Source organism: Streptomyces sp. NPDC001270, assembly GCF_042896695.1.
Taxonomy (GTDB): Bacteria; Actinomycetota; Actinomycetes; order Streptomycetales; family Streptomycetaceae; genus Streptomyces.
This window is the reverse complement of the sequence record NZ_JBIAXM010000008.1, coordinates 57,672-108,363: the sequence shown is the minus strand read 5'-3', so window position 1 is coordinate 108,363 and position 50,692 is coordinate 57,672. Positions and strand designations below refer to the sequence as shown.

Below are 50,692 nucleotides of genomic sequence, written 5' to 3'. Positions count from 1 at the left end.
GCGGTCCCCGCCGGCCCCCGGGTCCCGGGCGGGCCCCGGGGGGGGGGGCGGGGGGCGCCCCCCCCCCCCGCGCCCCCCCGGGGGGGGCGGGGCCGGGGGGCCCGGGGGGGGGCCCGCGCCCCGCGCCCCGCCGCCGTCGCTGTCACCGTCGGATCACCGGTGCGAGGTGAACTCCACCACCTGCTGGTAGGTCGGACGGTTCTGCCAGCTGATGGTGCCGTGCTTGATGCCGCCCAGGGTGCGCTGGTTGATCGAGTCGGCGCACCACTGGTCGCCCGCCGAGCACAGGTCGTCGCCCGGGTAGACCTGGGCCGCGGGCAGGCCGGCCGCCTGCTTGAGCGTGCTGATCAGGGCGTCCCGGCAGGCGCTGAGGCTGCCGCCGCCGCAGTACCTCTGGGCGAGCGGCCCCTGCACGGGCTCACCGAGCACCGCGCGGATGTCCTTGTCGACATAGCTCCACCAGCCGTACTGGAAGGAGCTGCCCGCGTGCGATCCGGTCGGGCCGTGCCCGGCCGACGGCGCCTCGTCCACCGACAGGTTGTTCGTGAACGCGGTGTACAGGTCGCTGCCCAGACCGGGTTCGAACTCGGCCTTCGCCAGCAGTGGCCACCAGGCGTCCAGGATCCGGACGGCGTCGGTGTTCGCGTACGTCTTCGAACCCGCGGACGTCTCGGTGCGCTTGGCGCCCGCCGTCAGCCACGTCTGGAGGCTGCTCACCGCCGCCGCGGCCGTGGAGTCCGTGACCGGCGAGCTGTTGATCACCTTCAGCAGGTCGGGCAGCACGTCCTCGGCGCGCAGATCGGCGAGCGCCGCGTCCGCCATCGCCTTCACCAGCGACGCACGGGTGACCCCGCCGGCCTGGACCAGTTTCTTCACCCGGTCGTCGAGGAGGTTGCCGCGGTGCACCGAGCCCTCGCCCCAGGAGGCCGCCGCGTAGTCCTTGGCCTGCTTGTTGTTCCAGGAGATGTAGTAGTCCTGGTCGACGGAGTTGGGGTGCTGGGCGGGCGGTGTGTAGTCGGCGGTGTTGCCCGCCGGGTTCCAGCCCCGCCACTCGTACGCGGGCTGCGCCCACACCGGGAACTCGCCGTCCACACCGCTCGCCCGCACCGGGTTGCTGCCGCTGTTGTAGTACGCGGTGTGCTGCGCGTCGGCGTAGAACCAGTTGAAGGTGTAGTTGATGTGCTGCGCCGCGGCCTGGAAGTCCGCCGGGCCCTTCACGTAGTCCGGGTCGTTCAGCATCTGGAAGCCGATGATCGAGTCGACTTCGTGCTGGTAGGAGGAGCGCAGGCTGGTGTAGGCGACCTTCTTGCCGCCGACGGTCGCCCGGTACTCGACGGGTCCGTACTTCGTGCGCCAGACCCGCATCGTGTACGACCCGGCCGCGGTGCCGTCGGCGACGGTCGGCGTCCAGGAGTTCTTCTGCTCGATCTTCTCCATCGCGGTACAGGTGCCGTGGTACAGGTAGTGGTAGTCGTCCTGGCAGAGTTCGACGGCGTAGCTGTCGATGATGTCCTGGCCCGAGGTCGTGGCGCTCCACACGTAGTCCTGGCCGCGGCCCAGTTCGACGTACATGCTCAGACCCGCGAAGGAGGCGCCGCGGGCGCTGATGCCGGGGCCCTGGATCTCCTGGAGCATGAGCAGCTGGGGCGCGAAGTAGCCGGTCTGCGGTCCGAAGACGGCTATCGGCTTTCCGCTCGCCGTGTGCTTGCCGCTCACCACCAGCGCGTTGGACATGCCGCGCCGGGCGGAACCGAGCACCGTGTCGGCGGCCTTGGCCGAGGTGCCTTCGGCGCTCGCGGAGGCGGCGCTGCCGGTGCGGTCGTAGACCAGCGGTTCCTGGACGGCCGAGCCCGCGTCGGGCAGGGCCTCGCCCTTCGCGTCGGCGGGCTTGGTGGCGTACGGGAAACTCTCGCCGTTGTGCACGGTGAGGACGGCCTCGGGGTCGTTGCGCTCGCGGAAGGACTCCCAGACCCGGGTGCCCTCCTCGACGCCGAACTTGGACTGGGCGGCCATCAGGGAGAGCGCGTTGCCGACCTCGCCGCCGCCGCCGGCGCCGAACAGCGAGCCGACGACGGAGGCGAGCGCCACCAGGTCGGTGACCTTGAAGTGGTCGATGGTGCCGGCGTTGGTGATCGCGTCCTTGTGGCCGGTCAGCACGTACTCGCCGGGGAAGTAGCGGCCGCTGTCGGAGGCGTCGATGTAGGCGTTGATACCGGCGATGTAGGCGTTGACATCATCGAGGGCCTGCTGCCCGCGGGCGCCGTTCTGGGCGACGGCGCTGTCGATCTGGGCCTGTAGGTCCGCCTCCGTGTAGGGGGCGCTGCGGTAGAACTGCTGCTCAAGGCCCTGGTTGGCGGCGGCGCCGCCCGCGAAGGAGGTCAACTGGCCGCGGCCGACATGGCGGAAGAGGTCCATCAGCCACAGCCGGTCCTGAGCGGCCGCGTAGCCGGCTCCGAACTCGGTGCCGTAGCGGGTGGTGCCGGTGATGTGCGGTACGCCGGTCTTCTTGTCCCGGACGATCGTCACGTCGGTGCGGCCGGCCGGCTTCTCGCTGGAGGCGACCTGGTCGGCGGCGACCCCGAACGACGCGTCGTTGAAGAAGGTGTTGATCTTCGCGTCGGTGAGCCCGGAGTAGCCCGTGGCCAGGTTGGCGTAGGGGCCGAGCTGGTCCTCGGCGTGGTCGGGCTGGGTGCCGAATGCCTGGTTGAGCAGGATCTGCGCGAGGGTCGCGTTGCCGTTCTGGCCGGGCGGGAGGATGTCGGAACACTGTCCGCCGCAGTAGTCGTTGGCGGCCGCCGCCCGGGTCGCCGCCGGCTCCGCCGCCGCCACCTGCTGGGTGAGCGGGGAGAGCAGACCTGCGATCAGAGCACATACGGACGCCGTCTTCAGGAACCCGGCGCGTCTGCCGGGAGTTCTCAGTTTGTCGAACAACACGTTGTGTGGGGTGCGCCGTGCCATGGCAGCTCCTACCGACGGGGGTTGGCCGGACGTTACCGCCGGTATCCCCGAGAGTGAAGATGAACATGCGTCACTTTTCGGAGTCGCCGCAGCCGTTGTCCGCCGTCAAGCGGGGGCGCCTTATGGCGGGCATCGGAAATCGGATGGAGCCGAATCGCGCATCGGTACGTCTATTCGGCGACGTCGCGCGAGTTCCGACCACGACGCCGAAACGACCGAAAAACAGGTGCAGGTGTGACGGAGGTGCAGAGCGATGGCTGGTTTCCGGAGTCTGGCGAGACAGGTGGGCGACCCGCGGTGCGACCTGGCGCTGCGGCGCTACTCGCTCCGCAAGTGCCTTGAGCGTTTCGCCCCTTATGGGCACAGAGCGACGTGGGACCATCTGTGCTCGCGGGCCGGGTTCGACCCGGAGGACCGATCTCCCGATCCGGCGCGTCTGGTGGCCGCGCTGGAGGAGCTGGAAGAGGCACGCGCGGTCTGGCTGGGCTACGAGGGGGAGTTCGCCCAGCGCCGCAGGAGGGAGAAGCAGGACGGGCTGCGCCGGCCGGGCAGCGTGGACGACTGGCACCGGCTGACCTGGGGCGGATTCGGGGTCGCCTGGTGCGACGACCCGCGGGTCCACCCCCGTGAACCACTGGCCGAAGTACTGCGGCGGCTGATCGCCGCACTGAACCGCGCGCCGGGATCGAGCTGCCCGGTGTGCGCAGGAGAACGCCTCGTCTGGAAGTACGACCTCGACCACGAACCCTCATCCGGCCCGGTCTGCACGGAATGCGGGATTCTCGTACCGCGACCCGTGCTCACGCCCGAGGCGCTGGCGTACGCGCGGCGCGGGCGGCTGCTCATGTCGGCCTGACCGACCGGGGGTGCGCCGGGGATGCCGCACCCCCTGTCCCGGCCCGACCCGAACCACCTTGTCCTGTCCACACCTTTATGTCAGGCCCATTTCTGAACATTCAGCTCATTCCACTCCAATTCACCAAACTCTTCTGTTTGTTCTCATGTAATGCGCCAAGCCTCATTCCCGGCGGGCTTTTCCGGTCGGTTCGTCGGGACATCACGGTGTCGACGCGACTGTGAGGAGACTCCGCCGGTGCCGACCGGCATCTTCGAGGCATGGTGCAGGTGCGTCTCAACGGGCGGCGCGGGAGTGCCGACGGTGCGGGTGTGCCGCTGCCCCGGGAGGCGATCGCGCGCTCCGCGGCCGAGGCGGCCGCGGCCGGAGCGGCGGACCTGGGCGTATGGCCGGTGCTGCGGTCGGCCGGACGGCTGGGGCCGGCCACGCGCATCGGCCTGGAGGACACCCTGCTGCTGCCTGACGGACAACCGGCCCGCTGCGACGCCGAGTTGGTCAGGGCCGGCCTCACCGAGTACCGCCGCAGCCGGGCCCGGGGCGGATGATTGCCCGGGAGCAGGCAGTCACGCCCGCGCCGCCGGGAGCGAGCGGTCACGGCGCCGTCGTGGCGCACGGGCCAGATGGCGGCCACGGCCCGCGCAGCGCTCAGCACCCCGCGCTCCCTGCTCAGCGCTCGCGTTCCGCCATCAGACGGGACCCGGAGCCGCGGGCGCCGAACGCGTCGTCCGGGTTCGACAGGACGCAGCCCTCCAGCGAGAGGCAGCCGCAGCCGATGCACTCGGTGAGGCGGTCGCGGAGCCGGTTCAGCTGGCTGATCCGCTCGTCCAGCTCGGAGCGCCACGCCTGCGAGAGCCGGGCCCAGTCCTCGCGGGTCGGGGTGCGTTCCTCGGGGAGTTCGGCGAGGGCCTGGCGGATCGTGGCCAGCGGGATGCCGACCCGCTGGGCGGCCCGGACGAAGGCGACGCGGCGCAGGGTGTCACGGGTGTAGCGGCGCTGGTTGCCGGCGGTCCGGCGGCTGCTGATGAGCCCCTTGGACTCGTAGAAGTGCAGGGCCGAGACGGCGGCGCCGCTGCGCGCGGACAACTGGCCGACGCTCAACTCATGGATCTTCTCCGTGATCTGGGGCACCCCGCAGAGCCTACCCACCGCTCCGGCCGGGCGCTGCCGTTGACATTGTCCCCCGACCCGACCATACTAAGCAGTCGCTTAGAGGCGAGCGATGCCGAACAGGAGAGGCCGGGACGAGGAACATGGCAGAACCTAGGATCTTCACCTCCGCCGACGAGCTGAAGGCGGCCGTGGGCGAGCAGCTGGGACACACCGACTGGCTGGAGGTCGACCAGAAGCGGATCGACCTGTTCGCGGAGGCCACCGGTGACCACCAGTGGATCCACGTCGACCCGGAGAAGGCCGCCGCCGGGCCGTTCGGCGGCACCATCGCGCACGGGTATCTGACGCTGTCGCTGCTGCCCCTCTTCAGCCCGCAGCTGCTCCGGGTGGACGGCGCGACGATGGGCGTCAACTACGGCACCAACAAGGTGCGGTTCCCCGCGCCCGTCCCGGTCGGGTCCCGGCTGCGCGCCACCGCGCGGATCACCGGCGCCGAGGACGTCGCCGGCGGTGTCCAGCTGACCGTCGTCTTCACCGTGGAGCGGGAGGGCGGCGACAAGCCGGTCTGTGTGGCGGAGTCGGTCTCCCGCTACTACCTCTGAGACCGCACCTCGGCGACCGGCGCGGCCGTCGGGCACCGCCCGGCGGACCGGGGCCTACTCGGCCCCGACCATCCGCAGCACGAGGCCGGCGTAGAGCGCGCCGACCTCCTCGGGGGTGCGGGGGCCGTCCACGTTGAACCAGCGGGCCACGTCGATGCACAGGGACAGCACCGCGAGGGTCGTGCCGTGCACGTCGAGGACGTCGAACTCACCGGACGCCACGCCGTCCTGGACGATCCCGCGCACCTCGGCGTCGACCTGGCGGCGCAGCGCGAGGATCTCGGCGCGGGCGTCCGGGCCGAGCGCGTCCAGTTCGTACTGCACGACCCGCGCGGTGGTCCGCCGTCCGGCGTGCCAGCGGACGAAGGAACTCACCGCGTCGGCCAGCCGCTCCGTGGCGCTGCCCGGGCCCCGCGCGGCCGTGCGCAGGATGTCCAGCGCCTTGTCGTGGCCGATGCGGCTGATCCGGTGGAGGAGTTCTTCCTTGGTCTTGTAGTGGATGTAGAGCGCGGCCGGGCTCATGCCGGCACGGCCCGCGATGTCACGGGTCGTCGTCGCGTGGTAGCCCCGCTCGGCGAAGGCGTCCACGGCGGCGACGAGCAGCCGCCGGGCCGCGTCAGGGGTGACCTCGTCCCACGGCTCGGCCTCGCCGCCGGCCGTCTCCTGCGCCGTACTCATCGCTCGTTCGCCCCTCTCGGTGACAGGAGCTACACCATACCGCCCGAGGATGAGCGAGCGCTTAGCGTGCCCGCTCAGAGCTTCTCGAAGGGATCGTGCTCGGCGAGCAGCTTTTCCAGCCGGGCCTGGTCGACCCGGCTGACGATCCGCCCGGCCTCCTGGCGGTCCCGGATCACCTTCGCCAGGGTGAAGGCGGAGGTCACCAGGTACAGGACCGCGACCCCGAGGAAGGCGCGCACCCAGCCGTCGGTACGCAGGTGGTAGATGCCGGCGGCGGTCGCCGCCAGGGCCACGGCGAAGGAGGCCACGGCCTGGCCGTAGAACGCGGTGGTGCTCTGCTGCTTGACCGGTGTGTCGCTCATAGGGACGAGCTTCGGCACGCCCGGCGCACGGCGCATCCGTCCGGATACTCAGACGGCTGCTCACGCATCGGTGCCCGCGGCGCACCGGCACCCCGCACTCGTCGGCACCCCCGGCGCTCAGAACGCCGAAACCCCCGTCAGCGCCCGGCCGATGAGCAGCTTCTGGATCTGGCTGGTGCCCTCGTAGAGGGTCATCACCCGGGCGTCGCGCAGCAGTTTGCCCGCCGGGAACTCGTCGATGTAGCCGTAGCCGCCGAAGACCTGAAGGGCGTTGCCGGCGGCGCGGACGGCCGCCTCGGAGGCGAAGAGTTTGGCCTTGGAGGACTCCACGGCGAACGGCAGTCCGCGGTCGATCAGGTCGGCCACCCGCCAGGTCAGCAGCCGGGCCGCGTCCACGTCGACGGCGATGTCGCTGATCAGCTCCTGGACCAGTTGGTGGCGGGCGATGGGCACGCCGAACTGCTCGCGTTCCCCGGCATAGCCGACGGCCGCGTCCAGCGCGGCCTGGGCTATGCCGACGCAGCCCGCCGCCACCGACATCCGCCCTTTGGCGAGCGCCGACATCGCGACCGCGAAGCCCTTGCCCTCCGGGCCCAGCATCGCCGAGGCCGGGACGCGGACATCCGTCAGGACCAGTTCGGCCGTCGCCTGGCCGCGCAGGCCGAGCTTTCCGTGGATGGCGCGGCGGGTCAGGCCCGGGGTGTCGGTGGGCACCAGGAAGGCGGAGACGCCTTTGTGGCCGGGTGCGTCCGTGGAGCGGGCGAAGAGAAGGACGACGTCGGCCCAGGTGCCGTTCGTGATGAAGGTCTTGGTGCCGTTGACGACGTAGCAGTCGCCGTCGCGCACCGCCCGGGTGGTCAGGTTGCCCGCGTCGGAACCGGTGCCCGGTTCGGTCAGACCGAAGCAGCCGAGGTACCCGCCGGACGTCAGCCCCGGCAGCCAGCGGCGCTTCTGCTCCTCGCTCCCCCAGGCCGCCACCGACTTCGCGACCAGCCCGAGGGAGACGGACACGATGCCGCGGACCGAGGAGTCGCCACGGCCCAGCTCCTCCGTGACCAGGCAGTACGCCAGGTGGTCGCCGCCCGATCCGCCGTACTCCTCGTCGACGGTGAGGCCGAGGAAGCCGACCTCGCCGAGCTTCTTCACGATGCCCCGGTCCACCTCCTCGGCCCGGTCCCAGGCGGTGGCGTGGGGGGTGATCTCGCGCTCCACGAAGTCCCGCGCGAGCTGCCGGACGGCGGTCTGCTCCTCGCTGAGTCCCAGGTTCACCACGAGATCACCCCTGCGGAAGACGGATTCCTGAACGCGACGGCCCTGCCGTGCCACACCAGGACTTTAAATTACCACTGCTAGTTTTTTGTCTCAGCCCTACTATGTGCGCCATGGCCCGACCGCGCAAGCCCCTCCTCAGCACCGACCGGATCGTCCGGACGGCACGGGAACTCGTGGACGCGGAGGGCCTCGCGGCCGTCTCGACCCGCCGGCTCGCCGCCGAACTCGGCGTGAGCGGGCCCTCGCTCTACAACCACTTCCGCACCAAGGACGAGATCCTGGAGGCGGTCGCCGACTCGGTCAGCGGCCAGGTCGACCTGTCGATGTTCGAGGACGGCCGGGACTGGCGGGCCGCGCTGCACGACTGGGCCGTCTCCTACCGGGCCGCCCTGCGCGACCACCCCCACCTCGTCCCCGTCTTCGCGCGCGGTCCCGGCCGCCGGCCCGCGGCGCTGCGCCTCGCCGACGCCGTCTACGGCGCGATGGTCGACGCCGGCTGGCCGCCCGCGCAGGCCACCTCCATCGGCGCGCTGATGCGGTACTTCGTCATGGGCTCGGCGCTCGGCTCGTTCGCCGGGGGATTCGTGGACGACGAGAGCGCCTACGACCCCGCCGACTACCCGCACCTGGGACAGGCCCACCGCCTGGCCGAACAGCAGGAGAAGATCGACGAGCGGGCCTTCGAGACGGGGCTGACGGCCCTGCTGGACGGGCTGGCACAGCAGTACGAGCGGGTCGCGCGGCCGGCGCGGTGACGGCACGGCCGGGTGGGGGCCACGGCGAACCCGGTGCGGTGACGGTGCGGGCGACGCGGTGACGGGGACCCGGGCGGCGATGCGGCAGGCCGGTGCGGTGACGGTTCGGCGGCGGCCGAACCGTCCATGGGTGATCCTGGGGACATGACCGTCGAAGACCCTCGGGCCCCGGGACTCGCGGCGCTCGCCGGACTGCTCGCCGACGAGACCCGGGCGGCCTGTCTGCTGGCTCTGCTGGACGGGAGGGCCTGGACCAACGGCGAACTCGCCCGGCACGCCGGGGTCGCCGCGTCCACGCTCAGCGAGCACCTGGGCAAGCTGGTCGCGGGCGGGCTGCTCGCCGAGGAACGGCAAGGGCGGCATCGGTATGTGCGGCTCGCCGACGAGCGGGTGGCCCAGCTCGTCGAGGAGCTGACCGCCCGGGTCGGCCCCGAGGCGGCGGCACGGCGCCCGCGCACGCTGCGGGAGGCGGGCGCCGGATCCGCGCTGGCCCGCGGGCGCACCTGCTACGACCACCTCGCCGGGCGGCTCGGCATCGCGATCACCGACGCGCTGACCGGGCGCGGGCTGCTCGGGGTCACCGGCGGTCCGACGGACGCCGCCGCGGCCGGTCCCCCCGTACCGGTCGCGGCGGCGCCACGACCGGCGCAGGCGGAGCGGACCAGCGGGTTCGCGCTCACGGACGCGGGGCACCGGTGGTTCGGCGACGTCGGCATCGGGCTGCCGCGCACCGGCCGCCGGCCGCTGGCCCGTGCCTGCCTCGACTGGACCGAGCGCCGCCCCCACCTGGCGGGCGTCGCGGGCGCCGAACTGTGCCGGCACGCCCTGCACGCGGGCTGGTGCGTGCGCATCGGCTCCGGGCGCGCCGTGAAGGTGACGGACGCCGGCGAACACGCGCTGTCGCGACTGCTGGGCATCGCCCCCGGCACACTGCGCTGAGCCAAACTGCCGGGCATCGCCCCGCCACCCTGCGCCCTGCCGGTCCGGCACGGCCGCGCCGAGCGGCACGTCAGCGCGGTACCGGCTCGGCGCTCACAGGAGCACCAGCGCCCGGCCGCCCCTGCCCGTCAGCATGTTGTCGAAGGCCGCCGGGATGTCCGCCAGGGCGATGCGGTCCGTCACCAGCGCGGACAGGTCCAGCCGGCCGGCGCGTACGTGCTCGGCGAGGAGCGGCAGGTCGCGGGCCGGGTCGCTGTTGCCGTAGACGCAGCCGGTCAGGGTACGGCCCCAGTGGAAGATCTCCAGGGCGTTGAAGGTGACCTGCTCGTCCTTGCCGCCGATGCCGACCACCGTGGTCCGGCCGCCGCGGCGGGTTGACTCCCAGGCGGCCCGGATGGTGGCCGCACGGCCCACGCACTCGATGCCGACGTCGACGCCCTGCTTGTCGGTGAGGGCCCGGATCCGGCGGGGAACGGTGGCGTCGGCGAGGAGGAAGTCGGTGGCGCCCGCGCCGCGCGCCAGTTCCTCCTTGTGCGGGGAGGCGTCGACGGCGACGATCCGCGCGGCGCCCGCGATCCGCGCCGCCTGGAGTGCGGCGAGGCCCACTCCGCCGGCCCCGAACACCGCGACCGTCTCCCCCGGCCGCACCCGCGCCGCGTGGTGCACGGCGCCGTAGCCGGTCAGGACGGCGCAGCCGAGGAGGGCGGCCTCGGCGAGCGGCACTCCGTCGGGCACCGGCAGCACGCAGGCGGCCGGGACCACCGTCTCCTCGGCGAACGCGGCCACGTTGAGGCCGGGATGCAGGTCGGTGCCGGTCACGGTGCGGGCGTACACCTCGGCGGCGCCGTTCAGGGCGTTGGCGCACAGCCACACCTCACCGAGCGCACAGGCGTGGCAGCGGCCGCAGGACGGGGCCCAGTTGAGGACGACGGGGGTGCCGGGCGCGACCCCGGTGACCCCTTCGCCCACGGCGACGACCGTGCCCGCGCCCTCATGGCCGAGGACGGCCGGGACCGGCACCCGCATGGTGCCGTCGGACAGGGACAGGTCGGAGTGGCAGACGCCGACGGCCGCCAGGCGCACCCGGACCCGGCCGGGACCGGGGTCCGGCAGGTCGATCTCGGTGATCTCCAGCGGGGCCCCGACGGCGGGCAGGACGGCGGCTCGTACGGCCATGGCTGCTGAACTCCCTCAGAACTGGAGTGACTTGGTCTGGAGGTACTCGGCGAGCCCGTGCGCGCCCAGTTCCCGGCCCACTCCGGACTGCTTGTAGCCGCCGAAGGGGGCGAGCGGATTGAACCGGCCGCCGTTGATGTCGACCTGTCCGGTGTCCATGCGCCGCGCGAAGGCCACCGCCCGTGCCTCGTCGCCCGCCCAGACGGCGCCGGCCAGGCCGTAGACCGTGCCGTTGGCGATGCGCAGCGCGTCCTCCTCGTCGGCGTAGCGGAGGATCGTGAGGACCGGGCCGAAGATCTCCTCCTGCGCGATGCTCATCTCCGGTGTCACGTCTGCGAACACCGTGGGGCGTACGAAGTAGCCCTTCTCGCGCGGGGCGTCGGCGCCGCCCGCGGCCAGCCGGGCGCCCTCGGCCCTCCCGCGCTCGATGTGAGCGCGCACCCGGGCCCGCTGCTCGGCGCTGACCACCGGGCCGATGCGGTCGCCGTACTTGGCCGCCGCGGTCGTCGCCAGCGCCACGGCCTCGTCGTACTGGTCGGTGTGCACGAGCATCCGGGTCCAGGCGCTGCACGTCTGCCCGGAGTTGGCCATCACGTTGGCGACGCCGACGGCCACGGCCCGGGCGAGGTCGGCGCCGGGCAGGATGACGTTGGCGGACTTGCCGCCGAGTTCGAGGGCGGCCTTCTTGACGGCCGCGCCCGCGGCGGCGCCGATCCGCCGGCCCACGGCGCTGGAGCCGGTGAAGGAGACCAGGTCGACGCCCGGGTGCTCGACGAGGGCCTGTCCGGCGACCGGGCCGAGCCCGGTGACCAGGTTGAACACGCCCGCGGGCAGGCCCGCCTCGTGCACCGCCCCGGCGAACAGCTGGGCGACGAGCGGGGTGTTCTCGGCCGGTTTGAGGACCACCGTGCAGCCCGCGGCCAGCGCCGGGGCGACCTTGGCGACGATCTGATGGAGGGGGTAGTTCCAGGGGGTGATCGCGCCGACGACGCCGACGGGTTCGTGGTGGACGACCGAGTTGCCGACCCGCTCCTCGAAGACGTGGGTCGCGGCCAGTTCGGCGTACGAACCGGCGACCGAGATCGGCAGGCCCGCGTGGACGGCACGGGAGAACTCCAGCGGCGCGCCCAGTTCCGCGGTGACCGTCTCCGCGATCTCCTCCTTGCGGGCGGTCAGGACGTCCCGCAGGGCGGCCAGCCGGGCGGCGCGGTCGGCGGGCGCGGTCGCCGCCCACCCGGGGAGGGCGGCCCGGGCGGCGCGCACGGCGGTGTCGACGTCCGGGGCGGTGCCCGCCGGGACCCGGCCGACGACCTGTTCGTCGACGGGGTTCACCACCTCGATCACGTCCCGGCCCGCGGCGGGGCGCCAGGCGCCGTCGATGTACAGGGCGTCGTGTGCCTTCATGGTGCGTCCTCCTGGCGGCCGGTCGTCCGACCACAAACTAGCGATGTTAGTTTTCTGGCGCCAGGGGTCGTGGGGCGTCGCCCGGGACGGGACCGGCGCCGACGACGGCCGGTGGCGGTCGGTGGTGGCGGGACGGACCCGGAATCCGTCCGCACGCCCCGGCCGTCAGTCCAGCACCCGCGCCAGATACGCGCGCAGCAGTTCCCGGGTCTCGGCGATGATCGCCTCGTCGCCCTCCGGGGCCACCCGGAAGGCGAGGTGCACGAGGGTGTCGGCGGTCTCCACGGCGACCAGGAAGATCCGTCGCAACTCCGCGTCGGGGACGCGGCCGAGATAGCCGGCGAGCAGGGCGGTGAGGTTCTCCGCGACGCGGTGGTTGGGCTCCGCGGGCCGGTCGCCCACCGGGATCTGGTTGCCGAAGTCCACCAGGGAGAAGCCGGGCGCGGTGCGCTTCATGGCCAGGTACTCGTCCAGCACGGCGTCCACGGCCGCCCGCCAGCCGCCCGGCCGGGCGCCCTTCAGGCGCCGGGTGACGCGCTCGGAGTAGCGTTCGAGGTTGCGCTGGGCGAGGGCGTCCGCCAGCTGCCGTTTGTTGCCGAAGAAGCGGTACACGGAGCCGATGGGCACGCCGGCGCGCGCCGCGACGGCCCGGGTGCTGAGGGCGTCGTAGCCGACCTCGTCGAGGAGGTCGGCGCAGGCGTCCAGGATCCTGGTCAGCCGCTCGGCACTGCGCCGCTGGACGGGGGCGCGGCGCAGCGATGTCGCGTCGGGCACGGGCTTCATGATGCCTTTCGGGCGGAATCCGGTGAACCTCTCCCCACAGTACGGAGGTCGACGGCCCGTGCGTCCACCCCCACCCGCGCCCTTGCGCACGACCGCCGCACCGCACCGCTCCCCCTGGACGCGGCACCCGTCGGGGTCGCCGCCGGTCCCCCGGCCGAACCACCCTCAGGACCGCCCCGATTTCCCGGCCGAACCACCCCCCAGGGCTGCCGCCCGCTCCTCAAGGCCGCCCCCGCTCCCCCGGGCCGCGCCGTCTCGCCGGGCACCGGGTCCGTCGGGTTCACTTGCCGGCGCCGCTCCCCACCGCCGGTGCGCCCGGTGAGACGGTCGGGGCCGGGGCAGTCCCGACGCCCGGCGAGCCGGCCGGCAAGGATCCGGGGCCGGATCCGGACCCGGTCTCCGCCCCCGACGCGGTGACGTCGGCGGTGCTCTCGACCGCCTTGCCGTGCACCGCCCACACCGTGCCGTCGTCGGCGTACAGGCGCGCGGTGATCTGATGGGTGCCCTGCGGGATGAGCCGGGCGGCGAGGTGGTGGCCCGGGGTGCGCAGCCGGGCGACCTGCTCGCCGTCCACGAACAGGTTGGCGAGACCGCGCCCGGTCCGGGCCCGCTCCGTCGCGCCGTCCGCCGAAAACCGGAAGTCGTGGACGGTCAGCCGTACGTCCCAGCCGCCGACGGCGTCCGGGGTCACCTCGATGCCGACGCCGGGTGCGCCGTCCTCGGGCACCTCGCGGTAGCGCCGGTCCTGGTCGTCCCTCTTGTCGAGCAGCCGGCCCGCCGGCACGGACGGCTTCGCGCCGCCCCCGTCGTGCGCCGCACCCGTCCCGCATCCCGCCACGCCGACCGACAGCAGGACACAGACGGCGAGCGCGCTGAGCGTTCCACGGGTCCACGGCATGCGAGGGAGCGTAGAACACGGGTGCGGGACCCCGGATCCCCCTGGAGTCGGGGGTTCCGGCCGGCGTCCTCCCTCTCAGGGAGCAGCCGGACCGTCCGTCGGTCGCAGGACGCGCGAAAACCTTGTGCCCGCGCAACCATATTCCTATGGTGATCCATAGGAATGGCGAGGGCACCGGATCCGGGTTCGCGAGGGAGCGATCATGAGTGAGGACGCGCGCAAGACCGCCGAGGGACTGGCCTATCTCTCCGGCTTCGGCAACGAGCACACCTCGGAGGCGGTGCCCGGCGCCCTGCCGGAGGGCCGCAACTCCCCGCAACGCGCCCCGCTCGGGCTGTACGCGGAGCAGTTGAGCGGCACGGCGTTCACCGAGCCGCGGGCGCGCAACCGCCGCTCCTGGCTGTACCGCATCCGCCCGTCCGCCGCGCACCCGGCGTTCACCCGCGCCGACAACGGCGGGCTGCGCACGGCCCCGTTCGCCGAGACGGCGCCGGACCCGAACCGGCTGCGCTGGAACCCGCTGCCGGAGCCGCCCGCCGGAACGGACTTCCTCGCCGGGCTGTGGACCCTCGGCGGCAACGGCGACGCCACCGTGCGCAGCGGCATGGCCGTGCACCTCTACCACGCCAACGCCTCGATGGAACGGGTCTTCGGCGACGCCGACGGAGAGTTGCTGATCGTGCCGGAGCGCGGCGGGCTGCTGCTGCGCACGGAACTCGGCCTGCTGCGTGCGGAGCCCGGCCACGTGGCGCTGATTCCGCGCGGGGTGCGCTTCCGCGCGGAACTGCTGGACGACACCGCCCGCGGCTACGTGTGCGAGAACTACGGCTCGCCGTTCCAGTTGCCGGACCTCGGTCCGATCGGCGCCAACGGGCTGGCCAACGCCCGTGACTTCCGGGCGCCCCTCGCCGCGTTCGAGGACGTCGAGGGACCGGTGGAGGTGGTGAACAAGTTCTGCGGCAACCTGTGGACCGCCGTCTACGACCACTCGCCGCTCGACGTGGTCGCCTGGCACGGCAACCACGTCCCGTACGTCTACGACCTGCGCCGTTTCAATGTGCTCGGGACCATCTCGTACGACCACCCGGACCCGTCGATCTTCACGGTGCTCACGTCGCCGTCCGACACCCCCGGGCTCGCCGGTGTCGACTTCGTGGTGTTCGCGCCGCGCTGGCTGGTGGGCGAGGACACCTTCCGGCCGCCGTACTTCCACCGGAACGTGATGAGCGAGTACATGGGCCTGGTCGAGGGCGCGTACGACGCCAAGGCGGAGGGCTTCGTGCCGGGCGGCGGCTCGCTGCACAACATGATGTCGGCGCACGGCCCGGACCGGGCCACGTTCGACCGGGCGAGCGCCGCCGAACTGAAGCCGCAGCGGATCGACGACGGCCTCGCGTTCATGTTCGAGACCCGCTGGCCGGTCACGCTCACCGCGCAGGCGGCCCGCGCGGACCACCTCCAGCAGGACTACGACGGCGTCTGGCGGGGCATCGAACGGCACTTCCGCCCGTTGCGCTGAACGGTCGCGACAGGTACGGATAGCCCGGTGACATCATTCGCCCCGGACTCGATCGTCCTGAACCGCAAGCTGCCGCTCTGGTATCAGGTGTCGCAGTCCCTCCGCGCCTCGATACTCGGCCGCTCACCCCAGGACTCGCTGCGGCTGCCCACCGAGGAACGGCTGGCGGAGCACTACGGGGTGAGTGTGCTGACCATGCGGCAGGCGCTGAAGGAGCTGGAGGGCGAGGGGCTGATCAGCCGGCACCGGCGGCGCGGCACGTTCATCGAGCCCGGCGCACGGCGGGGCTCCCCGGTGCGGCTGCTCGGCTCGGTCGACGCGATCGTGGCCCAGCAGTCCGGGATGACGACCGAACTGCTGGACCGCGGTCCGGCGGCGGTGCCGGGCGAACTCAGCGAGTACTTCCCGGACCTGGCCGAGGTGGAGACGTACCACCGGCTGCGGTGCGACGAGGGCAGCGGCGAGCCGACCAACCACGCCCGCAACTACGTCCGTCCCTCGCTGGCCCGGCACTTCGACCCGGAGGACCTCGTCCGCTGGCCGATGACGAAGGTGCTGCGGGACGTCGTGGGCGCGGACATCGGCCGCATCACGGACACCGTGGAGGCCCGGCTCGCCGACCCGGAGACGGCACGGCTGCTCCAAGTGCCGCTGCTCAGCCCGATCCTGCACTACACGGGCGTGATCTACGACGCGGCGGGCCGGGTCCTGGACGTGGCGGTCATCCACTACCGCGGGGACCGCTTCTCCTTCACGGTCACTCTCGAAGCCACCTGACCCCGCCGGCTCCGGGCCCGCCCGCGCACGGAAGGTCGTACCATGCCCAGCGTGACGCACGACGACGCTCCGCTGCTCGCGGACCTCATGCCGTGGTCCGTCGCACCGCCGCGGATCGGCCGGGGGTGGCCGGCGGCCCCCGACGCCGGTTCCCTGAGGGCCCGCTGGGACGCCCTGGTGAAGGCCGCGGGTCCGGACCGGGAGACCCTGTTCGAGCCGACCCGTTCGCGCACGCTGCACTCGGCCGTCGGCCAGTTGCCCGGCCAGCCCAGTGGCACCGAGCGGCTGGCGCGGGCGGCGGGCCCGTGCCCCGAGCCGGTCCGCGTGCTCGCCGCGCCCTTCGACGAGCAGTGGCTGATCCCCGACCAGCGGCTGATCGACTCGGCCCGCCCGGAGCTGTGGCGGGTGACGGACGGACACCAGGTGTTCGCCGTGGAGACGGCCGAGGAGGGACCGGGACCGCTGCTCCTGGCGACGTCGCTGCTGCCCGTCCTGCGCCCGGGCCGCATCCGGCCGCTGTACCGGCGGCCGGGCGGCCACGAGCCCAATCTGGCGCCCGGCCTGCTGGACCATCTGGGCACCCGTCTGGGCCTGTCCCCCACGCCTCTGGACGTGCTGGCCTGGGCGCTGGCGGCGGCCCGTCCGGGCCCGGCGGTGCCGCTCACGGAGGACCCCGGACTGTGGTCGCGGGGGGTGGCACTGGGCCGTCGCCTGCTGTGGCTGATGCGCCGCGACGGCGAGCGCCCCAAGCTCCCCGGCGGCCGTCGCCCCTACGTTCGCGCCCCGCTTCCGCCGCGCCCCGAAACCGTCGGCTACGACCGGGACGAGGAGTGCCTCCGGTTCGACGAGGGCCGCATCGCGCCGGTCCCGCCCGGGGCCTGGGACTTCGAGGTGTCCGGAGTGCGGGTGCTGGAGGAGTGGTTCACCGCGCGGACGGCCGGGGCCGCGCCCGGCACCCTGGCCGCCGTCCGCCCGGCGGTCTGGCCGCAGACCTGGACGTCGGAACTGCTCGAACTGATCACGGTGCTGGCGCTGCTGGCGGAACTGCGCTCGGAGATGTCCGAGTTGACGGTGACCTCACCGATCACGGCAGCGGAGCTGCGCGCGGCGGCCGTGCTCCCGCCGCCGGACTCGTCCCGCCGGCCGGCCTCGGTCCTCGACCACCACGAGGAAGGCCCGGAGGGCCAGTTCGCGCTGATCTGAACGGGCCGGACGAAGCCCCTGGAGGCCGGCGGTGCCGCGGGGCACGGACGACCGCAGGCCCCGCCCGGCCGGCGGGGCGCTCAGGCGAACGCGGCGAAGGAGTCGAGGACGCGGTCCAGGGCGCGTTGGAAGACCGCCTCCAGATCGATCGGCCCGGCATCCTCCGCGAAGGCCGCGGCCAGGTGCGGATAGTCGCCCGAGGCGATCCGGCCGCCGAGGTAGGCGATGCGGACCGCGTCCTCCTGCTCCTGGGTCCAGGGCAGCGAGCGGGTGCGCTCCGCGGTCTCCAGTTCGTTCCTGACGTAGGTCGTGACGACGCCGTTGAGCATCGCGATCAGTTCCAGCTTCGTGCCGGAGGTCGCGTCGAGCGGTTCCAGGCAGACCAGACAGTGTTCGAGATAGCGCAGGGCGTTCGGGCTGAAGCCGTAGACGGGTGACATCAGCCGCGGCAGCCAGGTGTGCCGGTGCATCAGGGCGCGCGTCTGCCGCGCCACCTGGTTCATGTCCGCGCGCCAGTCCCCGTCGGGCCGCCACAGCTCGTGCTCGCCGCTGACCGCGTCCACCATCAGCTCGTACAGGTCCTCCTTGCGGGGGACGTAGTTGTACAGCGACATGGTGCCGCAGTCCAGTTCGGCCGCGACGTGCCGCATCGAGACCGCGTCGAGACCGTGCGCGTCGGCGATCCGCACGGCAGCGCCCGCGATGTCCGCGCGGGTGTACGCCGGTCTGGGGCCACGTCCCGTGCGCTCGGGACGGGCCCAGATCACTTCGGGAACGGCCCCTCGGGCTGCCATGGATCATCACCTCGCACTCCCATCCTAGTTACGTACGGCGTACGTAGTGCGCTATGGTCGACCCATGGATACTACGTACGCTGTACTTAGTGAAGGACTGGAAAAGCGGTTCGGCACCGTGCACGCCCTGCGCGGACTGGATCTGGCCGTCGCGCGCGGCACGGTCTGCGGACTGCTCGGCCCGAACGGGGCGGGGAAGACGACGGCCGTGCGGCTGCTCGCCACGCTGCTGCGGCCGGACGCGGGTTCGGCCCGGGTCGCGGGGCACGACCTCGTGCGGGAGGCCGCGGCGGTACGCCGCCGGATCGCTGTCACCGGGCAGTACGCGTCGATCGACGGCGACCTCACCGGACGGCAGAACCTGCGGCTGTTCGCGCGCCTGCACCGGGTGCGCGGCCCGGCCGAGCGCGCCGCGGACCTGCTCGACCGGTTCGGCCTGACCGAGGCCGCCGACCGGCGGGCGGCCACCTACTCGGGTGGCATGCGGCGCCGGCTGGACCTGGCGGCGAGCCTCGTCCGCCGCCCCGACGTGATCTTCCTGGACGAACCCACCACCGGTCTCGACCCGGCCGGCCGGAACCGGATCCAGGACGCGGTGCGCGAACTGGCGGCCGAGGGCACCACCGTGCTGCTGACCACGCAGTACCTGGAGGAGGCCGACCGGCTGGCCGACCGGGTCGCCCTGCTGGACCGGGGCCGGGTCGCGCACACCGGTTCGCCCGCCGAACTCAAGGCCGTCATCGGCTCCTACGCCGAGGTCGTCGTCGCGCACACCGACGCGCTGGTGCGGGCGGCCGGTGTCCTGGACCGGCTGACCGGCCACGAACCGGCACTCGACCACGAGCGGCACACGGTGGGCGCGGTCACCACCGACGCCACCCTGACCCTGCCCCGTCTGGTGCGCGAACTCGACGCGGCGGGCGTGCCGTTGCTGGACGCCCGGCTGCGCCCGCCGACCCTCGACGACGTCTTCCTCCGGCTGACCGGCGGGACGACGGGGGGTCCGGCCGGTGAGCGCACCGGGAGCGGCGAGCGGACGGCCCCCGACGGCGGCTGCCGGAAGGAGCGTGCGGCATGAGCGCGCTGCTGCACGACGGTGCCGCGATGGCGGGCCGGCAACTGCGCCGGGTCCGCAACAGTCCGGGGGTCACGGTCCTGACCCAGGTCATGCCGGTGAACATGCTGCTGTTCTTCGGCTACGTCTTCGGCAGCGCGCTCGCCATGCCCGGCCGGGAGTACCGGTCCTTCCTGCTCCCGGGGCTGCTGGCGGCGACCGCGGCGGGCGGGATCATGACGGGGATGTTCCAGGCCGCCCAGGACTGGCACCGGGGCGTGACCGACCGTTTCCTGACGATGCCGGTGAGCCGGGCCGCCGTGCCGCTCGGCCAGGCCGTGGCGGACCTGGCCGTCTCCGCGCTCGGCACGGTGCCACTGCTGCTGGTCGGGCTGGCGGTCGGCTGGCGGGTCGAGGGTCCGGCGGCCGGGGTGCCGGCGGCGGTGGGCCTGCTGCTGCTGTTCCGGTTCGCCTGTACGAGCATCGGGATGCTTCTCGGCCTGCTCACCCGGAGCGAGGAGGCCGCCGGGCAGCTCGGCGCCGCGACCTTCGTCCTGCCCCTGCTGTCCAACGCCTACATTCCCACCGACAATCTGCCGGGCGTGCTGCGCACGCTCGCCGAGTGGAATCCGATCAGCGCGGTGACCACCGCCCTGCGGGACCTGTTCGGCAATGCTCCGGTCCCGGCGGGTGCCGCCTGGCCGGTCGCCCATCCGGTCGCCGGGTCACTGCTGTGGAGCGTCGTGCTGATCGCGGTGTTCCTGCCGCTCGCCGTACGCCGGTACGCGCACGGCGAGCGGTGAACGGCGCACACCCTCGCCGGCCGTAGGGACCGGCCGCCGGCTGCCGGGAGCGGTGGTGGGAGGCGGGGACGCCGAGCGGGCCGGGGTGTGACCGTCGATGTGGTCGGTGGTGTCGATGCCGTCCCCCGTTCGCTGCCGGGCGAGGACGGGGGACGTGCGGGCGCTCGGACAGCACGCCGCGGCGCCGCTGCGTGGCCGTGGGGATGACGGACGACGAGATCGCAGCGGTACGCCGAGGCGGCTTGCGGCCCGGGCAGGTGCCCGTCGGTCAGTGCTTGTTGCCGCCGAACAGCGAGCGGCGCAGCCGCCGCAGCGGCGCGAAGAGGGAGACACGACGCACGCGCGTGTCCCGGTCGCTGCACTCCTGCCTGGAGTCACGTGCGGTCAGCTCACGCATCAGCGATGTCGCTTCGGCCGCCTTCTGCTGCGGTATGGCGGGACCCGCCAGCACCGAGAGATGGCGGTCGAGGCGCGAACTGCTCGCACTGCTCCCGCAGGTGATCGCAGGGACCCTCGCCCTGCTTCGCACTGTTATCTGCTCCATGTCACTCCCCACCCGTAACGAGTCCACCCGGCGCGGGCAGGGTAACCCTATCGCCCCATGCGGCCACTCGGGTATCACGCCCACAGTATTCACCTTCCCCGTAAGGAGGTTGACGATTACTCTCCGAATCCGACCGATTTCAGGGCGAGTTGCGCAACGGGCTGACTGGTGGGCCACAGAGTGCGACAGACCGACTGACGGTCACGGCGAGTGACGACATGGACCCGCTGCGTCCGGTTAGGCCCGAGGGCGTGTCACCGGCGGTGGGACCGGGGGGACGCGGACGCGCACAGGGGCGCGCGCACCGCACCGGTCGCACGGACATCGGGGCGACGAGAACGTGGGCGATCTCACGTGCCCGGGTCCGCCCGGCACCGCGTCCTCGGAAAGCGGGACGGCCGAGAACGCGATCGGCATGGAGGTACGCGCTCCGGTGCGGGCGAGGTCCGGCCCGGTTTCGTGCTCCGTGACGTGCACGGCTACGGAGACCCCGCCGGACGGGGCCTCCGCTTCACCTTCGGACTCTCCCTCGGATCCGTCCTGCGCGCCCTGACGGATCAGTCGTTGTTGTTGAGCACCGGCAGGTAGCCGCCGGACTGGCCGGCCGCGGTGGGGTGGTACGAGGTGCCGATGTCGAGCCAGTTCACGCTGTGCAGCCAGGAGTCGCCGGAGCAGATCTCATGGCCGGTGAAGGTGGTGCGGACGTCGCCGAAGACGAAGCCGTGGGCGGCGGCACGCTGGGAGATGACGCTGTTCATGTAGTCGGCCGCGTCGTTGATCGCGGACCGCTTGGTCTCGGAGAGGCCCACGCACGTCGCGCCCAGCTTGTAGAAGCGGGGGTAGCCGATCACGACGACACGGGCGGACGGGGCCTTGGCCCTGATCGTCGAGTAGGTGGTGTCGAGCTTGCCGGGCAGCGTCGAGGCGACGTAGGACCGGGCGGTGTTGATGCGGGACAGGCAGGTGCTGTCGGAGTTGAGCACACAGGTCGTCATCACGTCGGCGAACCCCGCGTCGTTGCCGCCGATGGTGATGGACACGAGGCCGGTGGAGGAGTTGAGCGAGCCCAGCTGGCCCGCGAGGACATCGTCCGTGGTGGCGCCGGAGCAGGCGTTGAACGCGAACGACGACGGGGCGTGGGCCGCGTTGTACAGGTAGGGGTAGGCGTTGGTGCTGCGGTCGCAGTCACCGCTGGAGCTGATGTAGCTGCCCGCCCCGACCCCGGAGGAGTAGGAGTCGCCGAGCGCCACGTAGCCGCCGGCCGCCGCGAGTTCGGACGCCTGCGCAGTGGCGGCCCCGGTGAGGGCGGCGCCGACGGCGAAGAGGGTTGAGATGAGATATGCGGTAAGTCGGGAACGTCTCATGGAACCTCCCTTTAGCAGGATCTCTGCCTCAACTGTGGTACCAGCTACGCGTGTTGACTGGAAGTGTTCATGCCAATTCTTTTCCGGTCCGGACCGGATCGACTCCGCTCGTTCACCGATCGAGTGATTTCGCGTTCATGACAGCTTTGTTGACACCTCGTCAACAGCCTTGTTCTACGCCCGTAGACGACCGACGCTTTACCCAGCCCCGGAAAGGAACGCGACGGTCCGGGGCCGTGCGGGCGATCCCGCCCGCACCCCCCACACGAGCGCGCCGACCCGGGCGCGCTCCGCCAGGAGGAGGACCCCCTCGTAATGGCACAGTTGCGCAGTAGGAAGTTCCGCCTCGCCACCCTCACCGGCGTGGCCGCCACCGCCCTCGTGGGCGCTCTCACCGCGCTCCCGGCGCACGCCGCCCCGGCCACCGGCACGGTGCTCGCCGCGAACTCCCCCGACGCGGTGGACGGCAGCTACATCGTCACCCTGAAGACCGGCACCGGAATCAAGGCCGCGTCGAGCACCGGCAAGGACCTGGTCGAGGAGTACGGCGGCACGGTGCGGAAGACGTTCGGCGCCGCGCTGAACGGCTACTCCGCGAACCTCTCGGCGGACCAGGCCGCGAGACTCGCCGCCGACCCGGCGGTAGCCTCCGTCGAGCAGAACCAGACGGTCCACCTGACCGACACGACGCAGTCCAACGCCCCCTGGGGCCTGGACCGCGTCGACCAGACCTCGCTCCCGCTCTCCGGCACCTACACCTACCCGGACAGCGCGGACAGCGGGGTGACCGCGTACGTCATCGACACCGGCGTGCGCATCACGCACACCCAGATCAGCGGCCGGGCCTCCTACGGCTACGACGCGGTGGACGGCGACACCACGGCCTCCGACGGCAACGGTCACGGCACCCACGTGGCCACCACCATCGCGGGCTCCACCTACGGCGTGGCCAAGAAGGCGAAGATCGTCGCGGTCCGCGTGCTCGACAACAGCGGCTCCGGCACCACCGCCGGGGTCATCGCGGGCATCGACTGGGTGACCGCCAACCACAGCGGACCCTCGGTCGCCAACCTCTCGCTCGGCGGCGGCGCCTCCACCACGCTGGACACCGCTGTGCGCAACTCCATAGCCAGCGGCGTCACCTATGCGATAGCCGCGGGCAACAACGGCCTCAACGCCTCCTCGTACTCCCCGGCCCGGGTGACCGAGGCGATCACGGTCGGCGCCACCACCAACACCGACGCCAAGGCAAGCTACTCCAACTACGGCACGGTGCTCGACCTGTTCGCGCCCGGCTCCAGCATCACGGCGGGCTACAACACCAGCGACACCGCGACCGCGGTCCTCTCCGGTACGTCGATGGCCACCCCGCACGTCGCGGGTGCCGCCGCCGTCTACCTCGCGGGCCACGCCTCGGCCACCCCGGCCCAGGTCGCCACGGCCCTGGTGAACGCCGCCACCTCCAACGTGCTCTCCGGCGTGGGCACCGGTTCGCCGAACAAGCTCCTGAAGGTCGTGCCGTAACACCGGTCCGCACCCGTCCGACCACCAGTTCCCCGGAGGCAGCCGGCGCCTCCGGGGAACGTGTGTCTCCAGGGGCGGCCCGGTCACCGGCGCGGGCGCCACGGCATCTTGACGGTCCGGCGGCGCCGCGCGACATTGAAGCCCGGCATCCGGCGCTTCGGGGGGCAAAGTCGGCCATGCGCACCATTCGCGTCAAGGCACCTTCGGCGGACGGCTCCGAGCGGGCCCGACCAGGTCCGGGGAGGGACCTGGCACCGCTGCTCACCGGGGTCGCGGCCGCCGTCGGCGGAGTCGGCGCGCTGCTCGCGCTGACCGGTTCGGCGTCGCCGCTGCGTGGTCCGTTCGCCCTGTTCTTCCTGCTCGCCGCGCCGACCACGGCCATCGCCTCGATGCTGCGCGGGCTGGATCCGTTCGGCCGGCTGCTCGTCTCGCTGGCGGGCGCGGTCGTCGTCGACATGCTGGTGGCCCAGGGCATGCTCGCCGTGCACCGCTGGTCGGTGGACGGCGGAATCCTGGCCGTGACCGTGTTCAGTCTGCTGCTGCTCCTGGCCGAGGGAATTCTCGAACGGATGCAAAAGATCCGTTCGGGCCGAGGAGTAACGGCCCGTAAAAGCGAGTAATGGCCAAACCAATTCAAACGTGAGGTCTCGTTCCGGGCCTTGCCATACGGGTTCAATCGTCAATACCGTCAGACATCTCACCCGCATCGGACCGTCATCACGCGGCTTCAGGGGAGGGCCAGGACCGCGACGTTCCGGCGCGGGGCGCGGTAGGGGGGTGCCGTGCTCGGTGACCGTACGGGTGACCGAGCCGTGCCGCGCGACCGGCTGCCGTCCGCCGCCTTTGGCGAACCGGCCAGCTTTTGGCAGCTCACCCGCGTGCACAGAGAGCAATTCGCCGTGCCGTGAGTGAGTACCCCCCTTTCGAACCGGAATCAGAGCCGGGCCGCCCGGGGGAGGGCGGTCCGCCGGACGAGAGGGACACCACTCATGAGTTCCGTTCTGCGCCCGACCGCTTCGGGCCAAGATCCGTCGATTTCCGGCACATACCGTCCGATCTCCTCGCACCTGGCCATCGCGCCGCCGGTGAGCGTCGTGATTCCGGCCATGAACGAGGCGGAGAATCTGCCCTACGTCTTCAAGACCCTGCCCGAGTGGATACATGAAGTGGTGCTGGTGGACGGGAATTCCACCGACGACACCGTGCAGGTGGCCCGTCGGCTCCGGCCCGGGCTCAAGGTCGTGGAGCAGCGGGGCAGGGGCAAGGGGGACGCCCTGATCACCGGGTTCGGGGCGTGCACCGGCGACATCATCGTGATGGTCGACGCGGACGGCTCGGCCGACGGCCAGGAGATCGTCTCGTACGTCTCGGCCCTGGTCTCGGGCGCCGACTTCGCCAAGGGCTCGCGCTTCGCCAACGGCGGCGGCACCGACGACATGACCTTCGTCCGCAAACTGGGCAACTGGGCGCTGTGCACGGTCGTCAACCGCAAGTTCGGCGCCCGCTACACCGACCTCTGCTACGGCTACAACGCGTTCTGGCGGCGCTGTCTCGACGCGATCGACCTCGACTGCACGGGCTTCGAGGTGGAGACGCTGATGAACATCAGAGTGGTCAAGGCGGGGCTGAGGGTGCAGGAGATACCCAGCCACGAGTACCTCCGCATCCACGGCACCAGCAATCTGCGGGCGGTGCGCGACGGGCTGCGGGTGCTCAAGGTGATCCTGAGGGAACGCTCCAACCGCCGTGACCTGCGTCGGCGCGAGCGCCGTTCGCCGACGCCCGACGCGGTACGCCTCGACGCGGTCCCGCTCGACTCGGTCCGGGGAGAGGTGTCTTGAGCGGTCCGGGCATCTCCGTCGTGATCTGCGCGTACACCGAGGACCGCTGGGAGGACGTCCTCGCGGCGGTCGACTCGGTGCACGAGCAGTCGTACCCGGCGCTGGAGACGCTCCTCGTCGTCGACCACAACCCTGCGCTCCTGGAGCGACTGGCCGAGGAGTACGGCGCACGCGGCGAACACAGGGCGGGCAAGCGCGGGGGCCGAGGAGTGCGGGTGCTCGCCAACGCCGGGCCGCGCGGGCTGTCCGCCGGCCGCAACACGGGGATCGCGGCGTCGCGCGGGGAGGTCGTCGCCTTCCTCGACGACGACGCCGTCGCCGAACGGCACTGGCTGCGCCGCTTCGCCGAGGGGTACGCCGACCCGCGGGTGCTGGCCGTCGGCGGGCGGACGGTGCCGGTCTGGGCGTCCGGGCGGCGGCCGGTCTGGTTCCCGGAGGAGTTCGACTGGGTGGTGGGCTGCACCTACCGGGGTCTGCCGCCGGGGCGGGTCCGGGTCCGCAACGTACTGGGCGGGAACGCGTCGTTCCGGCGCACGGCGTTCGACGCGGCGGGCGGCTTCGCCACCGGCATCGGCCGGGACGGCGACCGACGGCCGCTGGGCTGCGAGGAGACGGAGCTGTGCATCCGGCTCGGCCGCGCCCGGCCGGACGCGGTCCTGCTGATCGACGACCGGGCCGTGATCCACCACCGGGTTCCCGAGGCGCGCGAGCACTTCGCGTACTTCCGCACGCGCGCGTACGCCGAGGGACTGTCCAAGGCCCTGGTGACGCGCAGCGTCGGCGCGGCCAAGGGGCTGGAGTCGGAACGCCGGTACACCACCCGGGTACTGCCCGCCGCGGTGGCCCGCGGCCTGCGGGACGCCCTGCTGGCCCGGCCGGGCGGCGCCGGGCGGGCGGGCGCGGTCGTCGCGGGCGTGCTCGCCGCGGCCGGCGGATACCTGGTGGGCAGCGTCCGGGCACGCCGGAGCGGGACCCCGTTCCCGGCGGCCCCGGTCGTACCGGTGACCGGGGGGACGGACGAGCGCGTCCAGGGGGAGGGACATGACTGAGGCACCCGTGCCGATCCTGATGTACCACTCGATCGCCACCGCGCCGAACGACGCCACCCGTGTCCTGTCGGTCGCCCCGGAGGCGTTCGCCGAGCAGATGGCGCTGATCGGCGAGCTGGGCCTGACCCCGCTCGGCACGGCCGACCTCGCGGCACGCTGGCGCTCGGACCGGCCGCTGCCCGCCCGCCCGGTCCTGATCACCTTCGACGACGGCTACGAGGGCGTGCACCGGCACGCCCTGCCGGTCCTCGCCGAGCACTCCTTCCCGGCCACGCTGTTCGTCTCCACCGGCTGGATCAAGGGCGCCCACGACACCGGAGGCGGTCCGGACACCATGCTCGACTGGCGCCAGGTACGCGAACTCGCCGCCGCCGGTGTCGAGATCGGCGGGCACAGCCACACCCACCCGCAGCTCGACCAGCTCGACGACGGGCCGCTGCGCCACGAGCTGGTCCGGTGCACGCGGATCGTCGCCGACGAACTGGGCGGCGCCCCGGTCTCGTTCGCCTATCCGTACGGCTACTCCGACCGCCGGGTGCGCCGGGCAGTGCGGGCGGCCGGGTACGCGCAGGCGCTCGCCGTCGGCAACGCGCAGGCCCGCCGCCGCCAGGGTCCGTACGCCCTGCGCCGGCTCACCGTGCGGCGCGGCACGGACGCCGAGGAGTTCGAGCGGCTGCTCCTCGGCCGCTCGATCGCCCGCGTCTTCGCCAAGGACCGTGTCCTCACCCAGGGGTACGCGCTGGTCCGCGGAGCCCGCCGGGTCCGTCGGAAGGCAAGCCGTTCCCGTGTCTGACACGACGACCGCCACCGGGGCCGCGGCGCCCGGCGGCCGGGCTGCCGAGCAGCCGGGACACCGGCCGCGGCGGCCCGGACGGGGCCGGTCCCCCGGCGGTGGCCAACTGCTGCGCAACGCCTACGCCCTGATGCTGAACACCGGCGTCTCCGCCGTCCTCGGCCTCGGCTTCTGGCTCGCGGCGGCCCGCTACTACTCCGAGTCCGCGGTGGGCCAGGGGTCCGCCGCGATCGCCGCGATGAAGCTCCTCGCGGGACTCACCGCGGTCACCCTGACCGGTGCCCTGGCCCGCTTCGTCCCGGTGTCCGGGCGGGCCACGGGACGGCTGGTCCTGCGTACGTACGCGGGCAGTTCGCTGGTGGTGGCGCCGGCCGCGGGCGTCTTCCTGATGACGCTGGACGCGTGGGGGCCGTCGTACCGGTTCCTGCACGGGCCGGTGACCGGCCTCGGCTTCGTGCTGGCCGTCGTCGCCTGGAATCTGCTCACCCTCCAGGACGGCGTGCTGACCGGGCTGCGCAGCGCGCTCTGGGTGCCGGTGGGCAACACCGTGTTCTCGGCGGTGAAGCTGGGCCTGCTGGTCGCGTTCGCCGCGGCGGTCCCGACGGCCGGGGTCTTCGTGTCCTGGGTCGCGGCGATCGCCACCTCCGTGCTGCCGCTGGGCTGGCTGGTGTTCCGCCGGCTGGTGCCCCGGCACGTGCGGGCGACGCGGGAGCGGGCACGGCCGCCGACGCCCGGGGAGATGGGCAGGTTCCTCGCCGGGGACTGCACCGGCTCGCTGTTCTCGCTCGCCGTGGTCTACCTCGTCCCGGTGATCATCGCGGCGCAGGTCAGCGCCGAGGACAACGCCTACTTCTACATCACCACCACCATCGGCGGCACCGTCAACCTGCTCGCCGTCAACATGGGCGCGTCGCTGACCGTCGAGGGCTCGCACGACCCCGCGCGGCTGGCCGCCGACGCCCGGGCCGCGCTGCGCCGGATGACCCGGATCATGCTGCCGATCTGCGGGCTGCTGTTCGTCGGGGCGCCATGGATCCTGGGCGTGTTCGGCGCGGGCTACGCGGACGCGGCGACCCCGCTGCTGCGCTGGTTCGCCGTGGGCGCCCTGCTGCGGGTCGTGATGGAGACGTACTTCGCGACGCTGCGCGCGCGGAGCCGGACCGCCGGACTCGCCTGGTTGCAGGGCCTGTTGTGCGTGCTGGTGCTCGGGCTGACGCTGCTGCTGCTCCCCCGGATGGGCCTGACCGGGGCGGGGGTCGCGGAGATCGCCAGCCTCGCGGTGATCGTGGCGATCGCCGCGCCCCGGCTGTGGCGGACGGTCCGGGCCGGGCCGGCCGCGCAGGTGCCCGCGGCGACCGGGCCGGACGGGGACCTGGCCGATCTGGAGATGCTGCCCCTCTTTCGACTTTCGAGCAGGGGGACCCCCGAGGCCGTCCGGTTCCGTGGGCGCGGGCCGGGCCGGGCGCCGGACAGCGACACCCTCGCCCCCGGCGTGCGCGTCGGCTTCGACCACCAGGAGCGCCGCCCCGACGTGCGTCCCGGTCCCGGCACTCCGCCCTCGGACGCGCCGGCGGCGGATCCGGGCCACCGGCCGGCCTGGGCCCTGCCGACCGAGCCACCTCGGCCGCGGGCCGACGCGGGCGAGCAGGCCGACGCGGGCGAGCAGGCCGACGCGGGAACGCGGACAGACTCGGGAACGGAGGCCGAGGCCGGCGCGGGGACGCGGGCCGGCGCGGGAACGCAAGCGGAGGCGGGAACGTGGGCCGACGCGGAGGCGGCACCGGTACCGGAGTACGGCCGGAACCGGGAGTGCGGCAGGGAGCCGGGCGCCGAGGCATCGCCGCTGAGGGAGGCGGCGGCCGACGCGCCGTTCGGTGCGGCCTTCGCACCGAAGGCGGTGGGCCGGACGGCAAGGGCGGACTCGGCAGGGCGGAGGGGGAGAGCCGGAGTGCCGGAGCCCGCCGGGCCCGACGAACCGGCGGAGCCCGGCGGGGAGACGGCCGCCGGGTCGCCGCCGGCTCCCGCGCGCCGGATCCTGCCGCCGACCCGCTCCGGTGTCGTCCTCGGCTGTCTGCTGGTCGCCGCGCTGCTGCTGTACTGGGTGCCGGCGGCGCGGCTCGGCGAGGCCGACCTGGACCGGATGGGCGGGCTCGGCCTGGTCTCGGTGCTGCCGCCGCCGACGCTCGTCGGGGCCGCGCTGCTGGTCACGCTGTTCGCCTCGCTGCTCCGGCTGCGCCGTGAGCACCGCGCGCTGCTGCTGGTGACGCTGCTCGCGACGGTGGTGTCGCTGCACGCCCTGCCGGCCGTCGTCGAGACCGAGCCGCGGTTCGCGACGGCCTGGCAGCATCTCGGGTTCATCGACTACATCGACCGCACCGGGTCCGCCGTACCGGACCTGGACGCGCGCTGGAGCTGGCCGGGATTCTTCGCGGTCGCCGCGTTCGTCGCCAAGGTCTGCGGGGTCACGGACTTCACCGAGATCATCCGCTGGTGGCCGACCGCCGTCCAACTCGCCTACCTGGCACCGCTGTTCCTGCTCGTGCGGTCGCTGCGGGCGAGCTGGCGGGCCAAGTGGACCGGCATCTGGATCTTCGTGCTCAGCGGCTGGATCGGCCAGGACTACTTCTCCCCGCAGGGCTTCACCTACCTCCTCTACCTCGTCTTCGTGGCGGTGCTGCTCGTCTGGTTCCGCACCCCGCGGGCCGTCCGGACCGGGTTCCGCCCCGGCGAGGCGGAGGTGGCGCCGACGAACCGGCGGCAGCGGGCGGTGCTGCTCATGGTGGTGCTCGGCCTGTACGCGGCGAGCGTGCCGGCCCACCAGCTCACCCCGTTCATGATGCTGGGCGTCCTCACCGTGCTGGTCCTGACCGGCAGATCGGACCTGCGCGGCCTGCCGCTGCTGTGCGCGGTGCTGGTCGCGGCCTGGGTCGGTCTCCTGGCCGAGCCGTACTGGTCCGGGCACTTCGACGAGCTGTTCGGCGGGGTCGGCGGGGTCGGCAGCAATGTCTCGACGTCGGTGTCCGGCCGTATCCAGGGCGGCAGTCCGAGCCACAAACCGGTGCTGTACGCGCGTGTGCTGCTGGCCGGCGGGGTACTGGCCCTGGCCTGCGTGGGCTGGTGGCGGCGGCACGCGAACAGGTACCGCGAGCGGTCGCTGCCCGTGCTGGCCCTCGTCCCGTTCCTCGGCTTCGGCATGCAGTCGTACGGCGGCGAGATGGCGCTGCGCGTCTTCCTGTTCGCGCTGCCCGGCGCGGCCCTGCTGGCCGCCCTGGCGCTGTTCCCGCGCACCGGCGCGACCGCGGCCGAACGCGCCCGCGACCGGAGGAGCCTCGCTCCGTCGGCCGCTCTCCTGGCCGGTCTGCTGCTGATGGGCGGCTTCCTGGTGGCCCGCTGGGGCAACGAGCCGTTCGAGCGGATCAGGCCGGGCGAGGTGGCGGCCATGGACTATGTGTACGCCCATGACAAGCCGACCGTGCGGCTGCTGTGGCTGAGCGACGACACGGTCGACAACGTGACGCCCGCCCTGCCATGGGGGGCCAGGGACATGGAGCGGGTCGACTACGTGCCGACGCTCGCGCCGGCCGACCCGGTGCTGGTGTCGGGGCTGGTCGAGGCGTTGCGGGAGGCGGGTCCGAACTCGTATCTGATGGTCAACCGGAGTCAGGTCACCTATCTGGAGCTGGACGCGGGCTACTCGGCGGCCTGGGAGTCCCGGCTGACCCGGCACCTGGACGACCGGCCCGAGTTGGCGAAGGTCCTGGCCAACCAGGACGTGACGCTGTACGCCATGCGGGAACGGCCCGCGGGTGCGGTGCCCGCGCCCGACCCCGGTCCGGCCGGGCCGCTGGTGACGTGGACGGCGTGGTCGGTGATCGGTGCCCTCGCGGCCGTCGCGCTCGCCGTACTGCTGACCGCGCGGGAGGCGGTCCGGGTCGCGATGTGGCCCGGCCCGCGCCGGGAACGCCTGGTGCAGAGCGGTTTCTGGTTCTCGCTGCCGCTGCTCGTGGTGTTCCTCGTCGCGCTGGTACAGCGGTTCCTGACACTGAAGTGAGGCGCGCAGCGACCGACCGGACCCGCCGGGCACCTCGGGCGCACCCGGCCCGTCCGGCACACGTGGCCCGTCCGGCCCGTCCGGCGCACGTGGCTCACCTGGCCCGCCTGGTGAGCCACTTCACCTCGTACGCCCGCAGGTCGAGCCGCGCGCCGTCGACCCGCGCGCCGACCGGCCGGGCGAGGGTGTTCACCACCAGGACCACCTTGTCGGTGGCGAGGACACGCAGGTCGGGCCGGGCGTCGGCAGCGACGGACACGGTCCGGTACGCGGTTCCCGGCGGGAACGCCCGGCCGAACCGGGAGACCAGGTCGTACATCGGAAGCCGCACGCCGCCCGCGGCGGTGCCCGTGGGCGTCCACAGACAGCCGGCGCAGGCGGTGCCCTGTTTCTTCTCCGGATTCCAGTAGAAACCGGAGTCGGCGCCGCCGTCGACCATCGCGATCATCCCGGCCGCCTGGACCGCGACCCGGTGCGCCTCGGACCAGCCCGTGCGCTCGTCGGCGGCGTCGGCCGGCTCGACGTAGTACTCCGCCCACCACAGCGGCAGGTCGTGGGTCTGCCGGCGCAACCAGTCGCCGACGGCGGTGAACTTGTCGGTGGCGGCGAACTCGTCCGGCAGCGGGTCGCCGTCGTCGGTGTAGCTGGAGCCGTCGACGACGACGAAGTCCGCGCCGGCCCGGTGGGTGTTCCAGTAGTCGAAGGCGTCGAGGACCCGCTGGTCCATGGCGCCCCAGGCGCCCCTGAGGGTCGCCGAGGCGTCCTCGCTCCGGCGCGGGTCGACGCTGTCCATCGCCAGGTAGGGGCCGCCGACCAGGATGTCCTTGTCGACTTTCTTCAGCGCCTCGTACACGAGGTTGTACATCGCCGTGTACCCCTCGTAGTCCCAGCGCCCCTCCGCGTCGTTCCAGAAGCCCTTGAACTCGTTCCAGACGACGAAGTGGGTGACGTCCGGATACCGCCTGGCGACGGTGGCGGCGAGGTCCGCGAAGTCCTGGTAGTGGTCCGGGACCGGGGCGGTCTCCAGGGCCGTCCGGCTCCAGTCCGTACGGCCGGCGCCCGCCTCGCCGCCCTTCATCCAGTCCGGCGCGCAGCACAGCGTGACGACCGGGGTGGCGCCGGACGCGCGCATGAAGTCGATACGGCGGTCGAGTGCCCCGAAGTCGTAACGCCCCGGCTCCGGCTCGGGGTTGTCGGCGCCCCAGCCCATGATGTGCTGGTTCTGCGGCAGTCCGGGGCTTGCGGCCAGCAGCTTCTCGATCCGCCCGGTGGCCGCGCCGCCCTGGTCGGCGCTGTACTGGGTGTGCGTGAACCCCCAGCCCACAGCCGGCCGCGGCCGACCGGAGGGGGCAGCGGACGTGCCGTGCGCCGCGTCGCCGTCACGGGCGGTGCCCGCGGTGCTGCCGCCGCCGTCCGGAACCGTGTTGACCAGGGTCAGCAGCAGGGCCAGGGCGGCCACGCCCGCGCCGAGCAGAACGGTGAGCCGCCACCGCCCACCCCCCGAATTCCCCCCATGATGTCCCATCAAGGACAACAGTAGTGGCGGGAAACGGGCGCGCGGCAGGTTCGGGGACACACAACTTCCGCACAGGAGGGAGGGGGTGACGGGGGCGCTCCGGGAAGCGTTCGCGCATCCGACACTCCACGCCCACCTCGGAAAGCGGGTGCGCACGGGGCCGCCGTGCCGGATCATGGCGGCATGTCCGCGAACCCGCACGACGCTCTGCCGATCCGGCTCAACGTCGACGACTCCGACTCGCCGTCCGACGTCGTCGACGCGTTGTTCCTCGGCCGCTTCGCGACGGGCGAGCAGCCGTACTCGCACGCGGTCAACATCGAGCGGGTCCGCTCCGGTGTGACCCTGCTGCCGCGGGACGCCCGGGTGCTGCGCGTCGCCCGGGACGAGGACCGCAGCGCGACGCTCGCCGAGGGCGACGGCTGGACCCTGCTGGTCTCCCGCTGGAACCGGGGCGCCGACGTCACGGTCACGGCCACCAGCGCGGAACTGGCCAAGGAAGTCCTGGACCTGGCCACGAAAGGCGCGGCGGACGAGCCCGAACCGCAGCCGGAGAACGTGACCATGGGCTTCTGGTACGTGTCCCCGAGGCGCGGCCCGCACCGCACCACCCGGCAGATCTCGGCAGGCACCTGGGAAGAGGTGCGGCCCAACTACACGGCGCCGGTGGCGGAGGCGATGGACCGCCTGATGAAGACGACCCCGGAGCACATCGCGGGCCGTCTGCTGCTGCTCCACGGCCCGCCGGGCACCGGCAAGACCTCGGCCCTGCGCACGCTGGCCCGCGCCTGGCGGGACTGGTGCCAGGTCGACTGCGTGCTGGACCCGGAGCGCCTCTTCGGCGACGTCGGCTATCTGATGGACATCGCGATCGGCGAGGAGGACGCCGCGGGCAAGGGCCGCTGGCGGCTGCTCCTGCTGGAGGACTGCGACGAGCTGATCCGCGGCGAGGCCAAGCACACGGCGGGCCAGGCGCTGTCGCGGCTGCTGAACCTGACCGACGGACTGCTGGGCCAGGGCCGCAACGTCCTCGTCGGCGTCACCACCAACGAGGACCTGGAGCGGCTGCACCCCGCCGTGGTCCGTCCCGGCCGCTGCCTGGCCCGCATCGAGGTGGGCCCGCTGACCCGCCGGGAGGCGGTGGGCTGGCTGGGCACGGAGGAGGGGATCGGCCACAACGGGGCGACCCTGGCCGAGTTGTACGCACTGCGCCGCGGCACGACACCGACCTCGGTGCCGGGCGCGCGCGACGGGGCGGACGCCGGTCTGTATCTGTGAGGGGCCACCCCGGACGGCGGCCCGTGCGGGGGCGATGACAGACGGCGGTCCGGGCCCGTGCGGGAGGTGGGGCGGACAGCGCTCGTGCGGGCCCGCGGTCGGCCCGGTGCGGGGTCGCCGTCGGTGCTTTCATAGAGATATGACCCTGTTCGTCGGGACGTCGGGATGGCAGTACCGGGACTGGCGGGGCGTTCTGTATCCGGCCGACCGGCCGGTCCGGCTGTGGCTTGAGGAGTATGCGGCGCGGTTCGCCACGGTGGAGATCAACAACGCGTTCTACCGGCTGCCGACGCGGGCGAACTTCGCGAGCTGGCGGGAGCGCGTGCCCCGGGACTTCGTGGTCGCGGTGAAGGCCAGCCGCTACCTCACGCACATCAAGCGGCTGCGCGATCCGCAGGAGCCGGTGCGGCGGCTGATGGACTGCGCGGCGGGCCTCGGCGACCGGCTCGGCCCGGTCCTGCTGCAACTTCCGCCGACCCTGCGCGCCGACCCGGACCTCCTGGACGGCTGCCTCGGGTGCTTCCCGCCCGGCGTCCGGGTGGCGGTCGAGCCGCGGCACGACTCCTGGTGGACGCCGCGGATCCGCGCGGTCCTGGAGGCCAGGGGCGCCGCGCTGTGCTGGGCCGACGTCCAGGCCCACCCGGTCACCCCGCTGTGGCGCACCACGGACTGGGGCTACCTCCGCCTCCACGAGGGCCGCGCCCGCCCCTGGCCGCGCTACGGCCGGCGTTCCCTGGAGACCTGGGCCGACCGCGTCGCCACCACCTGGTCCGGCACGGACGACGTCCACACGTACTTCAACAACGACCCCGGCGGAGCGGCGGTGGCGGACGCGACGGCCTTCGCCAGGGTGGCGGCGAAGGCGGGCCTGGCGGTGACCCGCACCCCGGATCTCGCGGCACGGCGCTGAGCGACGCGCTGTCCAGCCACGCGCCGCTGAGCCGCGTGCCGCCGGACCGCGCCCTCCTGGACCACGCGCTCCTGGACCGCTCCCTCCTGGACCACGCACTCCTGGGCGACGCGCTCCTGGGCCGCGTACGGTGCGCGACGCACCGCGAGCCACACGCCGCTGAGCCGCGGCACGCCGCCGGTCCGCCGGAAGCCGCTCATCCGTGTCCGTCGCAGCGGCGCCGACCTCGCCATTCCAGCCGCGCCGACCCCGCCGTTCGAGCGTGCTCAGTCCGTCCCGTAGGCCGCGCGCAGCGCATCGCGCACCGCCGCGAGCGCCTCCGCCTCCGTGAGCCCGAGCCGACGGGTCCGCTCGGCGTAGGTCTGCGCGGCGGTCGCGGCCTCGCGGGCCGCGGCCGGGCCGGCGGCCGCCACGAACGTCCCGTTGCGGCCCCGCGTCTCGATCACCCCGTCCGTCTCCAGCGCCCGGTACGCCTTGGCCACCGTGTTCGCCGCGAGTCCCAGCGACTCGGCCAGCCCCCGCACGGTCGGCAGCCGGTAGCCCACCGGCAGCACCCCCGCCCGCGCCTGCTCCGAGATCTGGGCCCGCACCTGCTCGAACGGAGGCACGCTGTCGTCGATGTGGATCTTCAAGGTCACCCCGCGATTCTCCCGCACCCAGCGGAAAATGGCGGGCACCAGGGCCCCCGCCCCCCGTAGCCTGCGGCGCTATGACTGTGCTCGTGCGCGATCTTCGCCCCGGTACGCGTGCGGACCTCGACGGCTTCGTCCGGGTCCGGCACCGTGCCCTCCCCTACCTGCTGTTCACTCCGGAATCCGTCGCCCACGACATCGCCCATGCCCACCCGGACGCCGGGCTGCGCCGGCTCGTCGCCGAGGAGGACGGCGAGATCATCGGCACCGCGCAGGTGAGCATCGCGTACGACAGCCCGGAACCGGGCCAGGGCTGCCTCAACGTGTACGTCGATCCGGAGCGGACCGGGCGCGGCGCCGGCGGACTGCTGACGCGTGCCGCCGAGGAACACCTGGTGGCCCTGGGCGCGCGCCGGCTGCTGAGCTGGGTGCTGGACGAGCCGGGAAACCGGGCTTTCGCGGAACGGCACGGCTACCGGGCCCTGCGCTCCGCGTACTTCCTCCGGCTGGATCTGGCGCACGCGGCGCTGCCCCCGTTGCCGGACCCGCCGCCGGGCGTCGAACTGCGCACGGCCGCGGACTTCGCCGACGACCCGCGCCCGCTGTTCGCGCTGGACGCGGAGACGATGGCGGACGAGCCGAGCGACATCGACACCGAGTTCACGGACTACGAAGCCTGGCTCGCCGAGACCTGGCGGCACCCCTTGTTCAGTCCCGAGCTGACCTCGGTCGTGCTGGTCGACGGGCGCCCCGCCGCGTTCAGCGCGGCCCGCACGGACGGCGGGCACCGCTACGGCACCGTGATGACGGGCACCGCGCGTGCCTTCCGCGGACGCGGTCTCGCCAAGTTCGCCAAGAACGACTCCCTGCACCGCGCCCGCGCCGCCGGGTTCACGGAGGCGCTCACCGGCAACGACACCGGCAACGGCCCGATGATCGCGATCAACAAGTGGTTCGGCTACCAGATCTGTGCGACGGAGGTGCGCCATGTCCGCGAACTCGGATGACGCCGAACGCCTGGTGGACGTCGTCCTCGTCAAGAGGGGCCGTACGAAGCTCCGTTACCCCGCCGAACTGCTCCAGGACGACGGGACCCGGATCGTCGTGCGTGCCCCGTTCGCGGGCGGCGCCGTCCGTGACTTCGGCTTCGTGCGCTTCGAGCCGGGCGACGTCTTCACCGAGTACTACTGGCGGGACCGCTGGTACGCGGTGATGGAGGTCCGCGACCCCGCGGGCGCCCTCAAGGGCTGGTACTGCGACATCGCCCGGCCGGCCGTGCTGACCGCCGCGGAACTGGTCGTGGAGGATCTCGACCTGGACCTGTGGCGCTCCGCGGACGGCACGGACGTACGGCGGCTGGACGAGGACGAGTTCGCCGAGAGCGGGCTGACGCGGACGGATCCGCGGGCGGCGGCCGCCGCCGTGGCCGCGCTCGACGAACTGGAGGCGCTCGCCCGCACGGAACGCTTCGCGGCGCTGCTGGCCTGAGCCGCCGCCGGACCGGGGGAGGCGACGGCACCCGGGCCGTCCGGGCCCGTGCCGTCGCGCTCCCCGCTCGCGCCTCGCCGCCGCGTACCGCCCGCCGTCACACCGTCACACCGTCGCGACCACCGCGTACCGCTCGTCGGTCACGGGTCCGCCCCACAGCACGGGGTCGTCCGACAGCGGCTCCACGCGCACCTGGGAGGCGATCGGTTCCAGGAGGGCGGTCAGCCGGCCGGCGGGTATGCCGACCGGGGAGCTGGTCCCCCACACGCCCTCGACCAGCACGAGCCGCCCTCCCCCGGTATCGAGGGCATGGCCCTGCGCGCTGCCGGAGGCACGGGAGGCGGCTCCCGGCCCGCCCCCGGGCCGCAGCAGTCCGGCCCAGTGCCGCAGCGCGCGGGCCGGCTCGGGCAGCGTCCACAGCAGGTGGCGCACCAGGACGGCGTCGAAGCGCCGCTCCCCGACCGGCGGTGCCGCCGCGTCACCCAGCAGGAACGCCACGTCGCGCCCGGCCGTCTTGGCGCGGGCCCGCTCCACCATCGCCGGGGACAGGTCGACTCCGGTGACACGGTGTCCCTGCTCGGCGGCGAGGAGCGCCAGGCTGCCGGTGCCGCAGCCGAGATCGAGCACGTCGGCGGGGTGCCCGGGCAGCCAGGCCCGGAGTCTGGCGGCCCAGGCCGCGCGCACCTCGGGGGCACGCAGCCCGTGGTCCGGCTCGTCGTCGAAGGTCGCGGCGGCGGCGTCCCAGTCGACACGTACCGCAGCCGTGCGGTCACTCTCGTCCGTCATGCCCCCAGAGTGACACCCGCCACTGACACTGCGATCGTGACAGCCGCCACTGACAGACCACCACAGATGCGGAACTCTCACCGAAAGGGTCTGCCTCCGCGGAATCGCGGATTCCGGTAGGCACCGAAGGAGGCAGCCATGCGCCGCACAACCGTGCAGAAGCCCCTGAAGAAGACGGACACCCGCAGAGTCCGCGAGGAAGCCGAGGAGCGCCCCGCGAGACGCCCGGAGGTCCGCGAGGACATCGCCCGCACCTGGTGGCCGGACGCCTGACCGGGCCGGAACCCGGTCAGTCCGGTCCCGGGTCCAGCCGCTTGCGGTAGTGGATGCGGTCGTAGGGACCTTCCACCCGCCGCTCGACCACCTCGTATCCGTACTTCGGGTAGATCCTGCGGTTCTCCGCCATCAAGGCGTTCGTGCAGAGCCTGATCTCGGTCAGCTCCAGCGCACGCGCGCGTGCGTCCACGAACCGCAGCAGCCGGCCCCCGACGCCCCTGCCGTGCGCGGCGGGGTGGACGGCGACGCTGTCGAGGAAGAGGTGGCCGGGGCGTGCCTCGACCACGACCAGGCCGATCACGGGATCGCCGGTCACGAACACCTTCCCCGCGGCCACGTCGGCCGCGTGGTCGGCCGCCATGGGCTGCGGCAGCACGCCGATGCGTGGGACGTAGGGGCGGTAGGCCGCGTCGGTCACGGCTCGCACCGCCGGTACGTCGGCGGCGCGGGCGGGACGGACGGCGTCGTCTGACATGACGCGCACGGTACCCGAGCGCTCCACCGCAACGGACCGTGCGCCCCGACCACGACCGGGCGACCGGCCGGCCCACGGACCCACCATGGCCGGACGGCCGGACGGCCGGCCGCTCGGCTCCCGCGGCCCCGTAGAGGCACCGCCGCCCGAGGTGCCGTACCGGCCCGCCACGTGCGGGCGGGCCGGTCGGCGGGCGGATCTCCGGGGCCCGGCCGGCGGCTTCGGCCGTCCGGCCCCGGGCCGGGCTCAGCTGAACGCCGACGCGCAGGTGGTGGCGGTGGCGTGCGCCGGGTCGAGCGCGCCCGCCACCTCGTGGAAGGCGATGCGGTCGAAGAGCGCGATCGCCAGGTGCTCGGAGAGGTCGAGCGGACACAGGTCCTGGAGCAGCACGTTGCGGACGTCCGGACCGCTCAGGTACTGGGTGCGCCAGGGCGTGACCACCTCGTCGTGCTTGGTGGCGATGACCGTGTAGTGGACTCCGGGGACGGTGTCGCCGCCCGCGTTGAGCTTGGTGAGGAAGTCGGATCCGACGATCTGGTCGGCGAGGCCGGGGGTGGTGGCCTTGAGCAGGCCGGCGGCGCCGGGGAAGTACGGCAGCAGGTTGGTGAGGCCGTCCAGGTCGGTGCCGTGGTTGTCGGGGGCGAGGCCGACGAGGGCGTTCACCTTGGCGGCTCCGCCGAGGAACTTGAGGTAGTAGCGGGGCATCATGCCGCCCTGCGAGTGACCGACGAGGTCGGCCTTGGCGGCGCCGGTCGCGGCGAGCACCTTGTCGACGAAGGCGGAGAGCTGCTCCGCCGAGGTGTCGATGGGGCCGAGTCCGTAGAAGACCGGGACGCCGGGCAACTGGCCGTAGTCGAGGGAGTAGACGCAGTATCCGCGGTCCTTCAGGTACGGCGCGAGGGACAGCCAGTTGTCGATGGAGTTGCCCAGGGTGCCGTGGACCAGGACGACCGGGCGGGGGTGGGCGGCGGACGGCTTGCACGAGTAGTCGTTCCAGCCTCCCGCGCCCGCGGCCTGGACACTCGCGGCCCGAGCGGTGGCGGCTTGGGCGGTGGCGGCGGGAACGGTGGCGACGGCGGTGAGCAGGAGCAGCGCGGCGAGGGGCCTGAACACGCGCTTCCAGGGCAGCATCGGGTGATCTCCTTGCGGCTCAAGGGAGGTACGACGGCCTCAGCCCTGTGATCCGGATCACGAGGATGCTGTTCACCCGTCAAGTTACGGGCGAGTAGCACCGCTGTGAAGTTACGCGTCAGCAAAAACTTCCAGCGGTAACTGCCGCCACTCCCGGCCCAACTGACGGGCCGTCACCGCAGAGCGGACCCGAAGCACCCCACCCCCACCCCGCCCCCACCCCACCGCCATCCAGGAATCATCCATGCGTTCGAATCCAGCCGGCCGACCCCGTGCGGCGGAGTTAAGGTAATCGAACGAGCGTACGATGAACGTATCGGGCATATCGTTAAAAAGGGGTGAGCGGATGGAGGTACGGCATGGCGGGGTTCGCCCATCTGCACGTCGCGTCCGGTTACTCCGTCCGCTACGGCGCCGCCCACCCCGAACAACTCGTCCGGCGCGCGGCCGAGCGCGGCCTGCCGGCGCTCGCGCTGACCGACCGGGACACGGTCACCGGTGCCGTGCGGTTCGCACAGGCATGCGCGAAGGACGGGGTCCGGCCGGTCTTCGGCGTCGACCTCGCGGTGGAGGCCGTCGCACCCCCTCCCCCGGCACAGCGCCGCCGCACCCCGGCACGCGGCGGCGCGCACGTGAGCGAGCCACCGCTGCGGTTCGTGCTGCTCGCACAGGACCGGGCGGGCTGGGCCCGGCTGTGCCGCATCACCTCGGCCGCCCACGCCGGCGCCCTCCACGGCAGGGCGCCGGTGGTGCCGTGGGAGGCGCTGCACGAGTACGGCGGCCCCGGTCTGACCGTGCTGCTCGGACCGCTCTCGGAGCCGGTGCGGGCGCTGTCGGCGGGACGGGAGGACGTCGCGCTGAAACTGCTGGCGCCCTGGAAGGAGATCTTCGGAAGGGGCGTCCGGCTGGAGATCGTCGCGCAGAAACGTTTCGGCGTCGGTCCGGGATCCCTTCGGCCGGCCGCTCGGACGCTGGCACTGGCCGACCGCACCGGGACCACCGCCGTCCTTTCCAACGCCGTCCGCTACGCCGACCCCGACCAGCACCGCCTCGCCGACGTCCTGGACGCCGCCCGGCTGCTGCGCCCGATCGACCGGCGCCGCCTGGACAGCGGGCAGCGCTGGCTCAAGGGCGAGAGGGAGATGGCGAGCGTGGCCCGGCTGGTCGCCGAGTGCGCCGGAGCGGACGTCCGGCGGGCCCGTCGGCTGCTGGCGGACACCGCCGCCACGGCGGCCGAGTGCGCCGTCGACCCGGTGACGGACCTCGGGCTCGGCACGCCCCACTTCCCGGAGCCGTCCCTGTTCGGTGCCGAGCCGGACGCGGGCGGAGCCGCGCGCCTGCTGCGCCTGCGGTGCGAAGAAGGTCTGGCCCGCCGCGGCCTCGACCGTGACCGGGCGGCGCTCGACCGGCTGGCCGAAGAACTCACCGTGATCTCCCGGCTGGACTACGACTCGTACTTCCTCGCCGTGGGCCAGGTCGTGGCCGACATCCGGGCGAAGGGCATCCGGGTCGCGGCCCGCGGCTCGGGCGCCGGATCCATGGTCTGCCACGCGCTCGGCATCGCCACGGCCAATCCGCTCGACCACCGCCTGCTGTTCGAGCGCTTCCTGAGCGTGCGCCGCAGGTCGCTGCCCGACATCGACATCGACGTGGAGTCGGCCCGGCGCCTGGAGTGCTACGACACGATCTTCGACCGGTTCGGCAAGGAACGGGTGGCGGTCACCGCCATGCCCGAGACCTACCGCGCCCGCCGCGCCCTGCGCGACACCGGGCTCGCCCTCGGCATCGCCCCCGCGGACGTCGACCGGATCGCCAAGAGCTTTCCGCACCTGCGCGCCTGCGACATCACCGGCGCCCTCGCCGAACTGCCCGAGCTGCGGCAGCTGGCGGCCGAAGCGGACCGGTACGGGCCCCTGTGGGAACTCGCCGAAGGTCTCGACTCGCTGGTCCACGGCATGGCCATGCACCCCTGCGGTGTGGTCATCAGCGACGCCACCCTCCTGGACCGGCTGCCGGTGCAGCCCACCCCGCAGGGCGACTACCCCATGGCGATGGCCGCGAAGGAGGAGATCGAGGCACTGGGCAACATCAAACTCGACGTCCTGGGCGTCCGGATGCAGTCCGCGATGGCCCACGCCGTCGCCGAGATCGAGCGGACCACCGGCAACCGCATCGACCTCGACGACCCCAAGCAGGTGCCGCTCGACGACGTCTTCGCCTTCAAGCTCATCCAGGAGAGCCAGACCCTCGGCCTGTTCCAGCTCGAATCACCCGGCCAGCAGGATCTGCTGTCCCGGCTGCAGCCGCGCGATCCGCAGGACGTCATCGCCGACATCAGCCTCTTCCGGCCCGGACCGGTCGCCGGCGGCATGCCCGAGCGCTACATCGCCGCCCGCCACGGCGGTGCGCCCGGGTACGCCCACCCGGACCTGGAGCCGGTGCTCGCCGACACCTACGGCGTGACCATCTGGCACGAGCAGATCATCGAGACGCTGCACGTGCTGACCGGCTGCGACCGGGCCCTCGCGGAGCTGGCCCGGCGCGCGCTCGGCGACAAGGACCGGCTGCCGGGGATCAGGGACTGGTTCCACCGCCTGGCAGGCGCGCGTGGCTACAGCGCGGCCGTACGGGACGAGGTGTGGAAGACCGTCGAGGCGTTCGGCGCCTACGGCTTCTGCCGCGCCCACGCGGTCGCATTCGCCGTACCCGCGCTGCAGAGCGCCTGGCTCAAGGCGCACCACCCGGCGTTCCTGCTGGCCGGCCTGCTCGAACACGACCCCGGTATGTGGCCCAAGCGCGTCCTCGTCTCCGACGCCCGCCGCCGCGGGGTGCCCGTCCTGCCCGTCGACGTCAACCGGTCCAGGGTGCGGCACACCGTGGAGAGGACCGACGGAGAACGGTGGGGCGTACGCCTCGCGCTGTCCGCGGTGCACGGCATCGGCGCGGAGGAATGCGCCCGGATCGAGGACGGGCAGCCGTACGGATCGCTGTCGGACTTCTGGCAGCGGGCCCGCCCCAGCCGGCCGACCGCCGAACGCCTCGCCGGGATCGGCGCCCTGGATCCGTTGCACGACGGCCGCCTCACCCGACGCGACCTGCTGCTCCAGATAACGGAGTTGCACCGGGCCGCCCGGACCAGGGCCGCGGGCAGCGGCCAGTTGCCCATCGACGCGAACGCCGTGGGCGGGGCGGAACCGAGCGGCCTGCCGGAGATGACCGGCCGCGAAGCCCTGAGCGCGGAGCTGGGCACCCTCGGCATCGACGTCTCCAGGCACCTGATGGAACACCACCACCGGCTGCTGCGGGAGATCGGCGCGAGTGACGCGGCCCATCTGGCCGGGCTGCGCGCCGGTCAGCAGGTGCTCGTCGCCGGGGTACGGGCCGCCACCCAGACCCCGCCGATCGCCAGCGGCAAGCGCGTCATCTTCGTCACCCTGGAGGACGGCTCCGGCCTGGTCGACCTGGCCTTCTTCGAGGACTCCCACCCGGCTTGCGCGTACACCGTCTTCCACAGCGGCCTGCTGCTGGTGCGCGGCACGGTCCAGGTCCGGGGCACCCGCCGTACCGTCGTCGGCTCCATGGCCTGGGACCTGGACGAGATCGCCACCGCCCGCCGGGACAACGGCCCCGAGGCCGCCCTCGCCCTGCTCGGCCGGAGCCGTCCGCACCCGACCCCCGCCCAGCCGCAGCGCACCCTGGCCAACGGCACCACCGGCGCCCGCCTGCACCCGTACGCCGATCTGCAACCCGCCGGCACCCGCTCCGCGGACCTGAAGAAGTTCGGCTACACCAGCCCCGGGAGCGCAGGATGACCACCCGTCAGCGGCACATCGCCCACCTCCATCTGCACGCCTCACCGACCGAGGCCCGGTACGCCGACGTGATCGAGCTGATGTCCGGCGTCACGCCCCATGTGCAGGCCGTCCCGCCGGACGCCGTCCAACTGGATCTGACGTCGGCGCTCCGCTACTTCGACAAGTCCCCCTACGCCGCCGTCCAGATGGTGATGCTCAGGCTGACGGGCCTGTACGGCATCGACAGCAGCGCCGGGCTCGCCGGCAACCGCATGCTGGCCGCCATGGCGGCCGACGCCTCCGCGCCCGGCGAGGTCACCTGGGTGCCCGCCGACCGGGCCGCCGAGTGGCTCCGCCCCCGTCCGCTCACCGCGCTGCCCGGGATCGGCCGCGCCACGGCGACCGCCCTCACCCGGTACGGCCTGCACACCATCGGCCAGCTCGCCGACCTGCCCCCGTCGACCCTGCAACGCCTTCTCGGCGCCGGCCAGGCCCGGTTGCTGGCCGAACGCGCCCGCGGCCACGACCCCCGTCCCATCGCCCCGGCCGAACCGGCGACCCGGCTGACCGCCGATCTCGTGCTCGACCGGGACTGCCTCGACCCGGCGGAGCACCACCGGTCCGTCCTCGGGCTCGCCGACCGCGTCGGCCGGCGTCTGCGCGACGAGCACCAGGTCACCGGCCGTCTCACCCTCACGGTGCGGTACGCCGACCGCAGTTCGACCACCCGCACGCGCACGCTCCCGGAGCCCACCGACCATTCGCCCGCCCTCGCCGCGGCCGCCCTGGCGCTGCTGGACTCCCTGGGCCTGCAACGCGCACGGGTCCGCGGCTACGCGCTGCGCGCCGACGGCCTGCGGCCGGCCGGCAGTGCCTACCGACAGCTCTCCCTCGATCCCGGTGACGCGCGGGCCCGCGCGGCCGAGGCCGCCGCGGACCGGGCCCGGCGGCGTTTCGGGGCGGCGGCCGCGGGTCCCGCGACGCTGGCCGGCCGCGGCCGGACGCGGCGCCCCACCCCGGCGGAGCGCTGATCCCGCCACGGCCGTCCCGCGCCCGGAGTCCGTGACATTTCGGGCAGGGCGGTCGTTCACGGGGCATGAATCCCCTGAAGAAGATCACCGCACTCGCCTCGGCCTGTGTGCTTCCGCTGCTCGCCGCGGCTCCCGCGCACGCCGAGGTCCACACCCACTGCGGGACCTACGTCTGTGTCATGACCGCCCACCACGAGCGGTTCGTGCAGGACATCACCGTCAAGACCAAGGACGGGCTGCCCGGGACGCTGCGCGCCTACTGGGGCGAGTTCCGTTCCCCCCGGGTCAACGCCGCGAGCCACCGCTGGGTGGTCAACCGCGACCAGCCGAACGCGAAACTCGTCTGCGCCGGGCTGGAACGCGACGGCCGCTCCATCGAGGACGGGGTCTGCACGACCATCTGACTCTCCCGGCGGCCCACCGCACGGGCCGCGGGCCCGGGGCCGGCCGCCGTCCGGCCGGCCCCGGGGCGGCCCATGCGAAAGTCCCGCCCCTCGCGCGCGGGGCGGGACTTCACACGTGGCTCACACGGACCGTGCTGCCACTGAGCCGATCAGCGGATCAGCCGATTTCGGTGCCGGTCGCCGAGAGCGCCTCGGTGACCGGCTGGAAGAAGGTCGTACCGCCGGAGGTGCAGTTGCCGCTGCCGCCGGAGGTCAGACCGATCGCGCTGCTCCCGGAGAACAGCGAGCCTCCGCTGTCACCGGGTTCGGCGCACACATCGGTCTGGATGAGACCGGTGACCGTGCCCTCCTGGTAGTTCACGGTGGCGTTCAGACCGGTCACCGTGCCGTCGTGCACCTGCGTGGTCGAACCGCTGCGGGACACGTTCATCCCCACGGTGGCCTCGGCCGCGCCGGTGATCTCCTGGGCGGACCCGTCGTAGAGGTCGACCTCGCTCGGGTGGTCGACGTCCGCGGTGTACTTCACCAGGCCGTAGTCATTGCCCGGGAAGCTGGACTGTTCGTTCTCGCCGATCACGGTGCCGGAGGAGTCCGACCACGTGGAGATGGCCTCGGTGCAGTGCCCGGCGGTCAGGAAGTACGGCTGTCCGCCCTTGACCACGTTGAAGCCGAGCGAGCAGCGCCCGCCCGAGCCGGTGATGGCGTCTCCACCCGCGACGAAGGGCTTGAACTCCCCCTTCGAGCGCTGGAGTTCGGTGGTCGCGCCGAGCCCTTCGACCACCTTGGCGAGCTTCGCCAGCGCGGTCTTCGAGACGGTCCGGTCGGCGGTGACGACGACCTTGTCGCCGATCGGGTCCACCGCCCACGAGGTGCCGGGGATGGCCGCTTCCCGCCGCAGGGCCGAGCGGGCGCCGTCGAGTTCGGCGAGGGAGTTGGCGACGATTCTGGCCTTGGCGCCGGCCGCCTCGACGGTCCGGGCCGCACTCTCGTCGAGCACGTTGACGACGAGATGCTTCGCCCGGGCGTCATAGTAGGAGCCCGCGGCGTCGCCGCCGAGGTCGGATACGAGCGTGGAGGCGAGCTTTCCGGCCGCAGGAACCGACAGGATCCGGGGTGCGGAAGTCTCCGTCGGCTCACTGGCGTTCGCAGTCTGGAAGGTGACACCCGCCGTGACCAGCGCGGCGATTCCCGCGCCCGTCACGGCGATCCGCCGCCTGGGTATGCGTCGGTGCTTCAACTCACGTCCTCCTGTGGGGGGATGGCCCGGAAGGTTGTGGGGACCTCTTGGGCCGGAAGGCTGGTTGATGGGCGCCTACTATTCCGATGACCGTGGGGAGCACACAAGGTCGACTTCAGGACGCGCATACGACGCTCTCGCACGCCCCTGTACGTTGACCGCGTACAGTCACCGCAGGAGATTCGCGCTGCAAACACTGCGAGCGAGCGAATGTTAGGCGGACAGTGACTTTCAGGACTGTCCGGAATTCGACCCTCCGGGCGCCGGAGGCAGTTGCTGCGCCTTCTCCAGGAACCGCAGCAGCTCCACCGGGAAGGGCAGCACCAGGGTGGAGTTCTTCTCGGCGGCCACCGCCACCACCGTCTGCAAAAGCCGCAGTTGGAGCGCGGCGGGCGTGTCGGCCATCTGCTGGGCGGCCTCCGCGAGCTTCTTCGACGCCTGCAACTCGGCGTCGGCGTTGATGACCCGGGCCCGCCGCTCGCGGTCCGCCTCGGCCTGCCGCGCCATGGACCGCTTCATGGTCTCGGGCAGCGACACGTCCTTGATCTCCACCCGGTCGATGCTGACGCCCCACTCCACGGCCGGGCTGTCGATCATCAGCTCAAGGCCCCGGTTGAGCTGTTCCCGGCGGGAGAGCAGGTCGTCCAGCTCGCTCCTGCCGATGATGGACCGCAGGGAGGTCTGCGCCATCTGCGAGACCGCGAACCGGTAGTCCTCGACCCGGACGACCGCGTCGGCCGGCGAGGTCACCTGGAAAGAGACGACGGCGTCCACCCGTACGGTCACGTTGTCGCGGGTGATGCCCTCCTGGGCGGGCACGGGCATCGTCACGATCTGCATGTTCACCTTGCGCAGCCTGTCCACGAACGGGACGACCATGGTGAATCCCGGTCCGCGGACCTCGGGACGGAGCCGGCCGAGCCGGAACACCACCCCGCGCTCGTACTGCTTCACGACCCGCGCCGCCGCCGCGTCACGTACACCGCCGCGGCGGACACGACAGCCGCCCCCGCCGCCACCAGCTCCTCGACCATGCCCCTCCCGGGGGTCCGAAGTGGGGGTGTCCGGGAGAGCGCCCCCGTCCCTCGAAGGTAACTCCGGCGGGCAGCCAAGAGGGAGCCCCCGCACGCCGGTTGCGCGCGGGGGCCGGTGATACGCGGGCCGTCACACGGGCGTACGTCAGAAGACGTGGACCCCGTAGGCGCTCAGGGCCTCGGTGACCGGCTGGAAGAAGGTCGTGCCGCCGGAGGAGCAGTTGCCGCTGCCGCCGGAGGTCAGGCCGTAGGCGATGCCACTGTTGGAGTACAGCGGGCCGCCGGAGTCGCCGGGCTCGGCGCAGACCGTGGTCTGGATGAGGCCGGAGACGATGCCGTCGGCGCCGTAGTTGACCGTCGCGTTGAGCGCGGTGACCCGGCCGTTGTGGATGCCCGTGGTGGAGCCGCGGCGGTAGACCGTGGTGTTGACGGACGGCGTGGCCGCGCTGGTGATGTCCACGCTGCCGACGGTGCCCGACTTGGCCACCGAGCTGTTCGTGTAGCGCACGAGGCCGTAGTCGTTGCCCGGGAAGGACGAGCCGGCCGTGGTGCCGAGCGTGGTGCTGTGCCCGGAGTCCGACCACCAGGTGCCCGCGCCGCTGGTGCAGTGACCGGCGGTCAGGAAGTAGTAGTTGCCGCTGTTGTCCTGGACGTTGAAGCCCAGCGAGCAGCGCCAGCTACTCGCATAGATGGCGTCGCCGCCGGAGATCAGCTTCTTGAACGCACCCGGGGTGTGCTTGATGGTCAGAGCACCGGCGTTGGCTCCGGCCTGCTCCTTGATCTTGGCGATCTCGGCCTGGGAGACGGTGCTGTCGACGGTGACGACAACGTTGTTGTTCTTGCTGTCGACCGCCCAGGCCGTGCCGGGGATGTCCGCCTTGAGAACAGCGTCGCTCGCGCTGGTGAGCTGCGTGGCGCTGAACGTCTGGACGTCGGACGCGTTCGCGGTGGGGGCTGCGAACGCCGCCGCGGCCACGAATCCGGAGGCAAGGGCGATCAGCCGGGTCCGTCTCGCGACGCTGCGGGAAATGGTGCGCTCGTTCCTCACGTTTCGTTCCCTCCCAGGGGAAGTCGGGGGCCCGCGTGGGGTCGGGGCCCGTGAGGCGCAGTCAGGGGCACGAACGACCGGATTCCGGTCCGTCGTGCACCTGACAAGCGCTGTGGGGGAGTATTCGGCCGAACGGACGGTCGGCGCAAGGGTGCCTTTCGGCCGCCAGTTTTTGAACGGGCTTGGTGAGTTATTGGCCCATTCATGTCCGAACCGTCGGCTCTCCTTGCTTCTCGTTGCTTCCCCTCGCCCGGCACCTCCCCTCGCCTCGCCTCCCCTCGCCTCCCCTCGCCTCGCTTCCCCTCGTGTCAGAGCAGGTTCCGCTCCCCCGCGTCGATCGCGATGTCCAGGGTGTTCCCCGGCGGTGGGAAGGGGCACAGGAAGTGGTCGGCGAAGGCGCACGGCGGGAGCTGGGACCGGTTGAAGTCCACGGTCGTACGGCCCTCCGCGTCGGGCGCGGCCGGGTACAGGAACCGGAACCGGAAGCTGCGCTCTCCGCTGCCGGCGTCGGCGAACACCGCCCACAGCCGCCCGTCCGCCTGCCGTGCGACCTGGAGCGTCCGCTCCTGACCGGCCAGCGAGAAGGCGAGTTCACCGGCGAGGCCGAGGCCGCGCCGGACCCCGTCGGCGTTGTCGACCCGCACGGTCCGGGCCGTGTCGTACGGGGTGAAGCGGCCGGGCACCGACCAGCGCGGGTCGTACGGGGTGGCGTCGATGCCCCGGAAGACGCGGCGCGTCGTGGCGTCCGGGTCGTAGTCCCGGACGCCCCAGACCCCTTCACGGACCAGCACCACCAGCCGGCGCGCGCCGAGCGTGACGCGGGCCGCCGGTTCGGCGTCGGCGCCGAGCCGGACCTCGCCGGCGAACGGCCGCCCGTCCAGGGCCAGTCCGTCGGCCTCGGTCGCGGTGAGGACGACCGCGTCACCGTCCGCCGTCCAGGTCCCGGGAATGTCCCGAAGTCGCCCCTGCGGCTGGTCCTCGATCCAGTGCGTGCCGGACAGCGCGAGCGGCCCGTAGGGGGCCGACACCGTCTCCGTGCGCCGTTCGTGCCAGCGCTTCCACTCGTCGTTCGGGTCGGTCGTCATCGTGGTCATCGGTCCTTCCGTGCGGGGGTCGCGAGCCCCAGATGTGAGCGAAGGGTGCTGCCCCGGTATTCCGTGCGGAACGCGCCGCGCTCCTGGAGCAGCGGCACCACCCGGTCCACGAACTCGTCGAGTCCGCCGGACGCGGGGTGCGGTACGAGGACGAAGCCGTCGGCCGCGTTCCGGCGGACGAAGGCGTCGAGTGCGGCGGCGACCGTCTCCGGGGTGCCGACGAAACACGACGGCTCGTCCGCCTCCGCCCCGCCCGGTGCGGGACCCGGGTCCGCGGCGACACGCGGCGCGTGGCCGGTGCGCCGGGCCGGCACCGGTCGCGGGGCGGTCCCGGCGGCCTTCTCCCGGGCCTCGGCCGCGCTGTCGCCGAGGACGATCCCCACCCCGGGCATGATCTTCAGGTCGTCCGGTGCCCGGCCGTACTTCGCCAGGCGGCGCTTGACATCGGCGTAGTAGGCGCGGCCCGCCTCCAGCGCACCGGGCCGGGTGCCGGGGCCGGCGGGCCCGCGGCCCCCGAACCCCCGGCCCCAGCAGAGGACGTCGGCCGTGGCGGCGGCGAGTTCCCGGCCCTCGTCCGAGTGGGCCGCCTGGATCACCACGGGGTGCCCCTGCGGGGAGCCGGGCACGGTGAACTCGCCCGCGAGGTCGAAGTGCCGCCCCCGGTGTGCGAACGGCCGGGGCTCGCCGTCCGGCGGCCAGGAGTCCCACGCCGCGCGTGCGGCGGCGACGAACTCGGCGGCGCGTGCGTACCGGTCGGCGCGGCCGGGACGGCTGCCGCGGCGGAAGTTCCCGCCGGTGACGGCGTCCACGGAGGTCACCAGGTGCCAGGCCGCCCGGCCGCCGCTGAGGTGGTCGAGCGTGGCGAGCCGCCGGGCGAGTTCGTAGGGCGCATGGGAGGTCGCGTCGGCCGTGGCGGCGAGCCCCAGCCGCTCGGTCACGGCGGCGAGGGCGCTGAGCGCGGTGACCGGCTCGGGCCGTGCCACCGCCTCCGTACCTGCGTGCCGGTTCGCGGGTCCGCCGGGGAGCGGACCGCCGCCGGTGAGGAACAGGAAGTCGAACAGCCCGCGTTCGGCGGTGCGGGCGCTCCGTTCGAACGCGGCGAACGCGGGCAGCGGCGAGGCGCCCGCGACGGGACGCCGGGCCGGACCGGCGGCATCCGCGGGGGCGGCCCTCCCACCCGGGCCGCGGCCGGCCGGACGGGAGACGTGGGTCCTGCCGCCGTCCGCGCGCGGCCCGGAGTGCGGCAGCGCGGCGAGATGGATACGCCGTGGGGCGGACCCGCGTACGGTCATGATCCGCCCCCGGCCGCCTCGTACCGATTCGCGGGCCGGGCCAGGCCCAGGTGCTCCCGCAGGGTGCTGCCCGGATAGAAGGTGCGGAACAGGCCGTGGTGCTGGAGCAGCACCACGGTGCCGTTGACCAGCCGCTCCAGATCGCGGTGCGGCTCGG

46 protein-coding genes and 1 pseudogene (1 of these 47 running past the window's edge) are annotated in these 50,692 nt (G+C 73.0%); 24 read left to right on the top strand and 23 right to left on the bottom strand.

From position 1 onward, the window contains the following. Nucleotides 1–153 precede the first annotated feature (153 nt). The gene (locus ACFY2B_RS15565) at nucleotides 154–2,958 is read right to left on the bottom strand and encodes a penicillin acylase family protein (protein ID WP_390763653.1); all 2,805 of its coding nucleotides are present in this window, start codon (nucleotides 2,956–2,958) and stop codon (nucleotides 154–156) included. A 253-nt stretch (nucleotides 2,959–3,211) separates the two neighbouring features. Between ACFY2B_RS15565 and ACFY2B_RS15560 the strand changes: the two genes are divergently transcribed. Together ACFY2B_RS15560 and ACFY2B_RS15555 are read left to right on the top strand one after the other, a co-directional pair. Continuing rightward, the gene (locus ACFY2B_RS15560) at nucleotides 3,212–3,814 is read left to right on the top strand and encodes a hypothetical protein (protein WP_390763652.1); all 603 of its coding nucleotides are present in this window, start codon (nucleotides 3,212–3,214) and stop codon (nucleotides 3,812–3,814) included. 260 nt (nucleotides 3,815–4,074) lie between these two features. Then, the gene (locus tag ACFY2B_RS15555; protein WP_390763651.1) at nucleotides 4,075–4,359 is read left to right on the top strand and encodes a hypothetical protein; all 285 of its coding nucleotides are present in this window, start codon (nucleotides 4,075–4,077) and stop codon (nucleotides 4,357–4,359) included. A gap of 121 nt (nucleotides 4,360–4,480) precedes the next feature. On the opposite strand, the gene soxR is transcribed toward ACFY2B_RS15555, so the two are convergent. Further along, on the bottom strand, nucleotides 4,481–4,942 hold the full coding sequence (gene soxR, locus ACFY2B_RS15550) for a redox-sensitive transcriptional activator SoxR (protein WP_390763650.1): 462 nt from the start codon (nucleotides 4,940–4,942) through the stop codon (nucleotides 4,481–4,483). A 122-nt stretch (nucleotides 4,943–5,064) separates the two neighbouring features. Here soxR and ACFY2B_RS15545 point away from each other — a divergent pair, with 122 nt between their 5' ends. Further along, nucleotides 5,065–5,526, top strand: a complete 462-nt coding sequence (locus ACFY2B_RS15545) for a MaoC family dehydratase (RefSeq protein ID WP_390763649.1) — start codon at nucleotides 5,065–5,067, stop codon at nucleotides 5,524–5,526. Between the two features lie 54 nt (nucleotides 5,527–5,580). Here the strand turns inward: ACFY2B_RS15545 and ACFY2B_RS15540 are convergent, their stop codons facing one another. The 3 genes from ACFY2B_RS15540 to ACFY2B_RS15530 form a co-directional block, all read right to left on the bottom strand. Then, complete coding sequence (locus ACFY2B_RS15540) at nucleotides 5,581–6,204, bottom strand: TetR/AcrR family transcriptional regulator (RefSeq protein ID WP_390763648.1); 624 nt, start codon at nucleotides 6,202–6,204, stop codon at nucleotides 5,581–5,583. Nucleotides 6,205–6,278: 74 nt separating this feature from the next. Next, nucleotides 6,279–6,566 carry a YiaA/YiaB family inner membrane protein gene (locus ACFY2B_RS15535; protein WP_390763647.1) on the bottom strand — a complete coding sequence of 96 codons (288 nt, stop codon included), beginning with the start codon at nucleotides 6,564–6,566 and terminating at the stop codon, nucleotides 6,279–6,281. Between the two features lie 117 nt (nucleotides 6,567–6,683). Further along, a complete protein-coding gene (locus ACFY2B_RS15530; protein WP_390763825.1) occupies nucleotides 6,684–7,835 on the bottom strand; it encodes an acyl-CoA dehydrogenase family protein in 1,152 nt (383 codons plus the stop codon). Between the two features lie 113 nt (nucleotides 7,836–7,948). Here ACFY2B_RS15530 and ACFY2B_RS15525 point away from each other — a divergent pair, with 113 nt between their 5' ends. Together ACFY2B_RS15525 and ACFY2B_RS15520 are read left to right on the top strand one after the other, a co-directional pair. After that, on the top strand, nucleotides 7,949–8,593 hold the full coding sequence (locus ACFY2B_RS15525) for a TetR/AcrR family transcriptional regulator (RefSeq protein ID WP_390763646.1): 645 nt from the start codon (nucleotides 7,949–7,951) through the stop codon (nucleotides 8,591–8,593). A 144-nt stretch (nucleotides 8,594–8,737) separates the two neighbouring features. Continuing rightward, nucleotides 8,738–9,532 (top strand): ArsR/SmtB family transcription factor, encoded by a 795-nt coding sequence (locus tag ACFY2B_RS15520; protein ID WP_390763645.1) that lies wholly within the window; start codon nucleotides 8,738–8,740, stop codon nucleotides 9,530–9,532. A gap of 93 nt (nucleotides 9,533–9,625) precedes the next feature. Here the strand turns inward: ACFY2B_RS15520 and ACFY2B_RS15515 are convergent, their stop codons facing one another. The 4 genes from ACFY2B_RS15515 to ACFY2B_RS15500 all read right to left on the bottom strand — a co-directional run bounded on the left by ACFY2B_RS15515 (nucleotide 9,626) and on the right by ACFY2B_RS15500 (nucleotide 13,793). Then, nucleotides 9,626–10,708: a Zn-dependent alcohol dehydrogenase gene (locus ACFY2B_RS15515; protein ID WP_390763644.1), complete on the bottom strand. Its 1,083-nt coding sequence runs from the start codon at nucleotides 10,706–10,708 to the stop codon at nucleotides 9,626–9,628. Between the two features lie 15 nt (nucleotides 10,709–10,723). After that, a complete protein-coding gene (locus ACFY2B_RS15510; RefSeq protein ID WP_390763643.1) occupies nucleotides 10,724–12,112 on the bottom strand; it encodes an aldehyde dehydrogenase family protein in 1,389 nt (462 codons plus the stop codon). A gap of 165 nt (nucleotides 12,113–12,277) precedes the next feature. After that, nucleotides 12,278–12,895, bottom strand: coding sequence for a TetR family transcriptional regulator (locus ACFY2B_RS15505; protein WP_390763642.1), 618 nt, complete (start codon nucleotides 12,893–12,895; stop codon nucleotides 12,278–12,280). Between the two features lie 280 nt (nucleotides 12,896–13,175). Further along, complete coding sequence (locus ACFY2B_RS15500) at nucleotides 13,176–13,793, bottom strand: hypothetical protein (RefSeq protein WP_390763641.1); 618 nt, start codon at nucleotides 13,791–13,793, stop codon at nucleotides 13,176–13,178. Nucleotides 13,794–13,995: 202 nt separating this feature from the next. Between ACFY2B_RS15500 and hmgA the strand changes: the two genes are divergently transcribed. The 3 genes from hmgA to ACFY2B_RS15485 are packed head-to-tail and all read left to right on the top strand — an operon-like array spanning nucleotide 13,996 to nucleotide 17,292. Beyond that, on the top strand, nucleotides 13,996–15,312 hold the full coding sequence (hmgA, locus tag ACFY2B_RS15495; RefSeq protein ID WP_390763640.1) for a homogentisate 1,2-dioxygenase: 1,317 nt from the start codon (nucleotides 13,996–13,998) through the stop codon (nucleotides 15,310–15,312). 27 nt (nucleotides 15,313–15,339) lie between these two features. After that, nucleotides 15,340–16,089: a GntR family transcriptional regulator gene (locus tag ACFY2B_RS15490; RefSeq protein WP_390763639.1), complete on the top strand. Its 750-nt coding sequence runs from the start codon at nucleotides 15,340–15,342 to the stop codon at nucleotides 16,087–16,089. A gap of 42 nt (nucleotides 16,090–16,131) precedes the next feature. Further along, the gene (locus ACFY2B_RS15485; RefSeq protein WP_390763638.1) at nucleotides 16,132–17,292 is read left to right on the top strand and encodes a type ISP restriction/modification enzyme; all 1,161 of its coding nucleotides are present in this window, start codon (nucleotides 16,132–16,134) and stop codon (nucleotides 17,290–17,292) included. Between the two features lie 80 nt (nucleotides 17,293–17,372). Here the strand turns inward: ACFY2B_RS15485 and ACFY2B_RS15480 are convergent, their stop codons facing one another. Then, nucleotides 17,373–18,086, bottom strand: a complete 714-nt coding sequence (locus ACFY2B_RS15480) for a TetR/AcrR family transcriptional regulator (RefSeq protein ID WP_390763637.1) — start codon at nucleotides 18,084–18,086, stop codon at nucleotides 17,373–17,375. A gap of 64 nt (nucleotides 18,087–18,150) precedes the next feature. On the opposite strand from ACFY2B_RS15480, the gene ACFY2B_RS15475 reads away from it, so the two are divergent. Both ACFY2B_RS15475 and ACFY2B_RS15470 read left to right on the top strand, forming a co-directional pair. Beyond that, nucleotides 18,151–19,164: an ATP-binding cassette domain-containing protein gene (locus ACFY2B_RS15475; RefSeq protein WP_390763636.1), complete on the top strand. Its 1,014-nt coding sequence runs from the start codon at nucleotides 18,151–18,153 to the stop codon at nucleotides 19,162–19,164. Further along, nucleotides 19,161–19,943, top strand: a complete 783-nt coding sequence (locus ACFY2B_RS15470) for an ABC transporter permease (RefSeq protein ID WP_390763635.1) — start codon at nucleotides 19,161–19,163, stop codon at nucleotides 19,941–19,943. Before ACFY2B_RS15475 ends, ACFY2B_RS15470 begins: the two co-directional genes overlap by 4 nt. Before the next feature lie 268 nt (nucleotides 19,944–20,211). Here the strand turns inward: ACFY2B_RS15470 and ACFY2B_RS15465 are convergent, their stop codons facing one another. Then, complete coding sequence (locus ACFY2B_RS15465) at nucleotides 20,212–20,487, bottom strand: hypothetical protein (RefSeq protein ID WP_376537002.1); 276 nt, start codon at nucleotides 20,485–20,487, stop codon at nucleotides 20,212–20,214. A gap of 557 nt (nucleotides 20,488–21,044) precedes the next feature. Continuing rightward, a complete protein-coding gene (locus ACFY2B_RS15460) occupies nucleotides 21,045–21,851 on the bottom strand; it encodes an SGNH/GDSL hydrolase family protein (RefSeq protein WP_390763634.1) in 807 nt (268 codons plus the stop codon). A 315-nt stretch (nucleotides 21,852–22,166) separates the two neighbouring features. On the opposite strand from ACFY2B_RS15460, the gene ACFY2B_RS15455 reads away from it, so the two are divergent. The 6 genes from ACFY2B_RS15455 (at nucleotide 22,167) to ACFY2B_RS15430 (ending at nucleotide 31,109) form a co-directional block, all read left to right on the top strand. Beyond that, a complete protein-coding gene (locus tag ACFY2B_RS15455; RefSeq protein ID WP_390763633.1) occupies nucleotides 22,167–23,375 on the top strand; it encodes a S8 family peptidase in 1,209 nt (402 codons plus the stop codon). 176 nt (nucleotides 23,376–23,551) lie between these two features. Next, complete coding sequence (locus ACFY2B_RS15450; RefSeq protein ID WP_390763632.1) at nucleotides 23,552–23,995, top strand: hypothetical protein; 444 nt, start codon at nucleotides 23,552–23,554, stop codon at nucleotides 23,993–23,995. Between the two features lie 369 nt (nucleotides 23,996–24,364). Further along, nucleotides 24,365–25,216 (top strand): glycosyltransferase family 2 protein, encoded by an 852-nt coding sequence (locus ACFY2B_RS15445; protein WP_390763631.1) that lies wholly within the window; start codon nucleotides 24,365–24,367, stop codon nucleotides 25,214–25,216. Beyond that, complete coding sequence (locus ACFY2B_RS15440; RefSeq protein ID WP_390763630.1) at nucleotides 25,213–26,265, top strand: glycosyltransferase family 2 protein; 1,053 nt, start codon at nucleotides 25,213–25,215, stop codon at nucleotides 26,263–26,265. Before ACFY2B_RS15445 ends, ACFY2B_RS15440 begins: the two co-directional genes overlap by 4 nt. Then, the gene (locus ACFY2B_RS15435) at nucleotides 26,258–27,058 is read left to right on the top strand and encodes a polysaccharide deacetylase family protein (protein WP_390763629.1); all 801 of its coding nucleotides are present in this window, start codon (nucleotides 26,258–26,260) and stop codon (nucleotides 27,056–27,058) included. The genes ACFY2B_RS15440 and ACFY2B_RS15435 overlap by 8 nt, the downstream gene beginning before the upstream one ends. Continuing rightward, the gene (locus ACFY2B_RS15430; RefSeq protein ID WP_390763628.1) at nucleotides 27,051–31,109 is read left to right on the top strand and encodes a lipopolysaccharide biosynthesis protein; all 4,059 of its coding nucleotides are present in this window, start codon (nucleotides 27,051–27,053) and stop codon (nucleotides 31,107–31,109) included. The genes ACFY2B_RS15435 and ACFY2B_RS15430 overlap by 8 nt, the downstream gene beginning before the upstream one ends. Nucleotides 31,110–31,203: 94 nt before the next feature. Here the strand turns inward: ACFY2B_RS15430 and ACFY2B_RS15425 are convergent, their stop codons facing one another. Further along, nucleotides 31,204–32,634, bottom strand: a complete 1,431-nt coding sequence (locus ACFY2B_RS15425; protein WP_390763627.1) for a xylan 1,4-beta-xylosidase — start codon at nucleotides 32,632–32,634, stop codon at nucleotides 31,204–31,206. Between the two features lie 174 nt (nucleotides 32,635–32,808). On the opposite strand from ACFY2B_RS15425, the gene ACFY2B_RS15420 reads away from it, so the two are divergent. Then, on the top strand, nucleotides 32,809–33,903 hold the full coding sequence (locus ACFY2B_RS15420) for a DUF5925 domain-containing protein (RefSeq protein ID WP_390763626.1): 1,095 nt from the start codon (nucleotides 32,809–32,811) through the stop codon (nucleotides 33,901–33,903). Nucleotides 33,904–34,042: 139 nt separating this feature from the next. Further along, nucleotides 34,043–34,813 (top strand): DUF72 domain-containing protein, encoded by a 771-nt coding sequence (locus ACFY2B_RS15415; protein ID WP_390763625.1) that lies wholly within the window; start codon nucleotides 34,043–34,045, stop codon nucleotides 34,811–34,813. A 266-nt stretch (nucleotides 34,814–35,079) separates the two neighbouring features. Here the strand turns inward: ACFY2B_RS15415 and ACFY2B_RS15410 are convergent, their stop codons facing one another. Next, nucleotides 35,080–35,451, bottom strand: coding sequence for a GntR family transcriptional regulator (locus ACFY2B_RS15410; protein ID WP_390763624.1), 372 nt, complete (start codon nucleotides 35,449–35,451; stop codon nucleotides 35,080–35,082). A 71-nt stretch (nucleotides 35,452–35,522) separates the two neighbouring features. Here ACFY2B_RS15410 and ACFY2B_RS15405 point away from each other — a divergent pair, with 71 nt between their 5' ends. Further along, complete coding sequence (locus tag ACFY2B_RS15405) at nucleotides 35,523–36,452, top strand: GNAT family N-acetyltransferase (RefSeq protein WP_390763623.1); 930 nt, start codon at nucleotides 35,523–35,525, stop codon at nucleotides 36,450–36,452. Further along, nucleotides 36,433–36,933, top strand: a complete 501-nt coding sequence (locus tag ACFY2B_RS15400; RefSeq protein WP_390763622.1) for a DUF402 domain-containing protein — start codon at nucleotides 36,433–36,435, stop codon at nucleotides 36,931–36,933. Before ACFY2B_RS15405 ends, ACFY2B_RS15400 begins: the two co-directional genes overlap by 20 nt. 105 nt (nucleotides 36,934–37,038) lie before the next feature. Here the strand turns inward: ACFY2B_RS15400 and ACFY2B_RS15395 are convergent, their stop codons facing one another. Further along, nucleotides 37,039–37,719 (bottom strand): class I SAM-dependent methyltransferase, encoded by a 681-nt coding sequence (locus ACFY2B_RS15395; protein ID WP_390763621.1) that lies wholly within the window; start codon nucleotides 37,717–37,719, stop codon nucleotides 37,039–37,041. A gap of 138 nt (nucleotides 37,720–37,857) precedes the next feature. Here ACFY2B_RS15395 and ACFY2B_RS15390 point away from each other — a divergent pair, with 138 nt between their 5' ends. After that, entirely contained in the window at nucleotides 37,858–37,992 is a 135-nt protein-coding gene (locus tag ACFY2B_RS15390) for a hypothetical protein (protein ID WP_390763620.1), read from the top strand. 16 nt (nucleotides 37,993–38,008) lie between these two features. Here the strand turns inward: ACFY2B_RS15390 and ACFY2B_RS15385 are convergent, their stop codons facing one another. Together ACFY2B_RS15385 and ACFY2B_RS15380 are read right to left on the bottom strand one after the other, a co-directional pair. After that, nucleotides 38,009–38,470, bottom strand: a complete 462-nt coding sequence (locus tag ACFY2B_RS15385) for a GNAT family N-acetyltransferase (protein ID WP_390763619.1) — start codon at nucleotides 38,468–38,470, stop codon at nucleotides 38,009–38,011. A 246-nt stretch (nucleotides 38,471–38,716) separates the two neighbouring features. Beyond that, nucleotides 38,717–39,601 (bottom strand): esterase/lipase family protein, encoded by an 885-nt coding sequence (locus tag ACFY2B_RS15380; RefSeq protein WP_390763618.1) that lies wholly within the window; start codon nucleotides 39,599–39,601, stop codon nucleotides 38,717–38,719. A gap of 359 nt (nucleotides 39,602–39,960) precedes the next feature. Between ACFY2B_RS15380 and ACFY2B_RS15375 the strand changes: the two genes are divergently transcribed. The 3 genes from ACFY2B_RS15375 to ACFY2B_RS15365 all read left to right on the top strand — a co-directional run bounded on the left by ACFY2B_RS15375 (nucleotide 39,961) and on the right by ACFY2B_RS15365 (nucleotide 44,830). Further along, nucleotides 39,961–43,413, top strand: coding sequence for a DNA polymerase III subunit alpha (locus ACFY2B_RS15375; RefSeq protein WP_390763617.1), 3,453 nt, complete (start codon nucleotides 39,961–39,963; stop codon nucleotides 43,411–43,413). After that, nucleotides 43,410–44,426, top strand: coding sequence for an ImpB/MucB/SamB family protein (locus tag ACFY2B_RS15370; protein WP_390763616.1), 1,017 nt, complete (start codon nucleotides 43,410–43,412; stop codon nucleotides 44,424–44,426). The genes ACFY2B_RS15375 and ACFY2B_RS15370 overlap by 4 nt, the downstream gene beginning before the upstream one ends. A 65-nt stretch (nucleotides 44,427–44,491) precedes the next feature. Beyond that, the gene (locus tag ACFY2B_RS15365) at nucleotides 44,492–44,830 is read left to right on the top strand and encodes a hypothetical protein (RefSeq protein WP_390763615.1); all 339 of its coding nucleotides are present in this window, start codon (nucleotides 44,492–44,494) and stop codon (nucleotides 44,828–44,830) included. A 157-nt stretch (nucleotides 44,831–44,987) separates the two neighbouring features. Here the strand turns inward: ACFY2B_RS15365 and ACFY2B_RS15360 are convergent, their stop codons facing one another. The 6 genes and pseudogenes from ACFY2B_RS15360 to ACFY2B_RS15335 all read right to left on the bottom strand — a co-directional run. Next, complete coding sequence (locus ACFY2B_RS15360) at nucleotides 44,988–46,067, bottom strand: S1 family peptidase (protein WP_390763614.1); 1,080 nt, start codon at nucleotides 46,065–46,067, stop codon at nucleotides 44,988–44,990. Between the two features lie 231 nt (nucleotides 46,068–46,298). Next, nucleotides 46,299–47,101: pseudogene (locus tag ACFY2B_RS15355) on the bottom strand (SPFH domain-containing protein). A 145-nt stretch (nucleotides 47,102–47,246) separates the two neighbouring features. After that, nucleotides 47,247–48,149 (bottom strand): S1 family peptidase, encoded by a 903-nt coding sequence (locus ACFY2B_RS15350; RefSeq protein WP_390763613.1) that lies wholly within the window; start codon nucleotides 48,147–48,149, stop codon nucleotides 47,247–47,249. A 308-nt stretch (nucleotides 48,150–48,457) separates the two neighbouring features. Continuing rightward, nucleotides 48,458–49,234 carry a DUF1684 domain-containing protein gene (locus ACFY2B_RS15345; protein WP_390763824.1) on the bottom strand — a complete coding sequence of 259 codons (777 nt, stop codon included), beginning with the start codon at nucleotides 49,232–49,234 and terminating at the stop codon, nucleotides 48,458–48,460. A 5-nt stretch (nucleotides 49,235–49,239) separates the two neighbouring features. Then, on the bottom strand, nucleotides 49,240–50,535 hold the full coding sequence (locus ACFY2B_RS15340) for an LLM class flavin-dependent oxidoreductase (protein ID WP_390763612.1): 1,296 nt from the start codon (nucleotides 50,533–50,535) through the stop codon (nucleotides 49,240–49,242). After that, nucleotides 50,532–50,692, bottom strand: the 3' portion of a protein-coding gene (locus ACFY2B_RS15335) for an LLM class flavin-dependent oxidoreductase (RefSeq protein ID WP_390763611.1). Its footprint extends 964 nt past the window's final position; only the last 161 of its 1,125 coding nucleotides appear in the window; its start codon lies off the right edge, out of view; the stop codon is at nucleotides 50,532–50,534. The genes ACFY2B_RS15340 and ACFY2B_RS15335 overlap by 4 nt, the downstream gene beginning before the upstream one ends.

What these genes read in the sequence shown, in the direction of transcription:
- ACFY2B_RS15390 (WP_390763620.1), top strand. Translation starts at nt 37,858, where the DNA reads ATGCGCCGCACAACCGTGCAGAAGCCCCTGAAGAAGACGGACACCCGC.
- ACFY2B_RS15470 (WP_390763635.1), top strand. Translation starts at nt 19,161, where the DNA reads ATGAGCGCGCTGCTGCACGACGGTGCCGCGATGGCGGGCCGGCAACTG.
- ACFY2B_RS15480 (WP_390763637.1), bottom strand. Translation starts at nt 18,086, where the DNA reads ATGGCAGCCCGAGGGGCCGTTCCCGAAGTGATCTGGGCCCGTCCCGAG.
- ACFY2B_RS15500 (WP_390763641.1), bottom strand. Translation starts at nt 13,793, where the DNA reads ATGCCGTGGACCCGTGGAACGCTCAGCGCGCTCGCCGTCTGTGTCCTG.
- ACFY2B_RS15370 (WP_390763616.1), top strand. Translation starts at nt 43,410, where the DNA reads ATGACCACCCGTCAGCGGCACATCGCCCACCTCCATCTGCACGCCTCA.
- ACFY2B_RS15395 (WP_390763621.1), bottom strand. Translation starts at nt 37,719, where the DNA reads ATGACGGACGAGAGTGACCGCACGGCTGCGGTACGTGTCGACTGGGAC.
- ACFY2B_RS15340 (WP_390763612.1), bottom strand. Translation starts at nt 50,535, where the DNA reads ATGACCGTACGCGGGTCCGCCCCACGGCGTATCCATCTCGCCGCGCTG.
- ACFY2B_RS15520 (WP_390763645.1), top strand. Translation starts at nt 8,738, where the DNA reads ATGACCGTCGAAGACCCTCGGGCCCCGGGACTCGCGGCGCTCGCCGGA.
- ACFY2B_RS15345 (WP_390763824.1), bottom strand. Translation starts at nt 49,234, where the DNA reads ATGACGACCGACCCGAACGACGAGTGGAAGCGCTGGCACGAACGGCGC.
- ACFY2B_RS15485 (WP_390763638.1), top strand. Translation starts at nt 16,132, where the DNA reads ATGCCCAGCGTGACGCACGACGACGCTCCGCTGCTCGCGGACCTCATG.
- ACFY2B_RS15560 (WP_390763652.1), top strand. Translation starts at nt 3,212, where the DNA reads ATGGCTGGTTTCCGGAGTCTGGCGAGACAGGTGGGCGACCCGCGGTGC.
- ACFY2B_RS15475 (WP_390763636.1), top strand. Translation starts at nt 18,151, where the DNA reads ATGGATACTACGTACGCTGTACTTAGTGAAGGACTGGAAAAGCGGTTC.
- ACFY2B_RS15455 (WP_390763633.1), top strand. Translation starts at nt 22,167, where the DNA reads ATGGCACAGTTGCGCAGTAGGAAGTTCCGCCTCGCCACCCTCACCGGC.
- ACFY2B_RS15540 (WP_390763648.1), bottom strand. Translation starts at nt 6,204, where the DNA reads ATGAGTACGGCGCAGGAGACGGCCGGCGGCGAGGCCGAGCCGTGGGAC.
- ACFY2B_RS15385 (WP_390763619.1), bottom strand. Translation starts at nt 38,470, where the DNA reads ATGTCAGACGACGCCGTCCGTCCCGCCCGCGCCGCCGACGTACCGGCG.
- ACFY2B_RS15400 (WP_390763622.1), top strand. Translation starts at nt 36,433, where the DNA reads ATGTCCGCGAACTCGGATGACGCCGAACGCCTGGTGGACGTCGTCCTC.
- ACFY2B_RS15525 (WP_390763646.1), top strand. Translation starts at nt 7,949, where the DNA reads ATGGCCCGACCGCGCAAGCCCCTCCTCAGCACCGACCGGATCGTCCGG.
- ACFY2B_RS15545 (WP_390763649.1), top strand. Translation starts at nt 5,065, where the DNA reads ATGGCAGAACCTAGGATCTTCACCTCCGCCGACGAGCTGAAGGCGGCC.
- ACFY2B_RS15460 (WP_390763634.1), bottom strand. Translation starts at nt 21,851, where the DNA reads ATGAGACGTTCCCGACTTACCGCATATCTCATCTCAACCCTCTTCGCC.
- ACFY2B_RS15445 (WP_390763631.1), top strand. Translation starts at nt 24,365, where the DNA reads ATGAGTTCCGTTCTGCGCCCGACCGCTTCGGGCCAAGATCCGTCGATT.
- ACFY2B_RS15415 (WP_390763625.1), top strand. Translation starts at nt 34,043, where the DNA reads ATGACCCTGTTCGTCGGGACGTCGGGATGGCAGTACCGGGACTGGCGG.
- ACFY2B_RS15510 (WP_390763643.1), bottom strand. Translation starts at nt 12,112, where the DNA reads ATGAAGGCACACGACGCCCTGTACATCGACGGCGCCTGGCGCCCCGCC.
- ACFY2B_RS15365 (WP_390763615.1), top strand. Translation starts at nt 44,492, where the DNA reads ATGAATCCCCTGAAGAAGATCACCGCACTCGCCTCGGCCTGTGTGCTT.
- hmgA (WP_390763640.1), top strand. Translation starts at nt 13,996, where the DNA reads ATGAGTGAGGACGCGCGCAAGACCGCCGAGGGACTGGCCTATCTCTCC.
- ACFY2B_RS15405 (WP_390763623.1), top strand. Translation starts at nt 35,523, where the DNA reads ATGACTGTGCTCGTGCGCGATCTTCGCCCCGGTACGCGTGCGGACCTC.
- ACFY2B_RS15450 (WP_390763632.1), top strand. Translation starts at nt 23,552, where the DNA reads ATGCGCACCATTCGCGTCAAGGCACCTTCGGCGGACGGCTCCGAGCGG.
- ACFY2B_RS15505 (WP_390763642.1), bottom strand. Translation starts at nt 12,895, where the DNA reads ATGAAGCCCGTGCCCGACGCGACATCGCTGCGCCGCGCCCCCGTCCAG.
- ACFY2B_RS15555 (WP_390763651.1), top strand. Translation starts at nt 4,075, where the DNA reads ATGGTGCAGGTGCGTCTCAACGGGCGGCGCGGGAGTGCCGACGGTGCG.
- ACFY2B_RS15435 (WP_390763629.1), top strand. Translation starts at nt 26,258, where the DNA reads ATGACTGAGGCACCCGTGCCGATCCTGATGTACCACTCGATCGCCACC.
- ACFY2B_RS15420 (WP_390763626.1), top strand. Translation starts at nt 32,809, where the DNA reads ATGTCCGCGAACCCGCACGACGCTCTGCCGATCCGGCTCAACGTCGAC.
- ACFY2B_RS15465 (WP_376537002.1), bottom strand. Translation starts at nt 20,487, where the DNA reads ATGGAGCAGATAACAGTGCGAAGCAGGGCGAGGGTCCCTGCGATCACC.
- ACFY2B_RS15425 (WP_390763627.1), bottom strand. Translation starts at nt 32,634, where the DNA reads ATGGGACATCATGGGGGGAATTCGGGGGGTGGGCGGTGGCGGCTCACC.
- ACFY2B_RS15535 (WP_390763647.1), bottom strand. Translation starts at nt 6,566, where the DNA reads ATGAGCGACACACCGGTCAAGCAGCAGAGCACCACCGCGTTCTACGGC.
- ACFY2B_RS15515 (WP_390763644.1), bottom strand. Translation starts at nt 10,708, where the DNA reads ATGGCCGTACGAGCCGCCGTCCTGCCCGCCGTCGGGGCCCCGCTGGAG.
- ACFY2B_RS15565 (WP_390763653.1), bottom strand. Translation starts at nt 2,958, where the DNA reads ATGGCACGGCGCACCCCACACAACGTGTTGTTCGACAAACTGAGAACT.
- ACFY2B_RS15375 (WP_390763617.1), top strand. Translation starts at nt 39,961, where the DNA reads ATGGCGGGGTTCGCCCATCTGCACGTCGCGTCCGGTTACTCCGTCCGC.
- ACFY2B_RS15380 (WP_390763618.1), bottom strand. Translation starts at nt 39,601, where the DNA reads ATGCTGCCCTGGAAGCGCGTGTTCAGGCCCCTCGCCGCGCTGCTCCTG.